The organism is Spirillospora sp. NPDC048819 (assembly GCF_040650055.1).
Taxonomy (GTDB): Bacteria; Actinomycetota; Actinomycetes; order Streptosporangiales; family Streptosporangiaceae; genus Spirillospora.
Genome location: NZ_JBEZGN010000002.1, coordinates 565,376 through 612,026 on the forward strand (window position 1 = coordinate 565,376; position 46,651 = coordinate 612,026).

At 72.4% G+C, this 46,651-nt stretch carries 43 protein-coding genes, 3 tRNA genes and 2 pseudogenes (2 of these 48 cut by a window edge); 6 read left to right on the forward strand and 42 right to left on the reverse strand.

Features of this window, described 5'->3' with window-relative positions:
* A pseudogene (locus AB0C35_RS05730) lies at window position 1 on the reverse strand (tRNA (guanosine(37)-N1)-methyltransferase TrmD) (its annotated part extends 245 nt beyond the left edge of the window); the annotation flags it as partial.
* A protein-coding gene (rimM, locus tag AB0C35_RS05735; RefSeq protein ID WP_358451017.1) for a ribosome maturation factor RimM crosses the window boundary here: on the reverse strand, window positions 1–510 show its 5' portion. It extends 3 nt beyond the left edge of the window; 510 of the gene's 513 nt are visible here — the first part of the coding sequence; the start codon lies at window positions 508–510; the stop codon falls past the left edge of the window. The gene rimM and the pseudogene AB0C35_RS05730, both read right to left, overlap by 4 nt.
* An 11-nt stretch (window positions 511–521) precedes the next feature.
* Window positions 522–764, reverse strand: a complete 243-nt coding sequence (locus AB0C35_RS05740; protein WP_021598307.1) for an RNA-binding protein — start codon at window positions 762–764, stop codon at window positions 522–524.
* Between the two features lie 2 nt (window positions 765–766).
* Window positions 767–1,216 carry a 30S ribosomal protein S16 gene (gene rpsP / locus AB0C35_RS05745; RefSeq protein WP_358451020.1) on the reverse strand — a complete coding sequence of 150 codons (450 nt, stop codon included), beginning with the start codon at window positions 1,214–1,216 and terminating at the stop codon, window positions 767–769.
* 243 nt (window positions 1,217–1,459) lie between these two features.
* Window positions 1,460–3,043, reverse strand: a complete 1,584-nt coding sequence (ffh, locus tag AB0C35_RS05750; protein WP_358451022.1) for a signal recognition particle protein — start codon at window positions 3,041–3,043, stop codon at window positions 1,460–1,462.
* A 310-nt stretch (window positions 3,044–3,353) separates the two neighbouring features.
* Entirely contained in the window at window positions 3,354–6,059 is a 2,706-nt protein-coding gene (locus tag AB0C35_RS05755; protein ID WP_358451024.1) for an ACT domain-containing protein, read from the reverse strand.
* A 9-nt stretch (window positions 6,060–6,068) separates the two neighbouring features.
* Window positions 6,069–6,407: a P-II family nitrogen regulator gene (locus AB0C35_RS05760; protein ID WP_132158442.1), complete on the reverse strand. Its 339-nt coding sequence runs from the start codon at window positions 6,405–6,407 to the stop codon at window positions 6,069–6,071.
* 3 nt (window positions 6,408–6,410) lie between these two features.
* On the reverse strand, window positions 6,411–7,814 hold the full coding sequence (locus AB0C35_RS05765) for an ammonium transporter (RefSeq protein WP_358451025.1): 1,404 nt from the start codon (window positions 7,812–7,814) through the stop codon (window positions 6,411–6,413).
* A 169-nt stretch (window positions 7,815–7,983) separates the two neighbouring features.
* Entirely contained in the window at window positions 7,984–9,138 is a 1,155-nt protein-coding gene (gene ftsY, locus AB0C35_RS05770; RefSeq protein WP_358451027.1) for a signal recognition particle-docking protein FtsY, read from the reverse strand.
* A gap of 290 nt (window positions 9,139–9,428) precedes the next feature.
* A complete protein-coding gene (locus tag AB0C35_RS05775; protein WP_358451029.1) occupies window positions 9,429–10,103 on the reverse strand; it encodes a DivIVA domain-containing protein in 675 nt (224 codons plus the stop codon).
* A gap of 5 nt (window positions 10,104–10,108) precedes the next feature.
* On the reverse strand, window positions 10,109–11,284 hold the full coding sequence (locus tag AB0C35_RS05780) for a globin domain-containing protein (RefSeq protein WP_358451031.1): 1,176 nt from the start codon (window positions 11,282–11,284) through the stop codon (window positions 10,109–10,111).
* 22 nt (window positions 11,285–11,306) lie between these two features.
* Window positions 11,307–11,714, reverse strand: coding sequence for a globin domain-containing protein (locus AB0C35_RS05785; protein ID WP_358451033.1), 408 nt, complete (start codon window positions 11,712–11,714; stop codon window positions 11,307–11,309).
* Between the two features lie 323 nt (window positions 11,715–12,037).
* Window positions 12,038–15,694, reverse strand: a complete 3,657-nt coding sequence (gene smc, locus AB0C35_RS05790; protein WP_358451035.1) for a chromosome segregation protein SMC — start codon at window positions 15,692–15,694, stop codon at window positions 12,038–12,040.
* Window positions 15,695–16,136: 442 nt separating this feature from the next.
* Window positions 16,137–16,334 (reverse strand): hypothetical protein, encoded by a 198-nt coding sequence (locus tag AB0C35_RS05795; RefSeq protein ID WP_083946295.1) that lies wholly within the window; start codon window positions 16,332–16,334, stop codon window positions 16,137–16,139.
* A gap of 178 nt (window positions 16,335–16,512) precedes the next feature.
* Window positions 16,513–16,836, reverse strand: coding sequence for an acylphosphatase (locus AB0C35_RS05800; RefSeq protein ID WP_358451037.1), 324 nt, complete (start codon window positions 16,834–16,836; stop codon window positions 16,513–16,515).
* 33 nt (window positions 16,837–16,869) lie between these two features.
* A complete protein-coding gene (gene mutM / locus AB0C35_RS05805; protein ID WP_358451039.1) occupies window positions 16,870–17,772 on the reverse strand; it encodes a bifunctional DNA-formamidopyrimidine glycosylase/DNA-(apurinic or apyrimidinic site) lyase in 903 nt (300 codons plus the stop codon).
* Window positions 17,765–18,565: a ribonuclease III gene (gene rnc / locus AB0C35_RS05810; protein WP_358451041.1), complete on the reverse strand. Its 801-nt coding sequence runs from the start codon at window positions 18,563–18,565 to the stop codon at window positions 17,765–17,767. Before rnc ends, mutM begins: the two co-directional genes overlap by 8 nt.
* Before the next feature lie 366 nt (window positions 18,566–18,931).
* Window positions 18,932–19,111, reverse strand: a complete 180-nt coding sequence (rpmF, locus tag AB0C35_RS05815) for a 50S ribosomal protein L32 (RefSeq protein WP_358451043.1) — start codon at window positions 19,109–19,111, stop codon at window positions 18,932–18,934.
* Between the two features lies 1 nt (window position 19,112).
* Window positions 19,113–19,760 carry a YceD family protein gene (locus AB0C35_RS05820; protein ID WP_358451044.1) on the reverse strand — a complete coding sequence of 216 codons (648 nt, stop codon included), beginning with the start codon at window positions 19,758–19,760 and terminating at the stop codon, window positions 19,113–19,115.
* 93 nt (window positions 19,761–19,853) lie between these two features.
* Window positions 19,854–20,336, reverse strand: coding sequence for a pantetheine-phosphate adenylyltransferase (gene coaD, locus AB0C35_RS05825; RefSeq protein WP_358451046.1), 483 nt, complete (start codon window positions 20,334–20,336; stop codon window positions 19,854–19,856).
* Window positions 20,337–20,465: 129 nt separating this feature from the next.
* Window positions 20,466–21,917, reverse strand: coding sequence for a penicillin-binding transpeptidase domain-containing protein (locus AB0C35_RS05830; RefSeq protein ID WP_358451048.1), 1,452 nt, complete (start codon window positions 21,915–21,917; stop codon window positions 20,466–20,468).
* A gap of 10 nt (window positions 21,918–21,927) precedes the next feature.
* Entirely contained in the window at window positions 21,928–22,512 is a 585-nt protein-coding gene (gene rsmD, locus AB0C35_RS05835) for a 16S rRNA (guanine(966)-N(2))-methyltransferase RsmD (RefSeq protein WP_358451050.1), read from the reverse strand.
* A 236-nt stretch (window positions 22,513–22,748) separates the two neighbouring features.
* Here rsmD and AB0C35_RS05840 point away from each other — a divergent pair, with 236 nt between their 5' ends.
* A complete protein-coding gene (locus AB0C35_RS05840; RefSeq protein WP_358451051.1) occupies window positions 22,749–23,513 on the forward strand; it encodes a hypothetical protein in 765 nt (254 codons plus the stop codon).
* A gap of 49 nt (window positions 23,514–23,562) precedes the next feature.
* Here AB0C35_RS05840 and AB0C35_RS05845 read toward each other — a convergent pair whose 3' ends face one another.
* From AB0C35_RS05845 to AB0C35_RS05855, 3 genes are all read right to left on the reverse strand, one after another.
* Window positions 23,563–25,311, reverse strand: a complete 1,749-nt coding sequence (locus tag AB0C35_RS05845; protein ID WP_358451053.1) for a serine/threonine-protein kinase — start codon at window positions 25,309–25,311, stop codon at window positions 23,563–23,565.
* 145 nt (window positions 25,312–25,456) lie between these two features.
* Window positions 25,457–27,649 (reverse strand): ATP-dependent DNA helicase RecG, encoded by a 2,193-nt coding sequence (gene recG, locus AB0C35_RS05850; RefSeq protein WP_358451055.1) that lies wholly within the window; start codon window positions 27,647–27,649, stop codon window positions 25,457–25,459.
* Window positions 27,650–27,682: 33 nt separating this feature from the next.
* Window positions 27,683–29,260 carry a DAK2 domain-containing protein gene (locus tag AB0C35_RS05855; protein WP_358451057.1) on the reverse strand — a complete coding sequence of 526 codons (1,578 nt, stop codon included), beginning with the start codon at window positions 29,258–29,260 and terminating at the stop codon, window positions 27,683–27,685.
* Between the two features lie 247 nt (window positions 29,261–29,507).
* On the opposite strand from AB0C35_RS05855, the gene rpmB reads away from it, so the two are divergent.
* On the forward strand, window positions 29,508–29,702 hold the full coding sequence (gene rpmB, locus AB0C35_RS05860; protein ID WP_030164391.1) for a 50S ribosomal protein L28: 195 nt from the start codon (window positions 29,508–29,510) through the stop codon (window positions 29,700–29,702).
* A gap of 85 nt (window positions 29,703–29,787) precedes the next feature.
* Here rpmB and thiD read toward each other — a convergent pair whose 3' ends face one another.
* The 3 genes from thiD to AB0C35_RS05875 form a co-directional block, all read right to left on the reverse strand.
* A complete protein-coding gene (gene thiD, locus AB0C35_RS05865; protein WP_358451060.1) occupies window positions 29,788–30,600 on the reverse strand; it encodes a bifunctional hydroxymethylpyrimidine kinase/phosphomethylpyrimidine kinase in 813 nt (270 codons plus the stop codon).
* Window positions 30,601–30,656: 56 nt separating this feature from the next.
* Window positions 30,657–31,535: a cellulose binding domain-containing protein gene (locus AB0C35_RS05870; protein WP_358451061.1), complete on the reverse strand. Its 879-nt coding sequence runs from the start codon at window positions 31,533–31,535 to the stop codon at window positions 30,657–30,659.
* A gap of 101 nt (window positions 31,536–31,636) precedes the next feature.
* Window positions 31,637–32,557 carry a thiamine-phosphate kinase gene (locus tag AB0C35_RS05875; RefSeq protein ID WP_358451063.1) on the reverse strand — a complete coding sequence of 307 codons (921 nt, stop codon included), beginning with the start codon at window positions 32,555–32,557 and terminating at the stop codon, window positions 31,637–31,639.
* Between the two features lie 132 nt (window positions 32,558–32,689).
* Between AB0C35_RS05875 and AB0C35_RS05880 the strand changes: the two genes are divergently transcribed.
* Together AB0C35_RS05880 and AB0C35_RS05885 are read left to right on the forward strand one after the other, a co-directional pair.
* Window positions 32,690–32,923 carry an Lrp/AsnC ligand binding domain-containing protein gene (locus AB0C35_RS05880; RefSeq protein WP_358451064.1) on the forward strand — a complete coding sequence of 78 codons (234 nt, stop codon included), beginning with the start codon at window positions 32,690–32,692 and terminating at the stop codon, window positions 32,921–32,923.
* A gap of 40 nt (window positions 32,924–32,963) precedes the next feature.
* Window positions 32,964–33,422, forward strand: a complete 459-nt coding sequence (locus AB0C35_RS05885; protein WP_358451066.1) for a DUF3515 domain-containing protein — start codon at window positions 32,964–32,966, stop codon at window positions 33,420–33,422.
* A 7-nt stretch (window positions 33,423–33,429) separates the two neighbouring features.
* Here the strand turns inward: AB0C35_RS05885 and AB0C35_RS05890 are convergent, their stop codons facing one another.
* From AB0C35_RS05890 to AB0C35_RS05915, 6 genes are read right to left on the reverse strand one after another with little or no spacing between them, the layout of a single operon-like run.
* The gene (locus tag AB0C35_RS05890) at window positions 33,430–33,981 is read right to left on the reverse strand and encodes a nuclear transport factor 2 family protein (RefSeq protein WP_358451068.1); all 552 of its coding nucleotides are present in this window, start codon (window positions 33,979–33,981) and stop codon (window positions 33,430–33,432) included.
* Entirely contained in the window at window positions 33,981–34,175 is a 195-nt protein-coding gene (locus tag AB0C35_RS05895) for a ferredoxin (RefSeq protein WP_358451070.1), read from the reverse strand. Before AB0C35_RS05895 ends, AB0C35_RS05890 begins: the two co-directional genes overlap by 1 nt.
* Complete coding sequence (locus AB0C35_RS05900) at window positions 34,172–35,548, reverse strand: cytochrome P450 (RefSeq protein WP_358451072.1); 1,377 nt, start codon at window positions 35,546–35,548, stop codon at window positions 34,172–34,174. Before AB0C35_RS05900 ends, AB0C35_RS05895 begins: the two co-directional genes overlap by 4 nt.
* Window positions 35,545–36,324, reverse strand: a complete 780-nt coding sequence (locus AB0C35_RS05905) for an SDR family oxidoreductase (protein ID WP_358451074.1) — start codon at window positions 36,322–36,324, stop codon at window positions 35,545–35,547. Before AB0C35_RS05905 ends, AB0C35_RS05900 begins: the two co-directional genes overlap by 4 nt.
* Window positions 36,324–37,535, reverse strand: coding sequence for a cytochrome P450 (locus tag AB0C35_RS05910; RefSeq protein WP_358451076.1), 1,212 nt, complete (start codon window positions 37,533–37,535; stop codon window positions 36,324–36,326). The genes AB0C35_RS05905 and AB0C35_RS05910 overlap by 1 nt, the downstream gene beginning before the upstream one ends.
* Before the next feature lie 10 nt (window positions 37,536–37,545).
* On the reverse strand, window positions 37,546–38,133 hold the full coding sequence (locus AB0C35_RS05915; protein ID WP_358451078.1) for a helix-turn-helix domain-containing protein: 588 nt from the start codon (window positions 38,131–38,133) through the stop codon (window positions 37,546–37,548).
* Window positions 38,134–38,323: 190 nt separating this feature from the next.
* On the opposite strand from AB0C35_RS05915, the gene AB0C35_RS05920 reads away from it, so the two are divergent.
* Window positions 38,324–40,159, forward strand: a complete 1,836-nt coding sequence (locus tag AB0C35_RS05920; protein WP_358451080.1) for a long-chain fatty acid--CoA ligase — start codon at window positions 38,324–38,326, stop codon at window positions 40,157–40,159.
* Here the strand turns inward: AB0C35_RS05920 and AB0C35_RS05925 are convergent.
* Window positions 40,102–41,130, reverse strand: coding sequence for an AraC family transcriptional regulator ligand-binding domain-containing protein (locus AB0C35_RS05925; RefSeq protein ID WP_358451082.1), 1,029 nt, complete (start codon window positions 41,128–41,130; stop codon window positions 40,102–40,104). The genes AB0C35_RS05920 and AB0C35_RS05925 overlap by 58 nt on opposite strands.
* Window positions 41,131–41,343: 213 nt before the next feature.
* Between AB0C35_RS05925 and AB0C35_RS05930 the strand changes: the two genes are divergently transcribed.
* Window positions 41,344–42,957 carry a nitrilase-related carbon-nitrogen hydrolase gene (locus AB0C35_RS05930; protein WP_358451084.1) on the forward strand — a complete coding sequence of 538 codons (1,614 nt, stop codon included), beginning with the start codon at window positions 41,344–41,346 and terminating at the stop codon, window positions 42,955–42,957.
* 46 nt (window positions 42,958–43,003) lie between these two features.
* Here AB0C35_RS05930 and AB0C35_RS05935 read toward each other — a convergent pair.
* From AB0C35_RS05935 to AB0C35_RS05965, 7 genes and pseudogenes are all read right to left on the reverse strand, one after another.
* Window positions 43,004–43,087: transfer RNA gene (locus AB0C35_RS05935), tRNA-Tyr, on the reverse strand.
* Between the two features lie 35 nt (window positions 43,088–43,122).
* Window positions 43,123–43,195 (reverse strand) — tRNA-Leu (locus AB0C35_RS05940).
* Between the two features lie 5 nt (window positions 43,196–43,200).
* Window positions 43,201–43,273 (reverse strand) — tRNA-Leu (locus AB0C35_RS05945).
* A 232-nt stretch (window positions 43,274–43,505) separates the two neighbouring features.
* The gene (locus AB0C35_RS05950; RefSeq protein WP_358451086.1) at window positions 43,506–45,008 is read right to left on the reverse strand and encodes a protein kinase; all 1,503 of its coding nucleotides are present in this window, start codon (window positions 45,006–45,008) and stop codon (window positions 43,506–43,508) included.
* Window positions 45,009–45,091: 83 nt separating this feature from the next.
* Entirely contained in the window at window positions 45,092–46,213 is a 1,122-nt protein-coding gene (locus AB0C35_RS05955) for an MFS transporter (protein ID WP_358451088.1), read from the reverse strand.
* Window position 46,214: 1 nt separating this feature from the next.
* Complete coding sequence (locus AB0C35_RS05960) at window positions 46,215–46,346, reverse strand: hypothetical protein (RefSeq protein WP_358451090.1); 132 nt, start codon at window positions 46,344–46,346, stop codon at window positions 46,215–46,217.
* 89 nt (window positions 46,347–46,435) lie between these two features.
* Window positions 46,436–46,651: pseudogene (locus AB0C35_RS05965) on the reverse strand (hypothetical protein); the annotation flags it as partial.

Genomic DNA, 46,651 nt, shown 5'->3' on the forward strand with positions numbered 1-46,651 from the left:
TGATGGGTCGAGCAGTCCGGGGGGCGGGTCGATCACGAGCCGCCCCCCGGGGACGTCCACCTCGGGGACGAGTGCCGCCACGAACGGGACCAGCTTCTCGCCGGCGTCGCCGCGCACGACCAGGAGGTCCTGGCCGTGGTGGAGGACGTCGGCGACCTGGCCGACGTCGGCGCCGTCGGCGGTGACGACGGCGAGGCCGATCAGTTCCTGGTCGTGGAAGTCGTCCGGGTCGGCGGACGGGGAGATGTCACCGGGGTCGACGACGAGCCAGGTGCCGCGCAGTTCCTCCGCGGCGCCGCGGTCGCCGATCCCGGCGAAGCGCACGAGCAGGCGTCCCGAATGCCAGCGGACACGCTCGATGGTGAGGGGGCCGGCGGCCGGCGGGTCGGTGACGATCTGCGTGCCCGCGGCGAACCGGGATTCCGGTTCGTCCGTGCGGACATCGACGGCGACCTCACCGCGGACGCCGTGCGCCCGTCCGATCCGTCCCACCACGAGCGGTTCGCTCATCGGAACGCCACTCAGCGGACCTCGTTGACGTCGAGCAGGTCAACGCGCACATAGCGGCCCCCGGACAGGGCGCTGATCACCGTGCGCAGGGCCTTGGCGGTGCGACCGCTGCGGCCGATGACCTTCCCGAGGTCCTCGGGGTGCACGCGCACCTCGAGGACCCGGCCGCCCCTGATCCGGCGGGCGCGGACCCGGACGTCGTCCGGGTTCTCCACGATCCCGCGGACCAGGTGCTCGAGCGCTTCTTCGAGCACTGTCAGCCCTCGCTCTTAGCTTCGGTGGTCTCGGCGGCCTTCGCCTCGGACTTCTTCGGCTCGGCCTTCTTCTTGCCCTTGGTCGCGGGAGCGGCGGCCTCGACGTCGCCCATCGACTCCTTGACGGCGGCCTCGAACACGGCCTTCTTGTCGGCCTTCGGCTCTGCGACCTTGAGGGTGCCCTCGGCGCCCGGCTCGCCCTTGAACTTCTGCCAGTCGCCGGTGATCTTCAGCAGGTTGCGGACGGGCTCGGTCGGCTGCGCGCCGACGCCGAGCCAGTACTGCGCCCGCTCAGAGTCGATCTTGATGAGCGACGGCTCCTGCTTGGGCTGGTAGAGCCCGATCTCCTCGATGGCGCGCCCGTCACGCTTGGTGCGGGCGTCGGCGACGATGATCCGGTACTGCGGGTTCCGGATCTTCCCCAGACGCTTGAGCTTGATCTTGACTGCCACGGGTGTGGTGTACTCCAGACTTCATTACAGGGTGGGCGGGCCCGCGCCAGGTGGGGAACACCGGCCAACGGCCGCCCGATGGACTCCGGCCGCGCAGGACGAGAGAGGGCGCCTCACGATCCGGGGTTTCCAGCAAGTCATTCTGCCAGACGATGGCGGCAAACGCGCAATCGCACGATGCCGTGTCCGGAACCCGGCGGCCTCCGCCGCCACCGCCCGGCCCCCAGACCGGGACGAGCGCGGTCACTTCTTCTTGCGGCCTTGGAGCTTGCTCAGGTCGGGCATCTGGAGACCGGGCGGGAGCTGGCCGCCGAGGCCGGGGGGAAGCCCGCCCTGACCGCCGCCGAGACCGGGCGGCAGGCCCTGGGGCATGCCGTCGGCCGCGGGCTGCTGGTCGTCCTGGCGCCCCTTGCCGGCGGCGCGCTTGCGCGGGTCGCCGCTGCGCTGCTTGCCCTTCTTGTTCTTGGACGCCTTCGCCGCCTTGGTCGCCTTCTTCCGTCCGCCGGGCATGCCGGGGATGCCCATTCCGCCGGCCATCTGGCGCATCATCTTCTGCGCGTCGAAGAACCGGGTGACCAGACTGTTGACCTCGCCGACGCCGACGCCCGAACCGCGGGCGATGCGGGCCCGGCGCGAACCGTTGATGATCTTGGGCTGGGAGCGTTCCTGCGGGGTCATCGAGCGGATGATCGCGGCGATGCGGTCCAGGTCCTTGTCGTCGATCTGGCTGATCTGATCGCGGACCTGGCCCATGCCCGGCATCATGCCGAGCAGGTTGCCGATCGGGCCGAGCTTGCGGATCATCATCATCTGCTCGAGGAAGTCCTCGAGCGTGAAGTCCTCGCCCGAGGCGAACTTGGTGGACATCTTCTCGGCCTGCTCGGCGTCGAACGCCTGCTCGGCCTGCTCGATCAGGGTGAGGATGTCGCCCATGTCGAGGATCCGGCCCGCCATGCGGTCCGGGTGGAAGACGCTGAAGTCCTCGAGCTTCTCGCCGGTCGAGGCGAACATGATCGGCCGGCCGGTGATGTGCCGGACCGACAGCGCCGCGCCGCCGCGGGCGTCGCCGTCGAGCTTGGTGAGGACGACGCCGTCGAAGCCGACCCCGTCCATGAACGCCTGGGCGGTGTTGACCGCGTCCTGGCCGACCATGGCGTCGACGACGAACAGCACGTCGTCGGGGTCGACGGCGTCGCGGATGTCGATGGCCTGCTGCATCATCTCGGTGTCGATGCCGAGACGTCCCGCGGTGTCGATGACGACGACGTCGTGCTGGGCGTGCCGGGCCTGGTCGATCGACCGGCGCGCCACGTCCACCGGGTCGCCGACGCCGCTGCCGGGCTCGGGCGCGAACACCGGGACCCCGGCGCGCTCGCCGACGACCTCGAGCTGCTGGACGGCGTTGGGACGCTGCAGGTCGGCGGCCACGAGCATCGGCGCGTGGCCCTCCTGCTTCAGCCACCGGGCCAGTTTGCCCGCGAGGGTCGTCTTACCGGCGCCCTGCAGGCCCGCGAGCATGATCACGGTGGGCGGGGTCTTGGCCAGCCTGATCCGGCGGGTCTCGCCGCCGAGGATGTTGATGAGCTCCTCGTTGACGATCTTGACGACCTGCTGTGCCGGGTTCAGCGCCTGCGAGACCTCCGAGCCCCGCGCCCGCTCCTTGACCTCCGCGATGAAGTCCTTGACCACGGGCAGGGCGACGTCGGCCTCAAGCAGCGCGATCCGGATCTCGCGGGCCGTGGCGTCGATGTCGGCCTCGGAGAGCCGGCCCTTGCTGCGCAGCGACGAGAAGACCGTCGTCAACCGGTCGGAGAGCGTCTCGAACACGTGTCTGGACCGTCCTTGGAAAGCGTCTGGGATCGCCTATCAGCGTATCGGGTCACCGGCCAAGCCCCACCCCTCTCGCCAAGCCCGTTCGGAAGGCGCTCGTCCTCTCCGCCTTCTCCCCTGGCGACGGCGGCTCCACAAGATCTAACGCGCGTGCTCCGCGTAGCCCCCATAAACGCCCGTGATCACCCAGGCCATGCGCGGACACGGTCGACTCCCACCCGGGACGGATCACTCCTCCGACCCCGAGCACGATCCTGTTCCCAGGAGACCCGGCGGAGACGGTTGCGTGTTCGACGAGCGGATGAAGCTACTGCAGAGCTGCCAGTACCTCGACGCGGGCGGCCTCCAGGGCTGCGGGATCGTCCAGGGGGCGGCCTTGCTCGTCCACTACGTAGAAGACGTCCACGGCCTCGGCGCCGAGGGTGTCTACCTGCGCGGCGCGAACCTGCAGGCCGCTCGCGCCCAGGGCCTGCCCGATCCGCCAAAGCAGCCCGGGCCGGTCGTGAGCGCGCACCTCGACGACGGTGGCGGTGCGGGACGCGTCGTCCACGATCATCACCCGCGGCGGGGGGACCGTCACGCCCGGACGCACCCGCGCCGACCGGGCGCGGCGTTCGAGGCGGTCGGCCACGTCGAGCCGGTCCGCGAGCATGCGCCGCAGATCCGCCTCCAGGCTGGCCGGATCCGGCGGCGTCCCGTACTCGGGCACGGCCGTGAAGTCCAGTACGGCCGTCCCGCCGGAGCCTTCCGCGGAGGAGGTTGTGCGGGCCGTCTTCACCGCCAGGCGGTGGAGGGCCAGGACGCCCGCGGCGCGCCACAGGAGGCCGGGACGGTCCGGGGCGGCGATGGTGATGCGGGACCCGGTGACGCGGACGGCGGCGCCGTCGTGGCGGGCGAGGGCCAGCTGGTCGGGGCCGAGGGACGGAGCGGGCGGCGGTGTTCCGCCGGACAGAGCGGCGGCGGCGCGGCGGGCGAGTTCTGCGACCAGGCCCGCCTTCCAGGCGCCCCAGGCGGCGGGTCCGGTGGCGTTGCCGTCGGCGATGGCGAGGGCGGCGAGAATGTCGATGATCTCGCGTTCGCGGCCGGGCACCCGCGAGACGGCGGCGGTGACGGTCTGGACGGTCACCGGGTCGTCGAGGTCGCGGCGGGTCGCGGTCTCAGGGAGCAGCAGGTGGTGGCGGACGAGCGTCTCCAGGACCCGGACGTCGTCGTCGGGGAAGCCGAGGCGGACGCCGATGTCGCGGGCGATGACGGCACCGGTGGCGGAGTGGTCGCCGGGCCGGCCTTTGCCGATGTCGTGCAGGAGGGCTCCGACGAGCAGCAGGTCGGGCCGGGCGACCTCGCGGGTGAGGGCGGCCGCTCCCGCAGCGGCCTCCACCAGGTGGCGGTCCACGGTGAAGCGGTGCACGGGGTTGCGCTGCGGACGGTTGCGGACGTGTTCCCAGTCGGGCAGCAGCCGGACGATCAGCCCGGCCTGGTCGAGGGCCTCCCAGACGCCGATGGCGGCGGGCCCGGCGCCGAGCAGGGACACGAGTGCGTCGCGGGCGTCGGCGGGCCAAGGCGCACGCGGCAGGACGGCGCGCTCGGCGAGCCGGGCGACCGTGGCGGGAGCGATCGGCAGGCCCGCCTGGGCGGCGGCCGCGGCGACGCGGAGCACGAGCGCGGGGTCGTTCAGGTCGGCGTTCCGCGCCAGGACGACCTCGCCCTCATGCTCGACGGCGCCGTCCCCGACGGGCCGCCGCTCAACACCCCGCCGCTCAAGGCCATGCCGCTCAAGGCCATGCCGCTCAACACCGGGCCGCTCCACACCGGGCCGCTCAGGGTCGTGGCGCTCAACACCCCGCCGCTCAACACCCCGCCGCTCAACACCCCGCCGCTCAGTGTCGTGGCGCTCAGGGTCGTGGCGCTCAGGGTCGTGGCGCTCAGGGTCGTGGCGCTCAAGGTCGTGGCGCTCAAGGTCGTGGCGCTCAAGGTCGTGGCGCTCAAGGTCGTGGCGCTCAAGGTCGTGGCGCTCGTCCTGCGAGATCGACCCACGGGACGCCGGGTTGGGCGGGGTCGTGGCAGGCGGTGTTGGGGCCGGGGAGGTCGGGCCAGTGGATGTCGGGGTGGGGGACGTGGTTCTGGGACGGTGGGGGTGGGTTTTGGTGAAGCGGTCCACGCGGCGCCACAGGTGGGTGGCCGCGTAGGTGATCGTGCGGGCCGCCTCCGCGATCGAGCGTTGCAGGGCGTTCGCGTCCGGGAGGCCGAGGGCGCGGGCGACCGGCTCGTGTTCCTGCAGGACGAGGCGGTCGGTGGACCGGCCGGTGACCTCGTGCAAGGCGTGCCGGATGTCGAGGAGGAGGTCGTGGGCCGCCCGGACCCGCGCGCCGGGGGCGGACGCCACCCAGGAGGCGGCGACGGCGTGCATGACGTGGACGTCACGCAACCCGCCGCGCGCCTCCTTCAGGTCGGGTTCCTGGAGGAACGCCAGTTCGCCTTGGGCGTCCCAGCGTTCACGGCACATCGCCGACAGTTCGGCCAGCCGGACGGGGGCGTCGGCGCGCCAGTCGGTGAGGACGGCGGTGCGCAGTTCGTCGACGAGCGTGTGGTCGCCCGCGATCCGGCGAGCGGACAGGAGTCCGAGGGCGGCCTTCATGTCGCCGCGCGCCACGGTGCGGGCCTCGTGGACGGTGCGGACCGAGTGGTCGAGGCGGAGCCCGGAGTCCCAGACCGGGTACCAGAGGCGGTCGGCGATGCCGGCGACGTCCGCGCGGCCGCGGTGCAGGAGAACGAGGTCGAGGTCGCCGCCGGGCGTCAGTTCGCGGCGGGCGTGGCTGCCGACCGCGGCGAGCGCCACGTCGCCGGGGACGTCGCGGTCCGCGAGGAGCGAGCCGAGCCAGCGGTCCAGTTCGGCGGCGCGCGCGGCCCGCGCCGCCGCGAGGGCGGCACGGGCCGCGTCCCCGGCCGTCCCGGGGCCGCCGGGCCCGGGACGGCCCGGCCGGCGGTCTCCGGGAGGTGGGGCGGCGAGGGTCACCGGGGCGCCTCAGAGGGCTTCCGGGCCGGTCTCGCCGGTGCGGACGCGGACGACGGTGTCGACCGGGACGGCCCACACCTTGCCGTCGCCGATCTTGTCGGTGCGGGCCGCCTTGACGATCACGTCGATGATGTCGTCGGCGTCCTCGGACTCGACGAGGACCTCGACGCGCAGCTTGGGCACCAGGTCGACCTGGTACTCCGCGCCGCGGTAGACCTCGGTGTGGCCCTTCTGCCGGCCGTAGCCGCTCGCCTCGCTGACGGTCAGGCCCTTGACCCCGAAGGTCTCCAGGGCCTTCTTGACCTCGTCGAGCTTGAACGGCTTGATGACCGCCGTGATGAGCTTCATCTCCTACGCCTCCACCTTCTTGGCCGCGTCCTCGGACTTCTCCGCCTTCTCGGACTCGGCCGCGTTCTCGGACTTCGCCGCGTCCGCGGCGGGGGCGGGCGCGGCGGCCGCCGCCAGGGTCGCACCGGGACCCCCGCCCGTCCGGATGGTGCCGAAGTCGTAGGCGGTCTCCGCGTGCGCGGTGCTGTCGATTCCGGCGGCCTCGTCGTCCTCGGCGATGCGGAAGCCCATCACCAGGTCGATGAGCTTGGCGATCAGGTAGGTGACGACGAACGAGTAGGCGAGGGTGGCCAGGACGGCCACCGCCTGCTTGCCGAGCAGCGACAGGCCGCCGCCGGCGAACAGCCCGTCGGCGCCGCCGTCGTTGACGGCGGTGGTGGCCAGGAGGCCGATCAGCAGGGCGCCGACGATGCCGCCGACCATGTGGACGCCGACCACGTCGAGCGCGTCGTCGTAGCCGAGCTTGTACTTGAGGCTGACCGCGAAGGCGCAGACAGCGCCGGCGACGAGGCCGATGACGATGGCGCCGAGCGGGGTGACGAAGGCGCAGGCCGGGGTGATGGCGACGAGGCCGGCGACGACGCCGGACGCGAGGCCGAGCGTGGTGGACGAGCCGTCCCGCAGCTTCTCCACGACGATCCAGGCGAACGCGGCGGCGCAGGTCGCGGCGAGCGTGTTGATGAACGCGACGCCGGCGAGTTCGTTGGCGGCCACGGCCGAGCCGGCGTTGAACCCGAACCAGCCGAACCACAGGAGCCCGGCGCCGAGCAGGACGAACGGCAGGTTGTGCGGGCGCATCGGCTCCTTCGGCCAGCCCCTGCGCTTGCCGAGGACGAGTACCAGGGCGAGGGCGGCGACTCCGGCGTTGATGTGGACGACGGTGCCGCCCGCGAAGTCGAGGGCGCCGAGTTCGAAGATCCAGCCGGCCTTGCCGCCCTCTTCACCGTCCGACCACCAGACCCAGTGGGCGATCGGGAAGTAGACGAGCGTCACCCAGGCCAGGGTGAACAGGACCCAGGCCCCGAATTTGGCACGGTCCGCGACCGCGCCGCTGATGAGCGCGACGGTGATGATGGCGAACGTCGCCTGGAAGGCCACGAACACCAGTTTCGGGATGCCGGTGCCGTCGTCGGCCGTGGCGGCGGTCTCCAGGCCGACCAGTCCCCATTCGCCGAACCCGCCGATGAACGAGCTGAGCCCGCCGCCGGAGGTGAAGGCGAGGGACCAGCCGTAGACGACCCACGCCATGCCGACGACGGCGATGCTGACGAAGCTCATCATCATCATGTTGAGCACGCTCTTGGCCCGGCTCATGCCGCCGTAGAAGAAGGCCAGGCCCGGTGTCATCAGCAGAACGAGCGCCGTGCTCGTCAGCATCCAGGCGGTGTTACCGCTATCGATCTTCATCTCTGAGAGAGTCCCTCCTCGCCGGGGAACGTGACTGCTCAGAGACTCTGGCGCGGCCGTTTCACCCGAGGGGCTCTTACGTTTCCCCGGTGTGAAAACCGACCCCGGTGTGTTTCACCGGTGTTTCCAAAACCTCACATGCCGTATTTAGGCGATATTGGACCCTTTTTCAGTCTCCCAGGATCGCGTCCACAAAGGCCTCGGGCTCGAACGGGGCCAGATCGTCCGGCCCCTCGCCCAGCCCGACCAGCTTGACCGGGACGCCCAGCTCGCGCTGCACCTGGACGACGATTCCGCCCTTCGCGGTGCCGTCCAGCTTCGTCAGCGCGATGCCCGTGATGTTGACGACCTCGGCGAAGACCCGGGCCTGCTGCATGCCGTTCTGCCCGGTCGTGGCGTCCAGGACGAGCAGGACCTCGTCGACCGCGGCCTGCTTCTCGATGACGCGCTTGACCTTGCCCAGCTCGTCCATCAGCCCCGTCTTGGTGTGCAGCCGGCCCGCGGTGTCGACGATCACCACGTCGACCTTGGTGTCGATGCCCTGCTTGACGGCGTCGAACGCGACGCTGGCGGGGTCGGCGCCCTCCTCCTTGCGGACGACCTGCGCCCCGACCCGGTTGCCCCACGTCTCCAGCTGGTCGGCGGCGGCGGCGCGGAAGGTGTCGGCGGCGCCGAGGAGCACGGTCTTGCCGTCGCCGACCAGGACGCGGCCGAGCTTGCCGCAGGTGGTGGTCTTGCCGGTGCCGTTGACGCCCACGACCATCAGCACCGCGGGACGGTCGCCCGGCGTCTCGGTGTGCAGGGAGCGGTCCAGGTCCGAGCCGATCTGCTTGACGAGCTCCTCCTTGAGCAGCGCGCGGACCTCGCCCACCTCGCGGGTGCCGAGGACCTGGACCCGGGTCCGCAGGTCGTCGGTGACCTGGCGGGCCACGGCGGCGCCCATGTCGGCGGTGATCAGGGTGTCCTCGATCTCCTCCCAGGCGTCGTCGTCGAGCGTTTCGCGCGACAGCAGCACCAGGAGGGTCTTGCCGAAGGTGTTCTGGGAGCGGGCGAGGCGGGCGCGCAGCCGGACCAGCCGGCCCGCACCGGGCGGCGGCTTCTCGATCTCGACCGTGGGGCGCGGCGGCGGCACCTCCGTCGGCGGCGCCTTCTCGATGGTGGCGGCGCCGCCCTCCGCCTCGTCGGCGGCGGTCGCGCCTCCCGCCCGTTCCGTGGGCCGCTCGGCGGGCGGCCGCGGCCGCCCGCGGCGGGGCCGCAGCAGCATGACGCCGCCGACGATCAGTGCGACCGCGGCCAGCGCGGCGATGACGATCAGATATTCCATAGCGCCCCCAGTTTTCCAGACAGTGTCTACCCAGGGGGACGACCCCCTGGAACCCCCGTTGCGAGCCGGTCTGTGCCTGCCCGGGGGGCGACCCCCTGGAACCCCCGTCGCGAGCCGGTCGATCCTCGCGCCACGGTTTCGGTTTGTTGTGACCGTGCAGGTTAGTGGCGTGTCGCTGTGGTCGCCCGGCTCGGCGGGCCGGGCGGCCTCCGGGCGCTGGGCGCCCTCCGGCCGCCCGACCCGTGCTCCGATGGTTGAGGTTCAACCTGCCGGGGTCGGGTGTGAGCTGGTCACTGTGTTGGGCCGGAGGCCGGCAACGAGGCGCGCTCTGAGTTCTCCCACTCGTCGACGTTCCGCAACAGGGCCTCCAGGTAGGAGCGGAGGTGGGTGCGGTAGACGTCGCTGTAGGTGCGCAGGTAGGCGATCTCCCGTTCCATGGCGCGGCGCTCGTCGGCCGGCAGGGCCTCCTGGCGGATGACGGGCGGCGGCGCGGCCTGTTCGGCGTTGCGGACGGCGGCGTCGGCGACCGCGGCGGCCTTGCGGTGGGCGTCCTCCAGCATGTGCTCGGCGCGTCCCTTGGCGTCGGACAGGATCGCCTCCCGGTGCAGCCTCGCCTCGTGGGCCAGCTCGCGCGTGTAGCGCTCGGCGTCCGCGACGTACAGGTCGGCGGTCTGCTGGGCCTGCGACAGGATGCGGACGGCCTGGAAGTGGGCGTCCTCGGGCGCCATCACGCCGGGCGTGCCCTTGGCGGCCTGGGCGCGCAGCCGGTTGACCTCTTCGGCCAGGGCCGCCTTGTCGCCGAAGATCTGGACGAGTTCCCGCTCGACGTACGCCAGGAAGTTGCGGACCTGCTCCTCGTCGTATCCGCGGCGGCCGAGGGCGGCTCGGGCGAAGACCACCGACTGCAGTTCGCCGGGGGTCAGCCGCGTGCCCTCGGAGACGACGGGAAGGTTCGGGGAGTTCATCGCGCTCACCTCTGTGCGTCTGCGAAGGTTTCCAGCCTGATGCGGTCACGCGCGAGGCCGAGCCGCACGAGCTGCTCGACCGTGTGCCCGACCATCGCGGACGGCCCGCACACGTAGGCGTCGTGGCCGTCCCAGGGGCCGTGCCTGGCCACGACGTCCGACAGATTTCCGTGCTCGACGTCACCGTCGCCCGTCTGGAGCCCCGGCTGGAGCCCCGACTGGAGCAGGGCGGAGAAGCCGTGGCCGCCGGGCTCGTCCGACACGGTGGGCACGACGGTGAGCCAGCGGAACTCTCCGGCCAGTTTGGTCAGGTCTTCCAGGTCGTACAGGCCGTCCCTGGTGCGGGCGCCGAAGAACAGTTGCACGCGCGGAGGGGCGGTGCGGCGGGAGATCTGCTCCAGGATCGCCTTGAGCGGGGCCAGGCCGGTGCTGCCCGCCACTAGGAGGACGTCCCGTCCGGACGCCTCGTCCAGCGTGAGCGTGCCGACGGGGGCGCCCATGCGGACCCGGTCGCCGGTGTCGATGCCGCGGACCAGCACGGGGCTCACCGGCCCGCCGTCGACGAGCCGGACGTGGAAGTCGACGGTGTGGTCGGGACGGGGCGCGTTCGCCATCGAGTAGTAGCGCCAGTGCCGCAGCCGGGACGGCACCTCCAGCGCGACCGACTGGCCGGGCCGGTAGGGCAGCGGCCGGTCGGGCTGGACGCGCAGGACGCTGATGTCGAACCGGCGCCGTTCGACCCCGACGACCTGGCCGTTCCACCAGGCGGGGCTCGTGAGGGCGTTCTCGTCGGCGGCCTCCAGCATGACCTTGGCGACCAGGCTGTAGGCGGCGTTCCAGTCGCCCTCGACGTCGTCGGTCCAGGACGGCCCGCAGAAGTGCCGCAGGGTGGCGAGGAGGCTGGCGCCGACGTGCGGGTAGTGCTCGGCGACGATCCCGAACCTGCGGTGGTCGCGGCCGAGCTGCTGGAGGAACGGGACGAGGGCGGGCAGGTCGTCGACCTGGGAGACGATGTGCCCGAGGGCGCGCAGCAGCTTGTCGCGCTGGCCGCTCATCCCGATCGGGAACATGTCGCGCAGGTGGGGGTTGCGGACGAAGAGGTCGGAGTAGAAGAAGAGCGCGACCTGGTCGCCTTGTCCGGCGACGTGGTCGAAGCTGTCCTTGAGGCGCTGGGCGTCCATGTCGGATCGGGTGGCGGCCGGATCAGGAGACGGGCTCGGCCGCGGCCTCCGCCATGACCTTGGCGACGAGGCCGTAGGCGGCCGTCCAGTCGCGTTCGAGGTCCTCGGTCCATTCGGGGCCGCTGAAGTAGGCGAGGGTCGCCAGGAGGCTGGCTCCGACGGGGGCGTAGTGGTCGCCGAGCACCCCGAAGCCGTGGTGCCGCCGGCCGAGGTCCCGCAGGAACGGGATGAGCGCCTCGGTGTCGTCGACGGTCGAGACGATCTGGGACAGCGCGCCGAGCAGGACCTCGTGCTGCTTGGTCATCGCCGCCGGGAACATCGACCTGAGCTGCGGTTCCCGCGCGAAAAGGTCGGCGTAGAAATATTCGGCGACATCGATGCCGTTCGTGCCGACGAGAGCGAAATTGTCTTTGAGTTTCTGGGGGTCCACAGGCGTCACCTTCCAGACGGTTCTCCGTACCGGGCGGGGTTTGTCCGGCGAGGGAGCAGAGAACCGACGGTGCATATGCGTAGTGGATGGGTCCGACCCGCACAAGTCCGCCAGCGTCGCCGCGGGGTCACGGTCGGTGCACGGCGGTCGCGCCGCTTCCCCGCCACCGGCGCGAATGCGTCGTGACCGAGCAGTTATCTGAGCCCGAAAATGAGGAAGACCACATCTCATGGCCCGTCCGAAATGCTAAACGTTGGGCGATGTAGCGTTCCAAAAGAAAGGGTGACCGGTATTGCGATTATTTGAAATCCGCGGACGAACCCTCAGTCGCGCAGCCGCTGGCTGACCACCTGGGTGACGCCGTCGCCGCGCATGCTGACACCGTAGAGGGCGTCCGCGCCCTCCATGGTCCGCTTCTGGTGAGTGATCACGATCAGCTGGGACGCCTCGCGCAGCTCCTCGAAGACGGTGAGCAGCCGCTGCGTGTTGGTGTCGTCCAGCGCGGCCTCGACCTCGTCCAGGACGTAGAACGGCGACGGGCGGGCCTTGAAGACGGCGACGAGGAACGCGATCGCGACCAGGGACCGCTCGCCGCCCGACAGCAGCGACAGCCGCTTGACCTTCTTGCCAGGCGGGCGCGCCGCGACCTCGACGCCGGTGGCGAGCATGTCGTCCGGCTCGGTGAGCGACAGGCTGCCCTCCCCGCCGGGGAACAGCCGCGCGAAGATGCGCTCGAACTCGCGGGCGGTGTCGTCGTAGGCGGTGCCGAACACCTGCTGGACGCGCTCGTCCACCTCCTTGACGAGACCGAGCAGCTCCCGCTGGGTCTTCTTCAGGTCCTCAAGCTGCGAGGTGAGGAACGCGTGCCGCTCCTCCAGCGCGGCGAACTCCTCCAGCGCGAGCGGGTTGACCTTGCCGAGCTGGTTGAGCTGCCGCTCGGCGCTCTTGGCGCGCTTCTCCTGGACGGCCCGTTCGTACGGCGCGGGCCGCGCGTCCTCGCCCTTGTCGGGATCGGGCGGGACGGGCTGGTCCGGCCCGTACTCCGACACCAGGGACTCGACCTCCAGGCCGAACTCCTCCAGGGCCCGCTGCTCGTACTGCTCCAGCCGGAGCCGCTGCTCGGCGCGGGCCACCTCGTTGCCGTGCACGACGTTGACCAGGCGTTCGAGCGTCCCGGACAGCTCGCGGACCTGGGTGCGGACGACCTTCAGCTCCGCCTCGCGGGCGGCCTTGGCCTGTTCGGCGGCCTCCCGCCGCCGCACGGCCGCGGCCAGGGAGTGCTCGATGCGGTCCAGGGCGGTCCTGGCGCCCCGGTGGACGGCCTTGGCGACCCTGGCCTGCTCCTCGCGGCGGGCGCGGCGCCGGGCGGCGTGAGCGCGTTCCTCGCGCTCGCGCTGGGCGCCTCGTTCGAGCGCGTCGGCGCGGCCGGAGATGGCCTGGACGCGTTCCTCGGCGGTGCGGACCGTCAGCCGCGACTCCATCTCCGCGGTGCGCAGTTCCTGGCAGCGGGCGTTCAGCTCGTCGCGGGCCTCCGTGTCGTGCCCGGCCTCGTCGGCGACCTCCGCGGCCTCCTCCGACTCGGCGAGCCGCATCGCCAGTTCCTCGGCCGCCTCGGTATCGCGTTCCAGGGATTCGCCGGCCGCGTCGAGCGCCTTGGTCAGCCGCTCCGCCTCGCCACGCGCCGCACGGACGTCGGCCTCCAGACGGGCGGCGCGCTTGGCCTCCTGAGCGGCCTGCGCGTCGAACTCACGCAAGCGCGCGCGGACACGGTCAAGGTCCGCCTGCGCCTGGTTGACCCCTGACTGGGTCTCGTTGGCTGCCGCTTCGGCGGCTTCCACCGCCGTCTGCGCCGCCTGCTCGCGCTCGATGGACGCCGTGAGGTCGTCGGCCGCGACACCGGCCGCCGTCTCGGCCGCCGCCAGATCCTCGGTGGCCTCGTCGAGCGTCGCGCGCATCTGCAGGAGGCTCTGCCCTCCACCCGCCGCGCCGCCCTGAGCCCAGTGCGCGCCGACAAGCTCCCCATCACGTGTGACGGCCCGCAGAGAAGGCTCCCTGCGGACCAGCCCCGCAGCGGACGGGACATCGTCCACCACGGCGACGTCACGCAGAAGATGCTCGACCGCGGGACGCACGACGTCCGGCACCGTGACGGCGTCGGCCGCGTAGTCGACCCCGGGAAGCCGCCCGCCCGCCACGGCCGCTCCCCCGCCGATGAGCAGCCCGGCACGCCCGGCGTCGCGGGAGCGCAGCAGCGTCAGCGCGGCCTCGGCCGTATCCAGGGAGCCGACCGCGATGGCCTCGGCCGCGTTGCCGAGCGCGGCCGCGATCGCCGTCTCGTACCCGGGACGGACGTTCAACAGCGACGCGACCGTCCCGAGAACACCCTGCAGCGAACCGTCCGCCCCGGCGGCGAGGAGGGCCTCCCCGCCGTCGGCGGCGCTGGCCAGCGTCAGGTTGAGCGCCTCGATCCGGGCCTGCAGCGCCGTGACCCTCTTCTGCGCGGCCTGATCCGCCGACCGCGCGGAGCCCACCGCCGACCGGGCCTCCTTCAGGGCCCGCCGCGGCCCCTCCACCGCCGCCCGCGCCGCCTCGGCGGCGTCCTTGGCGGTGGCGAGCGCCTCCTGGACCACCTCGTGCTCGGCGGCCAGCTCCGGGTCCTCCACGACCTCGGCCTCGAACGCCTCGAACTCGGCCTGCGCGGACTCGGCGCGCTGCCCGGCCTCCTCCCGCGCGTCGGCGAGCCGGCCGATCTCCGAGCGTCCGGCCGCGGCCTTGCTGCGCAGCGCCTCGACACGCCCCCGCAGCCGTGCCAGCTCCTCCCGCCGGTCGGCCGCGGCGCGCGCGGCGGCCTGCAGCCGACGTTCCTCGGAGGCCAGCGCCTCCTCGGCGCCCGACCGCTCCTCGACGGCCGCCGACAGCCCGTCCTGCGCCTCCTCCAGCGCCGCCCGGAGCATCTCTTCCTGCTCACGGATCTCGGCGGCCTCACGCTCCATGTCCTCGGGATCGCGCCCCCGCCGCTCCTCCTCGCGCGCTTCGGCGGCGTTGCGGTGCCGCTCGGCCGCAAGGTCGGCGACGCCCCGCAGCCGCTCCTTCAACGCCGACAGCCGGAACCACGTGTCCTGGACGAGCGCGAGCCTGGGCGCCTGCTCGGCCTCCTCGGCCTCCAGCACGCCCTCACGTTCCTGCGCCTCGTTCAGCGCCCGCTCCGTCTCGGTGCGGCGCTCCCGGACGGCGGCCTCGTCGGCCGCCTCCTGCTCGAGCCTCGTCCGCAGGGTGACCAGGTCATCGGCCAGCAGCCGCAGCCGGGCGTCGCGCAGGTCGGCCTGGATGACGGCGGCCCTGCGCGCGATCTCGGCCTGCTTCCCCAGCGGCTTCAGCTGGCGGCGCAGCTCACCGGTGAGGTCCTGGACGCGGGTCAGGTTCCCCTGCATCGCGTCCAGCTTGCGGAGCGCCTTCTCCTTGCGCTTGCGGTGCTTCAGGACGCCGGCGGCCTCTTCGATCACCGCCCGGCGCCCCTCGGGACCCGAGTGGAGAACGCGGTCGAGCTGCCCTTGCCCGATGATGACGTGCATCTCGCGGCCGATGCCGGAGTCCGACAGCAGCTCCTGGATGTCGAGGAGCCGGCACGAGTCACCATTGATCGCGTATTCGCTGCTGCCGGACCGGAACATGAGCCGGCTGATCGTGACCTCGGTGTAGTCGATGGGCAGTGCGCCGTCGGCGTTGTCGATCGTCAGCACGACCTCGGCCCGGCCGAGCGGTGCCCGGCTGGCGGTGCCGGCGAAGATGACGTCCTCCATCTTGCCGCCGCGCAGCGACTTGGCGCCCTGCTCCCCCATCACCCAGGCCAGCGCGTCGACGACGTTGGACTTGCCCGACCCGTTCGGCCCGACGACGGCGGTGATGCCCGGCTCGAACTTCAGCGTGGTGGAGGACGCGAAGGACTTGAAGCCGCGCAGCGTCAAATTCTTCAGGTACACGCGTCCGCCGTCCTCCTGGGGTGACTGGGCGATGGCCGGGCGGCCGTGTTCGTTATACAACGGCCGGGGTCGACTCGGGCGCGGGACGCGCGGTCACCACCCTGGATTCGGGTCACGGCGGTCATGAACCACCGGATGCCCCAAATACGGCCGATTGCTACAGATGCCATCAGATTCGGACAGACAGAATGCGCGCTAAGGTTTGACCGAATCCTGACCGTTCCCCGTACATCAGCCCGAGGGTACACCTGCTCATGGCAGTGCCCTCCTCCTTCGGCCCTTGGCGGCCATCCACCGTCGGTCACTGCGTGCGATCGCCTTTGCGCACTGCAGGCGGTCCGATACACGGACGGGCCCGTGACAGCCGAATGAGGAGGAGCCGGAGAAAAACTTCAGGGACGCCAGGTCATGGCGTCCCTGTCACTCTTGAGAAAGGCGCCGATCAGGTCAGCGCGGGTTCACGGTCCTTGACCGCAAGGGACATCACATCGTCGTCCGGCGCCGTCGCGAGCGCGTCGTTCTCTGCCTGAAGCCGTACGAGCTCGGCTTCCAGATCACGTACGCGCTGCTGAAGGCGCCGCATCTCCGCGACCATCCGGGGGTCGGGACCGCCGACGTGGCCGAGTAGAGCCTTCGCCATGACTAAGGGTCCTCCACGCTGAGTAACCAGCAGGGATCGCGCACGAGAATCAGCTGAAGTCGGTGCGCGTATCGTCTAGAGTCGCACCGGCCGGTGTCCTGGTCAAGACGCACATCACAGGCCGGTAACAACCTTCCTCTACTAGTTTAGCAGGTATAAACCGGAACCCCCTACCCGGTCACCGCTCGTGGAAACCGGAGCCCTCCCCGCGCGGCTCGCTCCAGCGGCTGATCACGCCCGTCACCTTGCCGGGCCGCCCGGGCACATGACGGGCGCGGCCGGACGCGGAAGCGTCGCCGTCCAGCAGGTCAAGGAGCCGCCGGCATTTCCGGCGGGGGCCTTCGGCGACGACCTCGACGCGCCCGTCGGCCAGGTTGGCGGCACTGCCGTCGAGGCCGAGTTCGAGCGCACGCGCCCGCACCCACCAGCGGAAACCGACCCCTTGGACGTGGCCGCGCACCCAGGCCGTCAGCCGGACGATGTCCTCGTCGCCGCCGTCCATTCCGTCCCCCTCTCGATCGTGGCCCCGGTCGCCCTAATACCGTGCCCTGCGGGGACGCGGCTGGCACACGGGGCAGGTGTAGGACGAGCGGTTCATGAACTCGTCGCGGCGGATCGGGGTACCGCAGCGGCGGCAGGGCTCGTCGCGCCGCCCGTAGGCGTCCAGGGACCGTTCGAAGTAGCCGCTCTCGCCGTTCACGTTGACGTACAGGCTGTCGAACGACGTCCCGCCGACGGCCAGGGCGGCGCCCATGACGTCCTGTGCGGCCTCCAGGACGCGCGTGGCCTCCGCCCGCGTCATCGTCTCGGTGGGCCGCGCCCAGTGCAGCCTGGCCCGCCACAGCGCCTCGTCGGCGTAGATGTTGCCGACGCCGCTGATCAGGGACTGGTCGAGCAGGGCCCGCTTGATCCCGGTCCTGCGGCGGCGGAGGGCGCGGAAGAACGCCTCGGCGTCGAAGGCGTCCTCCAGCGGATCGGCGGCGATGTGCACGATCGGCTCGGGGACGAGCCCGGGGCCGTCCGGCCCGCCGATCACGTCCGGCACCAGGTCGGTGACCATGAGATGCCCGAACGTGCGCTGGTCGACGAAGCGGAGGTCGTGGCCGCCGTCGTCGAAGCCGATCCGGACCCGCAGGTGCTTCTCGCGCTCCCGGTCCGGTTCGCCGACGAGCAGCTGGCCGCTCATCCCGAGGTGGGCGAGCATCGCCTCCCCCGGCGCGCCGCCGCCGTCCGCGCCCAGCGGCAGCCACATGTACTTGCCGCGGCGGCGGGGCGTCAGGACGGTGCGGCCGGCGAGGCGTCCGGCGAAGTCGGCGGGGCCGGGCTCGTGGCGGCGCACCGACCGCGGGTGCAGAACCTCGGCGGAGGCGATGGTGCGGCCGGCCGTCCAGCGTTCCAGGCCGCGCCGGACGACCTCGACCTCGGGAAGCTCAGGCACCGGTCTGGGCCGCCTGACCGGCCTGCCGCCGGCCGGCCTCCTCGGCTTGCTCGGCATCCTCGGCCTGCTCGGCGGACTCGCGCTCCACGACGATCCGGCGGATCTCGTTCCAGGCGGCCTCGGCGGCGTGCTGCTCGGCCTCTTTCTTGCTGCGGCCCTCACCGGCCCCGTAGTTCGTCCCGCCGACCCGGACCGTGGCGCGGAACGTCTTCTGGTGGTCGGGGCCGCTCTCGGCGACGTGGTACTCGGGGACGCCGAGTTCCTCGACCGCGGTGAGCTCCTGCAGCGAGGTCTTCCAGTCCAGGCCGGCGCCGAGGCCCGCCGAGCGGGTGATCAGCCCGTCGAAGAGCCGGTGCACCAGGGCGGACGCCTCGTCGAGGCCGCGGTCGAGGTAGACCGCGCCGATCAGCGCCTCCAGCGTGTCGGCCAGTATCGACGCTTTGTCGCGGCCGCCGGTGCCCTCCTCGCCGCGGCCGAGCCGGATGTGGGCGCCGACGCCGAGGCCCCGCGCGACGCCCGCGAGGGCCCGCATGTTGACCACGGCGGCGCGCAGCTTGGCCAGCTGCCCCTCGGGCAGGTCGGGGTGGCCCCGGAACAGGGTGTCGGTGACGACGAGGCCGAGCACCGAGTCGCCGAGGAACTCCAGGCGCTCGTTGGTGGGGAGCCCGCCGTTCTCGTAGGCGTAGGAACGGTGGGTGAGTGCGCGTTCGAGCAGGTCGTCCGTCACGGCGACGCCGAGCGCGTCGCTGAGTTCCGCGCGCTCCGGCGCGGGGTCGCTTTTCTTGCCGCTCACAAGCCCTCCTCGCGGGCCGTGCACCGCGCGCTGGGCGCGGTCGCTCATGTGGCGCGCGGCCTTGCGGCCGGGACGGCGAGGACGCTCGGCGGGGAGGGTCCGCGAAGACGAGGTGCGCGCCGGTCGGTGATCCCGGCGTGCACCACGGCTCCGGGCGCAGTCTCCGCGCCGCTCACCACGCCGACGTCGCGCGCCGGGGTGGTCGGGATGCCGGTGGTCGGGTGCCCGTCCTGCCGCATCGCGGGGGGCGGGCCGCGCCGTCCGCGCGGATCCGCCCCCCAGGATGCGAGAAGACCGAAGATTTTCATCCGGCCCGCCGCCGGAGCCGTCACCGGGTACCGGCGGCCGAGGATGAAAGGTGTTCGTTCAGGACGACGGGGTGATGACCTGCCGCCGGTCGTAGGTGCCGCACGTCGCGCAGGCGGTGTGGGGCAGTTTGTGGTCGCGGCACGTCGGGCACTCGACCAGGTTCGGCGCCGCGGTCTTCCACTGCGCACGCCGGTGCCGCGTGTTGCTGCGCGACTTCTTCCGCTTGGGGACGGCCACGTCAGCCCTCCTGCTTTCCTTCTCGTCGGTCGGATGAACCATGGGGGCCTGAGCCCCCGTCCCCCCGGCCGGGGGGAGCCGGCGCCAGGTCGCCGGTGATGTCCTGCAGCGCCGCCCATCGGGGGTCGGCGACGTCGTGGCGGTGGCCGGGTTCGGCGTCCGCCAGCCGTACACCGCAGTCCGGGCACAGGCCCGGGCAGTCCTCCCGGCACAGCGGGGACAGCGGCAGCGCGAGCAGCACCGCGTCCCGCAGGACGGGTTCGAGGTCGATCAGATCGCCCTCGAGGCGGAGTTCCTCGTCGCCGGCGTTCCCGCCGGAGCGGGTGTCGTCGTAGACGAAGAGTTCCTGGAAGTCCGCCTCGAAGGTCGAGGCGATCGGGTCGAGGCAGCGGGAGCACTCCCCCTCGAGGGGGACCGTCGCCGTGCCGGTGACGAGCACCCCTTCGAGTACCGCTTCGAGCCGGATGTCCAGCTCGATCGCGGCGCCCTCGGGGACGCCCACCATCTCGACGCCGAAATTCTCCGGTGCCGGCACGGACAGGTGCTCCTCCCGCGACGACCCGGGTTGCCTGCCCAGCGCTCGGGTGTCGAGCACGAGTGGGGCGTTGGGGTCGAGGCGTGTCAGTGGCTTCCTGCTTTCGTGAGGCATGAGAATGACGGCCGCGGGTGATGGCCGATGTCCTAGGGTACCGAAGACCCGGCCATTGCCCCAACTCGCGGCGCCCTCACCAGCGCGGGGCCGTCACTCGTCCTGACGGAGCCGGTCCACCAGCCGGTCGTGCACGATGTCGGGGACGAGCCCGGAGATGTCGCCGCCGAATTTCACGACCTCTTTCATCAGGCTTGACGAAAGGAACGCGTACTCCGGGTTCGTCGCCATGAAGAGCGTCTCCACGCCGGCGATGCGGTGGTTCATCTGGGCCATCTGCAGTTCGTACTCGTAGTCGCTGACGGCCCGGAGCCCGCGGACGATCACCGGGATGTCCTGCTCCTTGCAGTAGTCGACGGTGAGCCCGTAGAACGTGTCCACCTTGACGTTGCCGTACTCCTTGGTGACCGCGGAGATCATGCCGGCGCGTTCGTCGACGGTGAACAGGCTCTTCTTGTTCTTGTTGATCAGCACGGCGACGACCACCTCGTCATAGAGACGGGAGGCGCGGCTGATGATGTCGAGATGCCCATTGGTGACGGGGTCGAACGATCCCGGACAGACGACACGGCGCACGGCACGAACCCCTTCGGTCCCGGTTTCTGACCTGCGGCGCGAACGTACCAAATCGTATTCGGCTCCCTCTCACCCGGGCTCGTCCGAGACGCGCGAGGCCGCCGGGCGGGCTCCCCGGCCCGGCGCGGTTCAGGCGGCCAGCGCGCCGACGATCTCGGCGGCGATCGGGCCGGACTCGATGCCGTAGCCGGGCGCCTCGGTCATCACCGCGACCGCGTACTCCGGGTCCTCGCGCGGGCCGAAGCCGATGAACCAGCGGTCGTTGTAGGGGGCGCCCGTGACGTCGGCCGTCCCCGTCTTGCCGCCGAGGATGGACGTGCCCTTCAGGGACTTGCCGGTGCCCCTCTCGACGACGGCCTCCATCATGTCCCGCATCTGCCGCGCCTGCTCGGACGTCAGGGCCCGGGACATCCGGCCGGGCGAGATGTCGTCCACCGTCCGGCCGCCGGGGGCGCGCAGCCTGTCGATGAGATGCGGCCGCATGATCACCCCGTCGTTGAGGATCCCGGCGGCGACCATGGCCATCTGCAGCGGCGTGGCGACCGTGCTGCCCTGCCCGATGGAGCCGAGCGCGCTGAGCGCGGGCTGGTCGGTCCGCGGGAATGAACTGGCGGCGCTGAGCAGGCCGTCCGCGTACTCGATCCGGTCGCCGAACCCGAACTCGGCGGCCTCCTCATGGACGGCGTCGTTGCCGGGTTCTTCCGCGCCCATGTAGGCGAACGTCGTGTTGCACGACTGCGCGTAGGCCTCGATGAGCGGGATCCGCCTCAGATCGCACGCCCCGCCGATGTCGCCCGCGTCGTTGTTGATCGCCTGCCCGGCGCCCGGCGGCTTGTAGCTGCGTCCCGCCCTGACCCCGGTGTCCTTGCTCGCCCCCGCCTCCAGCGCGGCCGCGGCGACCACGGTCTTGAACGTGGAGCCGGGCGGGAACAGCTCCCCGGTGGCCTTGTTGAGCAGCGGCTTCAGCCTCTGGGCGTTGAGCCGCTGGAACGCCGCCTCCGCCTCCTCGCGGTCGAGGGTGGAGACCTCGTTCGGGTCGTAGGCCGGCGTGGACGCCATCACCAGGATCGCGCCCGTGTCGGCGTCGAGCACGACGGCCGCCGCCCGCCGCACGCCCGCGTCCTTCAGCGCCCTGTAGGCGACGCGCTGCGCCTCGACGTCGACGGTGGCCTCGACCGTCCCGCCCGGCACGTGCTCTCCGAGGATCTTGTCGATGAGGTTGGACGTGGCGAGCCGGTCGTCGGTCCCGTCCAGGAAATGGTTCGCGGCCTCCTCCAGGCCGGTCTGGGAGAACACGGAGAAGTAGCCGGTGACGGGCGCGAAGACCGGGCCGTCCTCGTACCGGCGCCGGTAGCGCTCGCCGTCGATCTTCTCCGACCAGGCGAGGCGCTCGCCGTCCGCCACGATGGGCCCGCGGTCGATCTTGAAGCGGTCGTCGAGCCGGCGGGCGTTGAGGGCGGAGTCCCGCAGCTCCTGCGCCTGGAATCCCTGCACGTAGGTGATGTTCGCCATCAGCGCGACGATCAGCACGAGGGTGACGACCCAGGTACGTGCCAGCGCGCGGTCGGTCCCGGGTCCCATGCGCGTGCCCCTACCCGAATCCGTTCCCGCCATGGCCTCCGGCGCGCCCGTACCAGAAGGCCGCCTCGCCGTAACGGCGGTCCCGCTCGGCCTCGTACCCGTCCGGCCACCGCAGCGCCGGACCTCGCGCGGCGCGTTCCACGACGACCAGCGCGTCCGGCGCCGCCCACCCGTGGTCGCGCAGGTTCTCCAGCAGGACGGTGACGGACGCGTCCGCCAGCGTGTACGGCGGGTCCGCGAAGATCAGGTCGTACGGCTCGTCCGGCGGCCTGCGGACGACCCGCTCCACCTTGTCCGGGCACGGAACGGCGCCGGGGAGCCCGAGGGCCTCGGCGTTCTGCCGGATCACCTTCATCGCGCGCGGATGCGACTCGACGAGCAGCGAGTGGGCGGCGCCCCTGGATAGCGCCTCAAGGCCGACGGCCCCCGATCCCGCGTACAGGTCGGCGACGCGGAGCCCGTCCAGCGGGCCGAGCAGGGCCAGCACCGTGGAGAACAGGCCCTCCCTGGCGCGGTCGCTGGTCGGCCTGGTGTCCCGTCCCGCCGGGACGGCCAGCCGCCGCCCTCCCGCGCTTCCCGCGATGACCCTGGTCATCCCTCCAGTATCGCGGCGGCCCCGCGTGCACGGCGCAACGTCCCGCCGAACGCCCGCGTCGGTCCGCCGGCGGACGGCTCGCGAAAACTGCACAACGCGCACCGCGGTCTCTTGTGAAACCACACCTAAATGATCCGAACGCTGTTCACAGCGACTACTGGACGTGTAAACGTGCTCGCAGGTTGTGCAACCAATCCCCTCAGGAGAACTCTGTGCATCACGGTAGGAGACTGGCGGTGACGGCCGGAGCGACGGTTCTCGGCATTGCCGCCATGAGCGGCGTCTCACACGCCGAGACCTCCCAGCCCCCTGTCAAGCGCACACAGGAGCCCGTGCTCGACCTTCATCTTGGCGCCGGTCTGAACTACGACGAGGCCACCAGGACCGCCTCCGCGGGCCTCGACCTCGGCGCCGGCGTCAACACCTCCGGTGGCGGCGCGGGCATCCGGGTCAAGACCGGCGCGAGCGCGTCCCTGCCCAGCGCCACCGTCCAGGCGGGCGCCGAGGTGGAGGCCAAGGCCGCCTCGTCCGCCGGAAGCGCCGGGGTGACGGTCAAGACCGGTGCCGAGGTGTCGGGCGGCAAGCAGGTCGTCAGCGCCGGAGCCGGCGTCGGCGCGTCGGTGGCTCCGGCGGGCGGCACGCCGCTGTCGGCGAACGTGTCGGCCAACGCGTGCGTCGGCGGCGGCTGCGAGGCGCCGACGCCGCCGACCCCGCCCACGCCGCCTGCACCGCCGAGCCCGCCGGTGCCGCCGGAGAGCCCGGCGCCGCCGAGCCCCTCACCGGCCCCTCCCGCGCTGCCGTCGTCGCCGCTGCTGCCGGAACTCCCGTCCGGCACGGCGATGGGCCCCGGCGCGACGGCCACCGGCGACTTCACGCCGCCGAAGGCGCTGCCCGTCACCGGAGCCGACGCGCTGCCGCTGGTGGCGCTCGGCCTGACCGCCATCGCCGCGGGCGGCGCCGCGGTGGCCGCGACCCGCAGGCGGACAGCCCGCGAGTCCTGAGCACCCCGCCGGAAGGGCGTCTCCCGCCGCGGAGGCGCCCTTTCCGTTTTCAGAGCCGCTCGGAGCTCGCGACCTTCCAGCCGTCGCCCGACCGCTGAAGGAGCAGCCTCCGGAATGACACCGGGTCCTGGTCGGTGCAGCCGCCCTGGCACTCGCCGAGCATCACCAGTGCCAGGAGCCGGTCCTCCTGCCCGGCCGGACGCAGGCCGATCTCCACGGGCGTCCCCGACGCGACGGACGGGTCCCGCGACACGGCGTCCAGCGCCCCGCGGGCCTGCGGGCCGGGCCAGGCGGCGCCCGTCGTGTCGGCCCGGGTGGAGCCCGCCTTCAGCGAGTAGAGGCTGTCGAGCAGCCAGCCGTCGCCCTGTCTGACCATGGTCGCCCGCATCGGGTCCTGGAGCCTGCCGGGGTCGGCGTCCTCCGCGCGGACCGTCCGCCGCACGTACGACAGGACCGTCACCCTGCCGGACGATGAGGCCACCACGGCGGAGTCGACGACGTCGGCGGTGACCGAGCCCTTCTTCGCTTTCAGCTCCTCGCGGTAGTCGCGAGTCGCGAGCTGCCGGTCGTAGTCGGCGCCGTACCGGGGCGTGGACACCCGGTGCGCCGCGGCCATGTTCTCCTCCAGCGACGCGTGGTCGAACGACAGCACCGTCTCGATCGCCCGGGACGCCGGCTCGACCGCCTCCACCGCCGCGGCGGGCGGCGCGGCGGAACCGGTGTCCGCCTTCGCGGGATCCTTCCCCGAGCCGCCCGACAGCAGCGCCCACGCCGTCCCGCCCACGGCCAGCGCGAGCAGCGGCGCCGTGACGGCGGCGACGATCCCCAGCGTCCGCCGCCGGCGCACCGGCGGGACCGTCCGCGGCTGCGGGGCCGTCCCGCCCGAGTCCGTGCCCGCCAGATGACCCGACCGCCCCACGGTCGGCGGCGCCAGCGGCGCCCTCGCGAAGTCGGCGCCGGTGCTGAGCGTCCCCTCGTCCCCCTGCCCGGCCGCACCGCCCAGCAGGTTCAGCAGGACCTGCTGCGCCTCCGGACGCATCGCCGGGTCCTTCGCCAGGCAGGACGCGACGGCCCCGCGCAGCGACTCCGGCAGCGCCGACATGTCCGGCTCGTAATGCAGGATCCGGTGGAAGACCGCGGAGATCGTGTCGTTGCCGAACGGATGGCGTCCCGTCGCCGCGAACACCATCGTCGCCGCCCACGTGAACATGTCCACGCCCGTGCCCAGCTCGGCGTCGGTGACCTGCTCGGGCGCCATGTACGACGGCGTCCCCACCACGCCGCTGCCCTTGGCCGCCGCCGAGCCGATGACCCGCGCGATGCCGAAGTCGATGACGCGCGGCCCGTCCGGCCCCATCAGCACGTTGGACGGCTTGAAGTCGCGGTGCAGGATCCCCGCCCGGTGGATCGCCGCCAGCGCCGTCACCGTGCCGATCGCCAGCCGGTCGAGATCGGTGCCCGTCCGCGGCCCCTGCTCGTTCACGAGCCCGCTCAGCGACGGCCCCGGCACGTACTCGCTGACGACGTACGGCAGATCACCGGAGACGTCGGCGTCCACGACCTGCGCGGTGCAGAACCCCGCGACCCGCCCGATCATCCCCAGTTCCCGCTCGAACCGCGCCCGCCACTCCGGATCACGGCTGAGCCGGTCGCGCAGCAGCTTCACCGCCGCCTGGACGCCGTCATCGCGGCGCCCCAGGTAGACGACGCTCTGGCCGCCCTCCCCCAGCCGCCCGACCAGCTCATACCGTCCAAGCCGCACCGGGTCGTCCGGCAGCAGGGGACCAACGGCCGTCATGGGAGCTCCTCCGTCGCACACGAACCCGCACGGGAACCTGTACCCACACGAGCCGTGGATGGCCACTGACCATCCGCACACGTTAGACGTCCGTGATCGGCCATGCGTTCTCCGTCATCCGCGCAGCCGGCCGAACCCGCAGAGATCAGGCCTTCTCCAGGAAGTCGGCGCGGTCTTCGTCCAGGAGCGACGCGAGGACGGTGGCCAGGCCCGGGTGGGCGGACAGGTCGGGGTCGGATTCGACGAGCGCCGTGGCCTCCTCGCGGGCGTCGCGGATGACGTCCTCGTCGCGCTGGAGGGTGAGCAGGCGGAGGCTGGACGCCCGGCCGGCCTGCGCGGCGCCGAGCACGTCGCCCTCGCGGCGCTGCTCCAGGTCGAGGCGGGAGAGCCGGAAGCCGTCGGTGGTGGACGCGACCGCGTCGAGCCGCTCGCGGGCCTTGCTTCCCGGTTCGGCGTCGGTGACGAGGAGGCACAGGCCGTGCAGGGAGCCGCGTCCGACGCGTCCGCGCAACTGGTGGAGCTGCGAGACGCCGAACCGGTCCGCGTCCATGATCACCATGACGGTGGCGTTGGGGACGTCCACGCCGACCTCGATGACGGTCGTGGCCAGCAGGACGTCCAGCTCCCGGTCGGTGAAGCGGCGCATGACCGCGTCCTTCTCGTCCGGGTGCAGCTTGCCGTGCAGGACGCCGATGCGCACGCCGGCGAGCAGTTCCTCCAGCTTGGGCAGCACCTCCATGATCCCGAGCGGGGACCGGCGGCCGGACTCGTCCTCCGCGTCCATCGTGTCGCCCTCGTCGCCCTCCTTCTCGCCGATGCGGGGGCAGACGATGTAGATCTGGCGTCCCTTGCCCGCCTCCTCCTTGATGCGCTCCCAGGTGCGGGCGAAGAACGCGGGCTTCTCCGGCGGCACCACGTGGGTCTGGATCTCCGAGCGGCCCGCCGGCAGCTGACCGAGGACGGAGGTCTCCAGGTCGCCGAAGACGGTCATCGCGACCGTGCGGGGAATCGGTGTCGCCGTCATGACCAGGACGTGCGGGCGGCCGCCGTCGGTCTTCTCGCGCAGCGCGTCCCGCTGCTCGACGCCGAAGCGGTGCTGCTCGTCCACGACGACGAGCCCGAGGTCGGCGAACTGGACGCTCTCCTGCAAAAGCGCGTGGGTCCCGACGACGATGCCCGCGGCGCCTGACGCCGCGTCCAGCAGTGCCGCCTTGCGCGCCTTCGCGCCCTGCGACCCGGTGAGGAGTGCGACCCGTGTGGCGTTGTCCGCGCCGCCGATCTGGCCGGCCTCGGCCAGGTCGCCCAGCATGCCGGTGATCGACCGGTAGTGCTGCTGGGCGAGGACCTCGGTGGGCGCGAGCAGTGCCGCCTGCCCTCCGTTGTCCACCACCTGCAACATCGCCCGCAGCGCGACCACGGTCTTACCGGCGCCGACGTCCCCTTGGAGGAGGCGGTGCATGGGGTGTTCCAAGGCCAGGTCGGCGGCTATCTCGTCGCCGACTTCACGCTGGCCCTTGGTGAGTTCGAAGGGCAGGCGGGCGTCGAACTCCGCCTGGAGGCCGCCGAAGGAGGGGGGACGGGGTGTGGCGGGGAGTGCGGCGGCGGCAAGGCGGCGCTGGGCCAGGGCCGCCTGGACGACGAACGCCTCGTCCCACTTGAGGCGGGCGCGGGCGCGGCTCAGTTCGTCCCAGGTGCGGGGCCGGTGGATGCCTTCGTACGCGTCGCGCAGGCCGATCAGGCTGCGGCGTCCGAGGAGCGCGCCGGGCATCGGGTCGGCGGGGAGGGCCAGCTGGTCGAGGACGGTTCCGACGGACGTGCCGATCGTCTCGATGGGCAGCGCCTTGCTGGACGGGTAGATCGGGATGATCTCGTCGGCCCACTCCTGCGCGGCCTCCTCGGCGCCCTTCTCCGCGACGACCTTGTACTGCGGGTGGGCGAGCTGCCGCACCTCCTTGCCGCTGCGGGGGCGGTAGGTGCTGATCTTCCCGGCGAACAGGCCGCGGGTGCCGGGCGACAGGTCCTTCTCGGGCCGGTAGGAGCCCTTGCGGCCGAAGAAGCTCAGCTTCAGCTGCCCGGTGCCGTCCGTGACGGTGATCTCCAGGACGTAGCCGGGGCTGCGGGTGAGGCTGCGGCCCTGCACCTTCACGACCTCCGCCATGACCGTGACGTGCTCGCCGTCCTGCAGGCCGCTGAGCTGGGTCAGCTCGCCGCGATGGGCGTAGCGGCGCGGGTAGTGGTGCAGGAGGTCGCCGACCGTGTGCAGGTCGAGGCCCTTCTCCAGCGCCTTGGCCGTCTTGTCGCCGAGGACCTTGCGCAACGGCTCGTCGAGGTTCGCCACGCAGTCTTTTCTAGCCCATGGCGGCGACGGGAATCACTCAACGCCGATGAGGAGCGGGTACCGTTCCTGGCCGCCGCCGTAGACGCCGACCTCGACGTCGGGGTGATCGCCGCGCAGGTGTCCTTCGAGAATCCCGGTGAGCGAGGGCGGCGCGTGGGTCCCGGCGATCAGCGTGACGAGCTCGCCGCCGCCGGACAGCATGCGGTCGAGGAGGTTCCGGGCGACCTCGGCGACGTCCGCGCCGATCGTGACGACATCGCCCTCGATCAGGCCGAGGACGTCGCCGGGCTGGCAGAGGCCGACGCTCGTCACCGCCTCCTGCTCGGCGACCTCCAGGTGGCCGAAGCGGGTCGCGCCGGCGGCGCGGGTCATCTCGATCACGTCCTCGCCGAAGCGGCGCAGCGGGTCGTGCACGGCGAGGGCGGCCATCCCCTGGACGGACGCCTTCGTCGGTACCACCGCGATCCGCGCGCCGCCGTCCCGCGCGCGCTCTGCGGCGGCCTCGGCGAGTGAGAGGACCTCGGGTTCGTTCGGCAGGACGGTGACCTCGTCGCCCGCCGCGAGGATCGCCTCGGCCAGCACCGCGAGCGGCGGCACCGTGCCGGGTTCGCGCCGGACGACGCGCGCGCCGCACTGCTCGAACAGCGCGGCCAGCCCGTCGGCGGCGGTGACGGCGATCACCGCGCGCCCGGTGTGCGGCGCCTGCGGCTGCTCGCCGGCACCGGCGTGCAGGTAGGTGACGCGGATGCGGTGCGGGCGTCCCGCGGCCATGCCCGCCTCGATCGCGGCGCCGGCGTCGTCCACATGGACGTGGACGTTCCACAGGCCGTCGCCGCCCACCACGACGAGGGAGTCCCCGAGGACGTCCAGCTTCTCCCGGAGGGCGTGGACGGCGTCGTCCGGGGCGTCCAGCAGGTACATGACCTCGTAGCCGGGACCGTGCGGTTCCTGGTGCTCCTCCGCGGGCGGCGGCGTCCCCGCGGCGCGGGCGGGGACCTCGTACCGTTCGGGGTACTCCTCGGTGATCACGGCCGCGAGGACGTCGAGCACCACGCAGAGACCGGCGGCGCCCGCGTCCACGACGCCGTTGCGGGCCAGCACGTCCAGCTGGGCCGTGGTGCGGCCGAGCGCCCGCCGGGCCCCGCCGGCCGCGGTCCGCGCCGCCTCGGCGAGACCGGTTCCGGACGTCCCCGGCGCGCAGGCCGAGGCGGCTTCGGCGAGGACGCTCAGGATCGTCCCCTCGACGGGGTGTTCCACGGAGCCGCGGGCCAGGCCGGACGCGTGCTCCAGCGCCGCCGCGAACACCGTGCCGTCCGGCGGCGCCTCCAGCGGGCCGAGGACGTCGGCGAGCCCGCGGAACACCTGGCTGAGGATCACGCCGGAGTTGCCCCGCGCGCCCAGCAGCGCGCCCTGCGCCAGCGCCCGCCAGACCCGCGGGGCGTCGGCGGCTTCGGGGAGTTCGTCCAGGGCGTCCGCCGCGGCGATCACGGTCAGGTGCAGGTTGGTCCCGGTGTCGCCGTCCGGGACCGGGAACACGTTGAGCGCGTCGATCTCCGTCCGGGTCCGCCCCAGCGCCTCGGCCGCGGACCTGCACCACCTTCGTACCGCCACCCCATCGAGGACCTCGCCCACGGAGCCGCCCCTCTCGCCGTCTCGCACCTCTTCTGTATCGTGCGGGCACCGTCCCGGGAAACCGGGTGGATCGCGAGGCGATTCGCGCAGCCGACCGGGCGTCGGCTACTCTGATCCGTGCGCCTCGTCCGAGGCGCTCATCAGTGAGCACCCGTGATCCCCGGCCGGCGTCGGCGGCATCGGGCGGCGCTCCGGTCAGAGCATCGACACCCACTTGGAGTTTCCCGTGGCTTCCGTCTGCGACGTCTGCGGCAAGGGACCCGGTTTCGGCATGCGCGTCTCCCACTCGCACCGCCGCACCCCGCGCCGCTGGAACCCCAACATCCAGCGTGTGCGCGCCGTCGTGAACGGCAGCACCAAGCGGATCAACGCCTGCACGTCCTGCATCAAGGCCGGCAAGGTCGTCAAGCCCACGGTCTGAACCGGGACCGCGGGCTTCGGCCGGCTCATCGGATCCGTCCGGTGAGCCGGCTTTCGTGTTCCCGGGGCCCGTGCGCCCGGTCGTCTCAGGCGCGGTGCCGCCAGCCGTGGTCGACGGGGCCGATGCCGGCGCCGAGCGGGAAGCCCGCCGCGATCGCGCCCGTCACGTACTCCTTCGCCTTCCCGACCGCCGTGGGGACGTCGTCGCCCAACGCCAGATGCGACGCGATCGCGGACGCGAGCGTGCAGCCGGTGCCGTGGGTGTGCCGGTTGTCGTGCCGCGGCGCGGTGAAGCGGTGCTCGTGCTCCCCGTCGAACAGCAGGTCGGCGGGCTCGCCCGGCAGATGGCCCCCCTTGATCAGGACCCATCGCGGGCCGAGCGCCTTGACGGCCTCGGCGGCCTCGCGCAGTCCGGCCTCGTCGACGACCTTGACGCCCGTGAGCTGCTCCACCTCGTACAGGTTGGGGGTGACGACGGTCGCGGCCGGCAGCAGCGCCGCGCGGACGGCGTGGACGGCGTCGGGGGCGAGGAGCGGGTCGCCGTGCTTGGACACGCCCACGGGGTCGACGACGGCGGGCGCCCCGGACCCGGCGAGGGCCTCGGCGACGGTCTCGACCAGGACCGTGGACGCGAGCATCCCCGTCTTGATCGCGTGGACGCCGATGTCGGACAGCACGGAGTCGAGCTGGGCGCGCACCGCCTCGGGCGGCAGTTCCCAGTAGCCCTGGACGCCGAGGGAGTTCTGCGCGGTGACGGCGGCGATGACGCTCATCCCGTGGACGCCGAGGGCGAGCATCGTCTTCAGGTCCGCCTGGATGCCGGCGCCGCCGCCGGAGTCGGAGCCCGCGACGGTGAGCACGAGGGGCGGGGCCTGGGCCGTGGACGGAGAATGCGACATGCCGTCCACTTTATGGCGAGCTGGGGGGCTGGGCGGCGTCCGGCCGCCGGCGCGGGTCAGACGATGGCGCAGGGCAGGCTGTTCAGGATGCACGAGGTCGGCGTGGCGGCTGTGCCCCGCGCGGCGAACACGATCCGCACGGTCTCGCCGGGCGCGATCCCGGTGCGGCCGCGGACCAGAGGGACCGAGCCCGTCCGGACGACGGTGGCGCCTCTGACGGCGGTGACCGAGGCGGTCGGGATCTTGAAGGCGAGCGCCCACTGGGAGACGGGCCGCGGGCCCTTGTTGGCGATCGTGGCGGTCGCCTTGAAACCGTCGGGGGTCTTGGACGCGACCCGGAACGCGATGACGAGGCCGTCGGAGCGGCCGGCGCCGCGGCTGGCGCGTTCGCCCGGTCCGCGCTGGGAGACCTGGCTGTCGCGCTGGTTGGTCTGGGTGTTCTGGGGTGCGCCGCCGGCGAAGTTGAGGGATATCTGCTGGGTGCTCAGCGCGTAGGAGACGATCCCGACGGCGATGACCAGCGCGAGGATCGGCATGAGGGGGACGGGGAGCACCGAGAGGAATCTGAGCCACCGGCGGCCGCCGGACGCGGCCGGGCGGGTGCGGGGCTCCGGCGGATCGGGGGGCCACTCGGGGTCTGCGGGGTGGGGACTTGCGGCGGAGTAGGAACCGGGGGCGCCTGGATAGTCACCGGGATAGTCGCCCGGGAGCGGTTCGAACAGGCGGCGGGGCGGAGGCCCGTTCTGGCGTTCCGCGTCGGGCGGCGGGCCGGTCGAGATGCGGTCGTGCGGCGACACGTAGACCCGGTCGTCGGTCGGTCCGGAGAAGGCGTCGTAGGGCCGGCCGGGTGGAGCACCGTAGAACGGCCCCCGGGGCGCACCGTCGCCCGGCACGGGGTCGTCGTCCTGCCGCTCAACCCTGCTGTGTCGTCCCATCCCATCCCTCTTCGATCACAGGATGTATACCAAACCAGTACCAAACATGCCTACAGCATCCGTCAACCCACAGGGCTGTACGCGCTCCGTGATCGGCGCGTTCACGCTGGGAAATGGTCCCATCCGCCGGCCTGCGGCTCGCGGCCGTCCACGCGTACCCCCGTCCCTTCGGCGACGATCCCGATCCTTCTCCAGGATGAGGGCAGAACGGCGTCCGCGGGGAATGTTCCGGCGAATGCGTGGTCTTCGCCTCCCGTCAGGGCGTGGCGCAGCCCGTCCGGCCCGAGGATCTCCGGGACGGGCACGGCCGCGGAGTCGACGTCGATCCGGACACCGCTCGCGGCGGCGATGTGCCCGAGGTCCTGGACGAGCCCGTCGCTCACGTCCAGCAGGGCGGTGGCACCGTGGGACCGCGCCTCCCGTCCCGCCTCGTACGGGGGCCTCGGACGGCGGTGGGCCGCGATCAGCTCGGCGGGACCGCCGCGTCCCGCGGCGAGGAGCGCAAGCCCGGCGGCGGCGTGGCCGAGCCGGCCGCGGACGGCCACGATGTCGCCCGGACGCGCCCCGGACCGGGTGAGCGGCGCGCCGCCGCCCAGGTCGCCGAGCGCGGTGACGGCGAGCGTGATCTCGGGGGCGCCGACGACGTCCCCGCCGGCGACGGCGGCGCCCGCCTCGCGGCATTCGTCGGCGAGGCCGTCGTAGAGCCGCTCGGCCCAGTCCGCGGCGGTGGCGGGCGGGGCCGCGAACCCGACGAGCAGCGCGGTGGGGCGCGCGCCCATGGCGACGACGTCGGCGAGGTTCTGTGCGGCGGCCTTGCGTCCGATGTCGTAGGGGCCGGACCAGTCGCGCCGGAAGTGCCGGCCTTCGACGAGGAGGTCGGTGGTGGCCACGACGCGCCCGTCCGGCGCGGCGACCACCGCCGCGTCGTCGCCGGGGCCGAGCAGCACGGCCGGGCCGTGCGGCAGCCGCCGCGTCAGCCGGGCGATCAGCCCGAACTCGCCCGCTTCACCGATGGTGCCCATGCGCGCCGTTCCCCGTGTCTCCCGCATCCGGGCGGCGTGATCGCGGCACGCCCTCCCCCGGCCGCCCGCCGCGGCGCGTAACACGATACGGTGAACCGTCCGACGGTTCATTCTCCGCCCGGGGAGGACGTGATGGTGCAGGCCTACATCCTCATCCAGACCGAAGTCGGCAAAGCGGCCGACGTGGCAGGTCACATCTCCGGTATTTCGGGTGTCACGCTGGCGGAGGACGTCACGGGGCCGTACGACGTGATCGTCCGAGCGGAGGCGCGCAATGTCGACGAGCTGGGCAAGCTCGTCGTCGCGCAGATCCAGGCGGTCGACGGAATCACCCGTACCCTCACGTGCCCGATTGTTCACATCTAAACGGCCGTTGCCGGGGGGTCTGGGGGGTCGTCCCCTGAGTGTGAAACGGCTGCTCCGTCCCGTCCTGGTCGCGGGGGTGGCGCTGGTGGCCGCCGCCTGCGGCGACGGGGCCGTGCAGGTCCCCGTGCCGCAGCCGGACACGGCCACGCAGCGCCTGTGCGAAGGGTTGCGGCTGCCCGAGAAGGTGCACGGGCAGCAGCGCCGCGACACCTCCCCGAAGTCCCCGCTGACCGCCGCCTGGGGTTCGCCCGCGATCGCGCTGCGCTGCGGCGTGCCGCGGCCCGCCGCGCTGCAGCCGGCGTCGGCGCTGGTGACGATCAACGGGATCGACTGGTTCGGGTACCCCGTCGACCGGCCGGTCACCTTCACCGCGGTGGCGCGGCAGGCCTACGTCGAGGTCACCGTCCCGCCCAAGTACAACCCGGCCGGGGACGTGCTCATCGAACTCGGCCCGTCGATCAAGGCGACGATCCCGGAGAAGCCCGAAGGGCAGATCTGATCAGCGGTCACCAGATCGGGACGGGGCTCTCCCCTCGCGCGTAGTAGCCGGGGATCGGCTCGCCGGCCGCGGCCCGGTCGAGGCGCCGCTTCATCCCGTCCGACAGCACGTCCGCCTTCATCATCTCGACGAACACCGACGTGACGTTGCCGAGGTCGAACCAGTCGCGCTGCCACGACCACCGGCGGTTCCCGGCGTACCGGAACCAGGACCCGCCGATGCCGAGCACCTCGTACGGCGACCCGTCCGGGCGCCTGGCGTCGGCGACCTGCTTCCAGAAGCCGACGACCTCGCCCTTGACCTCGTCGACCAGGATGCTCTGGTACGGGTACGTCCAGCCGTCCAGGCCGCCCATCTCCGAGCCCAGTGCCAGATTGCGGATCTCGTCGCGGCCGACGGCCATGAAGTCCTGCTTCGGGCCGATGTTCCAGCCGTAGGTGGCGTCCTCGGTGTAGAGGTCGGCGAGGGGGCGCCAGTCGCCGGCCTCCTCGCAGCGCCGGTTGGCCTCCAGCCAGTACTCCACCATCGCGTCGAGTTCTTCACGGGGGAACGAGGGCATCACGTCTCCAGCAGTTTGAGGGCCTGGGTGGGGCAGTAGCGGACGGCGGCCTTCACTTCGGCGCGCATGTCCTCGGGCGGTTCGGCGTCCAGGACGCGGACCTTGCCTTTGGGCGGGACCTCGAAGACGTCCGGGGCCTCCAGCTCGCACATGGCGTGTCCCTGGCACAGGTCCAGGTCGGCTTCGACCCTCACCGGCGCCTCCGGCGGTAGCGGACCGCGCACGGCTGGGCGAGCTGGACGACCATCTTCGAGTGGTCGTTGCGGTAGGTCTCGGGCGGCTGGGCGGGCTCGAACTCCCAGTCCCGCAGCAGCACCGAGAAGATCGCCTTGAGCTGCATCATCGCGAAGTTCGCGCCGACGCAGCGGTGCCGTCCCGCGCCGAACGGCACCCACGTCCACCGGTTGAGGAGGTCCTCCTCGCGGGGCGCGACGTAGCGTTCGGGCTGGAAGGCGTCGGGGTCGGGGAAGTCGGTCTCGATGCGGTTGGACACGGCGAGGCTGCAGCCGACCATCGTGCCCGCCGGGATGCCGTGCCCGCAGACCTCCTGGTCGGACTGCGCGACGCGCAGCAGCAGGATCAGCGGCGGGTGCAGCCGCAGCGCCTCCTTGATCGCCGACTCCAGGTACGGGATGGCGCGCAGCGCCTGGAACGACACCTCGCTCCCGTCCTCGTACAGCTCGTCCAGCTCGCGGACGACGCCGTCCAGCACGTCCGGGTGGCGCAGCAGCTCGATGAGCGTCCACGCGGCGGTGCCGGACGTGGTGTGGTGCCCGGCGAACATCATCGAGATGAACATGCCGGTGACCTGGTCGGCGTCGAACTTGAGGGTGCCGTCCCCGTTCTTGATGGACATGAGGACGTCCAGAAGGTCGCGGTCCTCCTTCGGCGGCTGTGTTTCGCCCCCATGGCTACGCCCCGCCACCCCCCGAGGCGGACGGCCGTCCATGATCCCCTGGACGAGTTCGACGAGCGCCGCGCGAGCGGAATCGCGCCGCCGGAAGCTCTCGATGTCGGCGTACGGGTCGACGTAGGCGAGCGCGTCGGTGCCGCGTTCGAGGTCGTGGTAGAGGTCGGCGAACCGGCGGTCGAGCTGCTCGCGGAACTTGCGCCCGATCAGGCACGCGGACGAGGTGTAGATCGTCAGCTCGGCGAAGAAGTCGAGCAGGTCGATCTCGCCCTCGTCGCCCCAGCCGGCGACCATCCGGTCGACCTCGGCGGAGATCGTGGCGGCGTGGCCCTTCATGAACGAGCCCTTGAGCGCCTGGTTGTGCAGGGCCTCGCGGCGCTGTTCGGGGGTGGCGTCGAACACCACGCCCTCCCCGAAGATCGGGGTCATGAACGGGTACGCCTCGGCCTGGTCCAGCTCCTCGTCGGGGGAGCGGAAGAAGAACTCGTTGGCCTCGGCGCCGGACAGCAGGACGACGCGCCGCCCCGCGAGCCGGAACTCGCCGACGTCGCCGCACTCGTCCCGGACGCGCTGCATCAGCCCGATCGGGTCGGAGCGCAGCTCCTCGAGGTGGTCGGGCCCGCCCGACACCACGCGCGGCTCCACCAAAGCGGTCATGAATCCTCCAGGGGGGCTTCGGGTTGTACTTCGACGAGCCGGAGATGGGCGCCGCGGGGGGTCGCGACGACGGCCGCGACGGCGGCGGCGACATCGGACGGGCGCAGGAAGTACGGGTGGCGGGCGTGGCCCCACTTCACCCAGTCCTCCAGCACGGCGCCGGTCGTCTCCGCGTCCCAGCTCATGCCCATGCCCGTCGCGGTGGGTCCGGGCCGGACGATGGACGCCCGCACCCCCGTTCCCTCCAGCTCCATCTGCATGGTGCGCGCCATGCCTTCCACGCCGTTCTTCGCCGCGACGTAGGCACCGGTCCAGGAGCGCGGGGCGGGCACGGTGTCCGAGGAGATGAACACGATGTCGCCGCGCCGCCGCGCCACCATCTGCGGGACGAAGTGCGACACGAGCCGGTGCGCGCCGACGAGGTGGACCTGCACCTGTGCGAGGAAGTCGGCGGAGTCGAGCTCGTGGAGGCGTCCCGCGGCCAGGTCGCCGGCGCCGGAGATCACGACCTCGACCGGGCCGAGCGCGTCGGCGGCCGCCGCCGCGAACGCCTTGACGGAGTCGGAGTCGCCGACGTCGAGCGGATGCGCGAGCGCCTCTCCCCCGCCGGCCCGGATGGTGGCGGCGAGCTCCTCGCACTTGCCGGCGCGCCGCGCGCCGAGCGCGACCGGATGCCCGGCCATCGCCAGCGCGGTCGCGGTGGCCGCGCCGATCCCCGACGACGCGCCCGCCACCACGACCGGACGCCGCTCGGGGTGCGGATCGAACCGTGGCATTAGCTCTCCCTCCGCCCCCGGCCGACCACACGCACGGGCAGAGCGGCGAAGCCGCGCACGTTCACGGAGTGCACGCGTTCGGCGCCCGCGTGGTCGACCTCGTAGGACGAGACGTGCCGAACCAGTTCGTCCAGCGCGATCCGCGCCTCCAGCCGGGCCAGGTTGGCGCCCAGGCAGAAGTGCCGGCCGCCGCCGAAGCTGACGAGCTGCGAGGTGTCGCGGTCGAGGTCGTAGGAGTCGGCGTCCTCGAAGACCCTCGGATCGCGGTTGGCCGAGCCCACCAGCAGCAGCAGCCGGTCGCCCTCGGGGACGCGCTGCCCGTGCAGCTCGACGTCCTGGGTGACCGTCCTCGCGAGCATCTGGGTGGAGGTGTCGTAGCGGAGCGTCTCCTCCACCCAGTCGTCCACGCGGGCCGGGTCGCCGAACGGCTTGGCGGCCTGCTCGGGGTTCCGCGCCCCCCAGTACAGGGCGTTGGCGAGCAGCTTGGTCGTGGTCTCGTTGCCGGCGACCACCATCAGGAAAAGGAACGCGATGATCTCTTTGTCGTCCAGCCGGTCGCCGTCGATCTCGGCGTCCAGCAGCGCCGACGTCAGGTCGTCCGTCGGGCCGCGCCTGCGCTCGGCGACCATGTCCTGGTAGTAGCCGACGAGCGTGAGCGCCGCCTCCATCCCGGCCTGGGGGACGTCGTTGAGGCCCTCTTCCCGGTGGACGACGAGGTCGGCGAGCCGGCGCACCTCCACCCGGTCGGCCTCGGGGACGCCCATCATCTCGGAGATGACGTCCATGGGCAGCAGCCCGGCGAAGTCGGACACGAAGTCGAACTCGCGCTTGTCCAGGGCGGGTTCCAGGTGGCGCCGGGCCAGCGCCCGGATGTCGTCCTCCATCGCCTTCACCCGCCGGGGCGTGAAGCCCTTGGACACCAGCGCCCGCATCCGGGTGTGGCGCGGCGGGTCGAGGGCCAGGAACGACATCGTCCGGTGGGCCTGCGGCCCCCATGCGCTCGGCTCCAGCGAGACGCCGTTGGCGTTGGAGAACGTCGCGTGGTCGCGGAACGCCGCGGAGACGTCGGCGTGCCGGGACAGCGCCCAGAAGCCGAGTTCGTCGTTGCGGTAGAGCGGCGCCTCGTCGCGGAGCCGCGTGTAGAAGGGATACGGGTCCTCGTGGACGGCGTAGTCGAAGGGGCTGTAGAAGACCTGCGCAGCAGGGTCCACGGCCGTCACCTCACTCGGGGGGTTCGGGCAGGATGAGCTCTGCCATTTCGGCGAGCCGGTCGGCCATGCGGGCGTAGGACGTGTAGCCCATGCCCGCGTACACGAGCGCGCCGGTGTAGGCCAGCTCCAGCGCGCCGAGGATCTTGGGGTCGTCGTGGTCGCGCAGCGCGGCCTGGAGCCGCTCGCGGATGGCGACGCCGATCCGCATCCGCAGCTCGCGGACGTCGGGGTCGGTGCCGAGCAGCGCGGTGGTGCACGCGGCGGCGAGGTCCGGCTCGTCCGACACCAGCAGGGCGATCTCGCGCAGCACCTCCTCCACGCGCTCGTGCAGCGTGCCGTCGGCCTCCACCGGCGGCAGCGCACTGAGCCGCCGCCAGAACACCTCGGTGATCAGGTGGTTCTTGGAGGCGAAGTAGGTGTAGGCGGTCGCGGGCGCGACCCCGGCGCGCTTGGCCACGTTGCGGACGGTCAGCCCCTCGTAGCCGGTCTCGCCGACCTCCACCACGGCGGCGTCGGTCAGCCGCCGCACCGTGTCGGCCTGCCGCTCGGTGAGGCGGCGTCGTGTGGGCTCGGTCGTCAGCTGCTCATTACCGGACACGTGTCCAGACATTAGTTCAGAAGCGCGTCGATCGCAACGGTGAGCCCTGCCGCCTGCGCGCGAGGGTCCCGCAACGGGCGCGGGGCGGTCCTGTGCGGTTCCGCGCGGCCGAACCGATGATGGGGTGTCCGGGAGGTCGAAGGTGACCCGGTAGGGGTCAGGGCGACCCGGGGATAGGAGCCAGGTCCCCATGGACGTCAAGGACACGCTGCAGTCGGCGCGGAGCCTCGCCGAACTCTTCCAGCACACCGCGAAGGCACACGGCGACCGGGTCGCCTTGCGTAGCTCGGACGGCGCCGTGGAGCTGACATGGGGCCAGTACGCCGAGCGTGTGCGGCGCATCGCCGGGGGCCTGGCGTCGCTCGGCGTCCGCCGCGGGGACACCGTGGCGCTCATGCTCACCAACAGGCCCGAGTTCCACCTCGTGGACATGGCGGTGCTGCACCTCGGCGCCACACCGTTCTCGGTCTACAACACGAGCCCGCCGTCGCAGGTCGCCCACCTGTTCTCCAACGCCGGCAACCGGGTCGTGGTGACCGAGCGGCAGTGGGTGCCCGCGGTGAGGGAGGCGGGCGGGGCGGTGGAGCACATCGTCTGCGTCGACGGCGCGGCCGCGGGCGCCGTTCCGCTGGCCGACCTGGAGGCCCGGCGGCCGGAAAGGTTCGACTTCGAGGCCGCCTGGCGGGCGGTGCGCCCCGATGACCTCGTCACCCTCATTTACACGTCCGGGACGACGGGGCCGCCGAAGGGCGTCGAAGTGGAACACCGCGCGATGCTCGCGTGCCTGCGCAGCGGACTTCTCCTGCCTCACCTGGGTTCGTCCGCGCGGGACGGGCGGCTGGTCTCGTATCTCCCGGACGCGCACGTCGCCAACCGGTTCTTCGCCCACTACCTTGCGGTGGCCGCCGGTGCCTCGATCACCACCGTGGCCGACCTGAAGACGATGACCCAGGTGCTGCCCGCCGTGCGTCCGACCGTCTTCCTGGGCGTCCCGGCCTTCTGGTACAAGATGCAGGCCGTGATCAGCCAGGCGATCGCCGCGCAGACCGGGGTCCGCGGCCGTCTGGCCGGCTGGGCCGCCCGTGTCGGTCGGCAGGCCGCCGACCTGCGCAACGCCGGCCGCCCCGTCCCGCCCCACCTGGCGGTCCGCCTGGCCGCCGCCGACCGGCTGGTGCTGAGCAGGCTGCGGGCGCAGATCGGCCTGGACGAGGCCGGCGCCGTCATCACCGGTTCCGCGCCGATCGCCCCGGAGGTCATCCGGTTCTTCCAGTCGCTGGGCATCGAACTCTGCGAGGGGTGGGCGATGTCGGAGACGGCCGCCGCCGGGGCCATCAACCTTCCGGGCCGGATCCGGCCGGGGACGGTCGGGGTGCCGATGCACGACGTCGAGGTGCGGGTGGCCGGCGACGGGGAACTGCTGCTGCGCGGCCCGACGCTGATGAGGGGGTACCGCGGTGAACCGCGGAAGACCGCCGAGGCGATCGACGCCGAGGGATGGCTGCACACCGGCGATGTGGGCACCGTCGACTCCGGCGGATACGTCACCATCGTGGACCGCAAGAAGGACCTGATCGTCAACTCCTCGGGCAAGAACATGTCGCCGTCCAACATCGAGAACGCCGTGCTCGTCTCCTGCCCGCCGGCCGCCTCCGTGGTCGTCGTGGGCGACCGCCGTCCCTACGTGGTCGCGCTGATCGTCCTCGACCCCGTCGCCGCGCGGGCCCTCACGGCCACCGACGGGTCGTCCGGCGAGGAGGACGTCTCCGTGCTCTCGGAGCTGCCCGCCGTCCGGGCTGCCGTCGAGGCGGGCGTCGAGCGGGCGAACGCCATGCTGTCCCGGGTCGAGCAGATCAAGTACTTCCGAGTCCTGCCGGTCTCGTGGGCACCGGGCGGTGCGGAGCTGACCCCGACGAACAAGCCCCGGCGGCGGGCGATCGCGGAGAAGTACGCGGAGGAGATCGAGGCCCTCTACCGGCCCGCTCCCTCGCCGGTGGACGCCGACTCGCGCCCGCCCGCGGGACGGTAGGCGCCGGGTGGCCGGCCCGTCCAGCGGCGGAACGCACGGCGGAAGGCACTGGCCTCGGAGAACCCCAGCCGCCGGGCCAGTTCCTCCACGGACTCCTCGCCGCGGGACAGGCTGGCGACGGCGGCCTCAAGCAGGATGTCCTGCTTGAGCCGGCCGATCGACGTGTGCTCGGCCCTCAGCAGCCTGCGCAGATGCTGGGTGCTCACGCTGAGCCGCGCCGCGATGTCGTCGGGTGCCGGCCAGTGCCCGCTCAGCCCGCGGGCGAGGATCTTGCGCACCCGGTCCGCGGTCGACGACCCGTAGTCGCGGGTCGCGAACCAGACGTTCGGCTGGTCGGTGAGGTAGTCGTCGAGCTGCTCCTCGTCCCGTACCAGCGGCGCGGACAGCATCCGGCGATCGAAGGCCAGCGACAGCCGGGCGGCGTCGAACACCGGATGCCGGCCGAAGACGATCTCGTAGTCCGCGGCGTACGGGGGCGCCGGCCAGGGCAGGCGCAGATCGAGGAGGGCGATCCGCCGTCCGACGAGCCATCCCAGCATCCGGTGGATCACCGTGGCGAACATCTCGGCGCCCAGATGGTCGGGATCGTCCAGCTCGCTGACGTCGAGCTCCACCTCGACCAGCGTCTCGCCGGCCATCACGCGCACACCCGGCATGCCCGTCAGGACCTCGCCGGCCTCCGTCAGCCGCTGCAGCGCCGCCCGCAGGTCGGGCACGTGGATCATCGAACGCATCATGAACCGGAACGAGCCCAGCGGAATCGGCGGTCCCAGCCCGAACAGCTCGTCCCCGGTCAGCAGCCACAGTTCCCGGGTCAGCTCCGCCGCCTGGGAGATCGCCACACCCGGCAGGCGCGCGGCGTCGGCGGGAACACCCGCGCGCCGCAACAGGGAGGCTCCGTCCAGCCCCTGTCGCTCACCGACGCTCACCAGCCGCCGGACCATGTCCCCCGGCAACGTCGAACTGCTCACGAATGCACCATAACGCCTGGCCGGAGCGGGGTCCCGTGCGCGCGGCGGTCATGAAACCTGCGAGGCACGGTGCTCGGACGGGGCGCGCCGGATCCGTAGCTTCCGGAGCATGTTCAGTACGCAGAAGGTGGCCGCGCCCGCCCACGACATCGGCCTCGGCGGCACCGCCGTCGGCACGGCCTACCGCCCGGCAGAACGGTGAGTGGAGGAATCATGGGCAGAACGACCACCGGCACCGACCCGAATCCGGGCGCGACCGAGCCTCCGGGGCCTGCGCCCCGGCAGGGTGACGGCGACTCCGAACGCCGTTTCCCACCGGAGCGACGCCGGTACCTCTGGCTGGCCCTCGGGCTGCTCCTGCAGCTCTTCGCCGTCGGCGGGCGGTGGGATCTCGCCCTGGTCGCGTGGGTCTTCCAGATCTTCCTGCTCCGGTTCCTGCGGACCGGCCGGGCGCTGACGGCCCTGCCGCTGGTGTGGCTGGTGGGCGTCGCCGGCGGGATGTTCTGGGTGGTGCAGCTCGCCGTGCCGCTGACCTTCCTGACGTTCATCGGCGTGCTGAGCCTCGCGTCCGGCACCCTCGTGCCCTTCACGGTCGACCGTTTCGTCTCACCGAGGCTCGGCACGCTCGGTCGGCTGCTCGCGTTCCCGGCCGCGCTGACCGCCACCGCGTTCCTGCTCGGAACCTTCAACCCGTTCGGTACCGCCTACGGGCTGCCGGCCGTCACACAGCACGCCGACCTGGCGCTTCTCCAGGTGCTCGCCGTCACCGGCCCGTACGCGATCTCGTTCCTCATCGGCATCGTCGCGACCGCGGCGAATCACCTGTGGGAGCGCGGCGTCTCCTGGCACAGCGCCAGGCCCGCGTTGGCCGTGGCCGCCCTCCTCGCCCTGGTGATCATGGGCGGGCAGGCACGGCTCGCGTTCGCCCCCGCCTCGACCGCGCCCACCGTCCGCGTCGCGGGCCTCAACCCGGACATGGCGGTCAACGAGCGGGCCGAGCGGCTGGCCGGGGCTGGCCTCGGCGACTTCGAGGCCGTGTCCCGGTCCGCCGACCCGGCGGCGGTGCGCGCGGGCTTCGACCTGATCTCCGATCAGCTGTTCGCCGACACGCGCACGGCGGCCAGGGCGGGCGCGAAGATCGTCTTCTGGTCGGAGAACGCGGGCCGCGTGCGTTCCGCCGACAAGCCCGCCCTTCAGGCCGAGGCCGCGGAACTGGCCCGGCAAGAAGGCATCTACCTCAACATGGCGCTGAACATCTACCTGCCCGAGGCGCCCTACGTCCAGGACGAGACGGTCCTCATCGGCCCGGACGGCAACGTGTTGTGGACGTACCAGAAGCACCACCCCATCCCGGGCCTGGAACCCAACACTCCAGGCGTGGGCCCGGTGCCGGTGGTGGAGACGCCGTACGGGCGCCTGACCAACGTCATCTGCTACGACGCGGACTTCCCCGCGATGATGCGCGTCGACGCCGACATCATGCTCGTCCCCGGTGGCGACTGGCCGGAGATGGGCCGCATCCACACCCAGATGGCAAGTCTGCGGGCGATCGAGAACGGCTACGCCCTGGTGCGGCAGGACTTCAACGGCTCCTCCCAGGCATTCGACCACCAAGGCAACGTCCTGTCCCAGCAGGACACCACGCCAGGCGCCAACGACCCCTGGATCGTGGACGTCCCCACGAGCGGCACGACGACTCCGTACCGCGTCATCGGCGACGTCTTCGCCTGGCTGTGCGCGGCGGCGACCCTCGTCGCCATCGGATTCGCCGTCCGACGCCCACGGACGCGGCGCCTCACCACGCGGAAGGAAACCGAGACGGCTTGATGGACGTCAGTTCTCCGGCGCCTTCGTCCATCTCCTCGGACGCCTGTGGGGCGGGTGGGATTCGAACCCACTCAGCGCGAGGCACCTGGGTTACAGCCAGGCCCGACTCTCCGGACGTCGGCGCCGCCCCTTGCGCGGGCCGCGTCCGAGGACGGGCCCGCGTCGTACCTCCGGAGGGATTCGAACCCCCATCGCACAGCACCTCATGCTGCCGTCTCTGCCGTTGGACTACGGAGGCATGCGTGCGGCTCCCGGGATTCGAACCCGGAACATCCACTTCCTGAAAGTGGCCTCTCTGCCTTTGGAGTAGAGCCGCAGGGATCTCGCGAGGGCGGCGTCACTCGCGGTGGCTCGGCCAGGAGGTCTACAGGGAGACGGGATACCGGCCGGGGCGGGCGTGCGACGCCGAGGGCAGTCGAAGTCGATACTGCTCCAGAGCCATGGCCGGTCCTCCTCTCAAGGTCTCGTGTCACCGTCTTGGACGGGCTGACGTCGTCCACGGTGCCATCGCACGGGAACCGCCGCAACGGGTTTTCCGGCGCCGCGGATCACTGCTCGTCCGGCAGGGCCGCGCCGAAGGCGACCAGGGCCCAGAACGCGACCATGATCCAGCCGAGCGCGATCCCGGTCACCGCGAGCCCCATCCCGCGTTCGCCCGAACGCCGTACCCGTATCCAGGCCATATGCCCGGCGACGATCGCCGGGATGGACGGGAGCCCGCAGGTGATCAGCCCGACCGCGCCCATCGAGATCGCGTAGATCGCGAGGCTGTTCATGGGCGGCTTGGCGTGCGGACCGGCGTGCGGGTGCCGTGCGGGCGGGTGCTGTGCGGGCGGGTGCTGTGCGGGCGGGTGCTGTGCGGGCGGGTGCTGTGCGGGCGGGTGCTGTGCGGGCGGGTGCTGTGCGGGCGGGTACGGGTGCTGCGGCGGCGCGGGGACGGCTTGGGCGTTGTAGGCCGTCGGCTGCCGGTAGGCGGCGGGACGGGCGGCGATCGCGTCGGCGTACCGGTTCCAGGTCTCCGCCTCGGCCGTGCGGCCCTGCCCGTTGAGGAGCACCGCGAGGTTGCGCATGGCGCCCGGGTCTCCGGCCTGGGCCGCCTGCCGGTACTGCCGCTCGACCAGCGCCTCCGCCTCCCCAGCGGCGAGCGCCGGGGCCGGGGTGTGCCGTGCCGCCGGAGCCTGGGTCCGCTGCGGGGCGGGCGCCTGGGTCTGCTGCACAGGCGGCCTGGGCGGGGCCTGTGCGGGCTGCTGCCGGACGCCGCTGGAGATGAGGCCGTCCAGCAGTGCCTGGGCGGACGGGCGCCGCTCCGGGTCCTTGGCGAGCGCCGCGCGGACGGCGCCGAGGAGCGAACCGTCCAGCCCGCTCAGATCCGGCTCGCCGCTGACGATCTGGTGGATGATCGCCGGGATCGAGTTACCGCCGAAGCACGGCCCGCCGCGCGCCGCGAACGCCACGGTCGCGCCCCAGGCGAACACGTCGGACGCCGCGGTGGCGCCCCGCCCGTCGAGTTGCTCGGGCGCCATGAACGCGGGCGTGCCGACGATGCCGCCGGTCGCGGTGAGCCTCGTCCCGTCCAGGGACCGGGCGATGCCGAAGTCGATGACGCGCGGACCGAACGTCGACAGCAGCACGTTGGCGGGCTTCAGGTCGCGGTGGACGACGCCGGCGTCGTGGATGGCGGTCAGCGCGGTCGCGATGCCGACCGCGACGGCCTCCAGGTCGGCGCCCCGGAGCGGGCCGTCCTTGTCCACGGCGGCGCCGAGGCTCGGCCCGTTGACGAACTCGGTCACCAGGTAGGGCGGCTCGGCGGCGGGGTCGGCGTCCAGGACCGGCGCCGTGCAGAACGGCCGGACCCGCTGCGCCGCCGAGACCTCGGCCTGGAACCGCGCCCGGTACTGCCGGTCGGCGGCGAACTCGCGTCTGATGACCTTGATGGCGACCTTGCGCCCGGTGCCGTCCAGCCCCACGTACACCGTGCCCATCCCGCCCTCGCCGAGGCGGTCCACGATCCGGTACCGGCCGATGCGTTCCGGCAGGTCGGGCTGCGACACGGGACGTTCTCCTCAGGGCGGGGCCAGGCCCCACCAGACTGGCACATCCGGACGGCGACCCGGCCCATACCGCGCGATTGTGATCAGCCGGGCTTTCCGAGGGACAGCAGGACCGGAAGCACGATCAGCAGCGAGGCGGCCGACGCGACGAACGCCGCGGCAGCGGACACGTGGTAGATCGGCAGCCAGATGAGCGGCGCGAGGGCGCCGCCGCCGAACCGGAACGCCGACACCGCCGACAGCGCCCCGCCCCGGTTGCGCGGCACCGCGCGCAGCGTCAGGCTCTGCAGCGCGACGGTCAGCATCGAGGCGCCCGCCCCGGCCAGCGTCCACCACAGCGCCAGTTCCCCCACGGACCCCGACACCCCGGCCACCGCGACGAAGACCCCGGTCACCACGGCCGCGACGGCGCCGCACGCTCTCGCCCCGAACCGCTCCGTGACGCGTCCCCACACGGCGCCGAGCACGAGCCCGGCCACGCCGAACCCGAGCAGCGCGAGCCCGGTCAGGTCGGCGCCCGCGTCCAGTTCCTCCCGCGCGTACAGCGCGACCATGAACGGCAGGGCCGACGCGCCGGTGTAGGACAGGAACGCCGCGGCCGACAGCGACGCCATCCGCCGGCTGACGAGCGGCCGCCACGGCGGCGCGGACGCGGCGGGACGCGGTTCCCCGGGCGGCGGCGCGAACGCCAGCAGGCCCGCCGCCACGGCCACGACGACGAACCCGAGGCGCCAGGACGACGCCACCACCAGCCCCCCGACCAGCGGCGCGAACGACTGCCCGGCCGACTGGCAGCTGGAGTACACGCCGACGGCCCGTCCGAGCCTGTCGCGGGCCACGATGTCGCCGAGGCCGGCGAGCAGCAGCGGCGAGGTGAACGCGTTGGCCGTCCCGAGAACGGCACGCGCCGCCAGGAACACGGCGAACGACGGGGCGGCGGCGCACACCACCGCGCCCACCGCGTACACGAGGTAGGCGGCGCGGACCGTCCGCCTGCGCCCCCACCGCTCCCCGAGCGTCCCGGACACGAGCTGCAGCAGTGCGAACGGGATGAAGTACGCGGTCAGCGACGCGGCCGCAGCCTCCGGCGACACGTGCACGGACCGCCCGATCTCGGGAAGCATCGGTGCCACGACCCCGCCGCCGAGCGGCCCGAGCAGCGCCCCGCCGTAGACGGCGCCGACCCTGACGCGCTGAAGCCGCACCTCAGGGCAGTTCAGCGCGGAGCGTCCCGGCCACCACGTCCGCGATGACGTTGAGCGGACGGGTGTCGCGCGCCGCCCGGCCGAGCACGAGCGCGCCGGCCTCGAGCGGCCGGGGTCGGGTGTCCCGCGTCATGGCGTCACCCTAGTCCGCTGCTTCATCGGACCGATCTATCCACTCGTCACGACGCTCACCCGGCCTGGCGAAGCCCTGACCGCCGTGGCTCAGCTGACGATGTAGTCGGCGAGGTGATGGCCGGTGAGGGTGGTGCGGGCGGCGACCAGGTCGGCGGGAGTGCCCTGGAAGACGATCTGGCCGCCGTCGTGGCCGGCGCCGGGGCCCAGATCGATGATCCAGTCCGCGTGCGCCATCACCGCCTGGTGATGCTCGATCACGATCACCGACTTGCCCGAGTCGACCAGCCGGTCCAGCAACCCCAG

Bases quoted from the DNA above. Each gene is read 5' to 3' on its own strand.
- AB0C35_RS05820 (WP_358451044.1), bottom strand. From the start codon at position 19,760: ATGCCTCACGAAAGCAGGAAGCCACTGACACGCCTCGACCCCAACGCC.
- AB0C35_RS05760 (WP_132158442.1), bottom strand. From the start codon at position 6,407: ATGAAGCTCATCACGGCGGTCATCAAGCCGTTCAAGCTCGACGAGGTC.
- AB0C35_RS05875 (WP_358451063.1), bottom strand. From the start codon at position 32,557: ATGGGCACCATCGGTGAAGCGGGCGAGTTCGGGCTGATCGCCCGGCTG.
- AB0C35_RS05800 (WP_358451037.1), bottom strand. From the start codon at position 16,836: ATGGACGGCGGCGACGAGGACATCGTCCGGCTGACGGCCTGGGTGCGC.
- AB0C35_RS05890 (WP_358451068.1), bottom strand. From the start codon at position 33,981: ATGCCCTCGTTCCCCCGTGAAGAACTCGACGCGATGGTGGAGTACTGG.
- AB0C35_RS05830 (WP_358451048.1), bottom strand. From the start codon at position 21,917: ATGGGACCCGGGACCGACCGCGCGCTGGCACGTACCTGGGTCGTCACC.
- rsmD (WP_358451050.1), bottom strand. From the start codon at position 22,512: ATGACCAGGGTCATCGCGGGAAGCGCGGGAGGGCGGCGGCTGGCCGTC.
- AB0C35_RS05870 (WP_358451061.1), bottom strand. From the start codon at position 31,535: ATGGGACGACACAGCAGGGTTGAGCGGCAGGACGACGACCCCGTGCCG.
- AB0C35_RS05880 (WP_358451064.1), top strand. From the start codon at position 32,690: ATGGTGCAGGCCTACATCCTCATCCAGACCGAAGTCGGCAAAGCGGCC.
- AB0C35_RS05845 (WP_358451053.1), bottom strand. From the start codon at position 25,311: ATGACGGCCGTTGGTCCCCTGCTGCCGGACGACCCGGTGCGGCTTGGA.
- AB0C35_RS05765 (WP_358451025.1), bottom strand. From the start codon at position 7,814: ATGAAGATCGATAGCGGTAACACCGCCTGGATGCTGACGAGCACGGCG.
- AB0C35_RS05905 (WP_358451074.1), bottom strand. From the start codon at position 36,324: ATGCCACGGTTCGATCCGCACCCCGAGCGGCGTCCGGTCGTGGTGGCG.
- AB0C35_RS05775 (WP_358451029.1), bottom strand. From the start codon at position 10,103: ATGAACTCCCCGAACCTTCCCGTCGTCTCCGAGGGCACGCGGCTGACC.
- AB0C35_RS05780 (WP_358451031.1), bottom strand. From the start codon at position 11,284: ATGGACGCCCAGCGCCTCAAGGACAGCTTCGACCACGTCGCCGGACAA.
- AB0C35_RS05795 (WP_083946295.1), bottom strand. From the start codon at position 16,334: ATGGCGAAGGCTCTACTCGGCCACGTCGGCGGTCCCGACCCCCGGATG.
- ftsY (WP_358451027.1), bottom strand. From the start codon at position 9,138: ATGGAATATCTGATCGTCATCGCCGCGCTGGCCGCGGTCGCACTGATC.
- AB0C35_RS05930 (WP_358451084.1), top strand. From the start codon at position 41,344: ATGGGCAGAACGACCACCGGCACCGACCCGAATCCGGGCGCGACCGAG.
- AB0C35_RS05920 (WP_358451080.1), top strand. From the start codon at position 38,324: ATGGACGTCAAGGACACGCTGCAGTCGGCGCGGAGCCTCGCCGAACTC.
- thiD (WP_358451060.1), bottom strand. From the start codon at position 30,600: ATGTCGCATTCTCCGTCCACGGCCCAGGCCCCGCCCCTCGTGCTCACC.
- AB0C35_RS05900 (WP_358451072.1), bottom strand. From the start codon at position 35,548: ATGACCGCTTTGGTGGAGCCGCGCGTGGTGTCGGGCGGGCCCGACCAC.
- AB0C35_RS05960 (WP_358451090.1), bottom strand. From the start codon at position 46,346: ATGACGCGGGACACCCGACCCCGGCCGCTCGAGGCCGGCGCGCTCGTG.